General features: G+C 70.1%; 43 protein-coding genes and 2 CRISPR repeat arrays (2 of these 45 cut by a window edge). Of the genes, 13 read left to right on the forward strand and 30 right to left on the reverse strand.

The features are described from left to right. From istB to AC6JA9_RS41590, 8 genes are all read right to left on the reverse strand, one after another. Positions 1-326: the 5' end (the start) of an IS21-like element helper ATPase IstB gene (gene istB, locus AC6JA9_RS41555; RefSeq protein WP_497958810.1), read on the reverse strand. It extends 442 nt beyond the left edge of the window; the window shows 326 of its 768 coding nt (coding positions 1-326); its start codon is at positions 324-326; the stop codon falls past the left edge of the window. Further along, complete coding sequence (istA, locus tag AC6JA9_RS41560) at positions 313-1,923, reverse strand: IS21 family transposase (protein WP_497958811.1); 1,611 nt, start codon at positions 1,921-1,923, stop codon at positions 313-315. Before istA ends, istB begins: the two co-directional genes overlap by 14 nt. A gap of 313 nt (positions 1,924-2,236) precedes the next feature. Then, positions 2,237-4,002: direct repeats of the CRISPR family, unit length 36 nt; unit sequence GTGCTCAACGCCTTCCGGCATCACGGCGAGCGGCGG. A gap of 439 nt (positions 4,003-4,441) precedes the next feature. Continuing rightward, entirely contained in the window at positions 4,442-5,509 is a 1,068-nt protein-coding gene (gene cmr6 / locus AC6JA9_RS41565) for a type III-B CRISPR module RAMP protein Cmr6 (protein WP_497958812.1), read from the reverse strand. Further along, positions 5,502-5,900, reverse strand: a complete 399-nt coding sequence (locus AC6JA9_RS41570; RefSeq protein WP_223750848.1) for a type III-B CRISPR module-associated protein Cmr5 — start codon at positions 5,898-5,900, stop codon at positions 5,502-5,504. The genes cmr6 and AC6JA9_RS41570 overlap by 8 nt, the downstream gene beginning before the upstream one ends. Beyond that, positions 5,897-6,826, reverse strand: a complete 930-nt coding sequence (cmr4, locus tag AC6JA9_RS41575) for a type III-B CRISPR module RAMP protein Cmr4 (protein WP_497958813.1) — start codon at positions 6,824-6,826, stop codon at positions 5,897-5,899. Before cmr4 ends, AC6JA9_RS41570 begins: the two co-directional genes overlap by 4 nt. Before the next feature lie 2 nt (positions 6,827-6,828). Further along, on the reverse strand, positions 6,829-8,073 hold the full coding sequence (locus tag AC6JA9_RS41580; RefSeq protein WP_497958814.1) for a type III-B CRISPR module-associated Cmr3 family protein: 1,245 nt from the start codon (positions 8,071-8,073) through the stop codon (positions 6,829-6,831). Continuing rightward, the gene (gene cas10, locus AC6JA9_RS41585; RefSeq protein WP_497958815.1) at positions 8,070-9,950 is read right to left on the reverse strand and encodes a type III-B CRISPR-associated protein Cas10/Cmr2; all 1,881 of its coding nucleotides are present in this window, start codon (positions 9,948-9,950) and stop codon (positions 8,070-8,072) included. The genes AC6JA9_RS41580 and cas10 overlap by 4 nt, the downstream gene beginning before the upstream one ends. A 4-nt stretch (positions 9,951-9,954) precedes the next feature. Next, complete coding sequence (locus tag AC6JA9_RS41590; RefSeq protein WP_497958816.1) at positions 9,955-11,346, reverse strand: RAMP superfamily CRISPR-associated protein; 1,392 nt, start codon at positions 11,344-11,346, stop codon at positions 9,955-9,957. Between the two features lie 289 nt (positions 11,347-11,635). On the opposite strand from AC6JA9_RS41590, the gene AC6JA9_RS41595 reads away from it, so the two are divergent. Continuing rightward, positions 11,636-12,481: an RpnC/YadD family protein gene (locus tag AC6JA9_RS41595; RefSeq protein WP_141330481.1), complete on the forward strand. Its 846-nt coding sequence runs from the start codon at positions 11,636-11,638 to the stop codon at positions 12,479-12,481. Between the two features lie 27 nt (positions 12,482-12,508). On the opposite strand, the gene AC6JA9_RS41600 is transcribed toward AC6JA9_RS41595, so the two are convergent. From AC6JA9_RS41600 to AC6JA9_RS41615, 4 genes are all read right to left on the reverse strand, one after another. After that, entirely contained in the window at positions 12,509-12,943 is a 435-nt protein-coding gene (locus AC6JA9_RS41600) for a hypothetical protein (protein WP_141330483.1), read from the reverse strand. Between the two features lie 39 nt (positions 12,944-12,982). Beyond that, the gene (gene cas6 / locus AC6JA9_RS41605; RefSeq protein ID WP_141330485.1) at positions 12,983-13,615 is read right to left on the reverse strand and encodes a type I-MYXAN CRISPR-associated protein Cas6/Cmx6; all 633 of its coding nucleotides are present in this window, start codon (positions 13,613-13,615) and stop codon (positions 12,983-12,985) included. A 259-nt stretch (positions 13,616-13,874) separates the two neighbouring features. Beyond that, positions 13,875-14,849 (reverse strand): SWIM zinc finger family protein, encoded by a 975-nt coding sequence (locus AC6JA9_RS41610; protein WP_497958817.1) that lies wholly within the window; start codon positions 14,847-14,849, stop codon positions 13,875-13,877. Then, positions 14,846-17,830 (reverse strand): DEAD/DEAH box helicase, encoded by a 2,985-nt coding sequence (locus AC6JA9_RS41615; protein ID WP_223750842.1) that lies wholly within the window; start codon positions 17,828-17,830, stop codon positions 14,846-14,848. The genes AC6JA9_RS41610 and AC6JA9_RS41615 overlap by 4 nt, the downstream gene beginning before the upstream one ends. A 291-nt stretch (positions 17,831-18,121) precedes the next feature. On the opposite strand from AC6JA9_RS41615, the gene AC6JA9_RS41620 reads away from it, so the two are divergent. Then, positions 18,122-19,042: a hypothetical protein gene (locus AC6JA9_RS41620; RefSeq protein ID WP_223750841.1), complete on the forward strand. Its 921-nt coding sequence runs from the start codon at positions 18,122-18,124 to the stop codon at positions 19,040-19,042. 18 nt (positions 19,043-19,060) lie between these two features. Here AC6JA9_RS41620 and AC6JA9_RS41625 read toward each other — a convergent pair whose 3' ends face one another. The 10 genes from AC6JA9_RS41625 to AC6JA9_RS41670 form a co-directional block, all read right to left on the reverse strand. Next, positions 19,061-19,630, reverse strand: a complete 570-nt coding sequence (locus AC6JA9_RS41625; protein WP_223750840.1) for an imm11 family protein — start codon at positions 19,628-19,630, stop codon at positions 19,061-19,063. A gap of 148 nt (positions 19,631-19,778) precedes the next feature. Further along, a CRISPR array of direct repeats spans positions 19,779-20,601; the repeat unit is 36 nt; unit sequence GTGCTCAACGCCTTCCGGCATCACGGCGAGCGGCGG. Positions 20,602-21,035: 434 nt separating this feature from the next. Continuing rightward, entirely contained in the window at positions 21,036-22,511 is a 1,476-nt protein-coding gene (locus AC6JA9_RS41630) for an SAVED domain-containing protein (RefSeq protein ID WP_497958818.1), read from the reverse strand. Between the two features lie 16 nt (positions 22,512-22,527). Beyond that, the gene (locus tag AC6JA9_RS41635) at positions 22,528-24,342 is read right to left on the reverse strand and encodes an SAVED domain-containing protein (RefSeq protein ID WP_497958819.1); all 1,815 of its coding nucleotides are present in this window, start codon (positions 24,340-24,342) and stop codon (positions 22,528-22,530) included. A gap of 88 nt (positions 24,343-24,430) precedes the next feature. Further along, complete coding sequence (locus AC6JA9_RS41640; RefSeq protein WP_497958820.1) at positions 24,431-25,297, reverse strand: CBASS oligonucleotide cyclase; 867 nt, start codon at positions 25,295-25,297, stop codon at positions 24,431-24,433. Positions 25,298-25,353: 56 nt separating this feature from the next. Then, entirely contained in the window at positions 25,354-26,214 is an 861-nt protein-coding gene (locus tag AC6JA9_RS41645) for a serine/threonine-protein kinase (protein WP_497958821.1), read from the reverse strand. Beyond that, complete coding sequence (locus AC6JA9_RS41650) at positions 26,214-27,029, reverse strand: sigma-70 family RNA polymerase sigma factor (RefSeq protein ID WP_497958822.1); 816 nt, start codon at positions 27,027-27,029, stop codon at positions 26,214-26,216. The genes AC6JA9_RS41645 and AC6JA9_RS41650 overlap by 1 nt, the downstream gene beginning before the upstream one ends. 14 nt (positions 27,030-27,043) lie before the next feature. Further along, entirely contained in the window at positions 27,044-30,430 is a 3,387-nt protein-coding gene (locus AC6JA9_RS41655) for an nSTAND1 domain-containing NTPase (protein WP_497958823.1), read from the reverse strand. A gap of 82 nt (positions 30,431-30,512) precedes the next feature. After that, a complete protein-coding gene (locus tag AC6JA9_RS41660; RefSeq protein ID WP_267698770.1) occupies positions 30,513-31,325 on the reverse strand; it encodes a carbohydrate ABC transporter permease in 813 nt (270 codons plus the stop codon). Beyond that, positions 31,322-32,206, reverse strand: coding sequence for a carbohydrate ABC transporter permease (locus tag AC6JA9_RS41665; RefSeq protein ID WP_267698769.1), 885 nt, complete (start codon positions 32,204-32,206; stop codon positions 31,322-31,324). The genes AC6JA9_RS41660 and AC6JA9_RS41665 overlap by 4 nt, the downstream gene beginning before the upstream one ends. Before the next feature lie 85 nt (positions 32,207-32,291). Next, positions 32,292-33,560 carry an ABC transporter substrate-binding protein gene (locus tag AC6JA9_RS41670; protein WP_267698768.1) on the reverse strand — a complete coding sequence of 423 codons (1,269 nt, stop codon included), beginning with the start codon at positions 33,558-33,560 and terminating at the stop codon, positions 32,292-32,294. Between the two features lie 216 nt (positions 33,561-33,776). On the opposite strand from AC6JA9_RS41670, the gene AC6JA9_RS41675 reads away from it, so the two are divergent. The 4 genes from AC6JA9_RS41675 to AC6JA9_RS41690 all read left to right on the forward strand — a co-directional run bounded on the left by AC6JA9_RS41675 (position 33,777) and on the right by AC6JA9_RS41690 (position 37,856). Next, entirely contained in the window at positions 33,777-34,196 is a 420-nt protein-coding gene (locus tag AC6JA9_RS41675; protein WP_141332792.1) for an STAS/SEC14 domain-containing protein, read from the forward strand. A 154-nt stretch (positions 34,197-34,350) separates the two neighbouring features. Next, on the forward strand, positions 34,351-34,761 hold the full coding sequence (locus AC6JA9_RS41680) for an STAS/SEC14 domain-containing protein (RefSeq protein ID WP_223750830.1): 411 nt from the start codon (positions 34,351-34,353) through the stop codon (positions 34,759-34,761). A gap of 420 nt (positions 34,762-35,181) precedes the next feature. Next, positions 35,182-36,474 (forward strand): cytochrome P450, encoded by a 1,293-nt coding sequence (locus AC6JA9_RS41685; RefSeq protein ID WP_223785810.1) that lies wholly within the window; start codon positions 35,182-35,184, stop codon positions 36,472-36,474. Positions 36,475-36,791: 317 nt separating this feature from the next. Continuing rightward, on the forward strand, positions 36,792-37,856 hold the full coding sequence (locus AC6JA9_RS41690; protein WP_408888636.1) for a fatty acid desaturase family protein: 1,065 nt from the start codon (positions 36,792-36,794) through the stop codon (positions 37,854-37,856). Positions 37,857-37,884: 28 nt separating this feature from the next. Here the strand turns inward: AC6JA9_RS41690 and AC6JA9_RS41695 are convergent, their stop codons facing one another. Beyond that, positions 37,885-38,736: a DUF4846 domain-containing protein gene (locus AC6JA9_RS41695; RefSeq protein ID WP_223750914.1), complete on the reverse strand. Its 852-nt coding sequence runs from the start codon at positions 38,734-38,736 to the stop codon at positions 37,885-37,887. A gap of 294 nt (positions 38,737-39,030) precedes the next feature. Here AC6JA9_RS41695 and AC6JA9_RS41700 point away from each other — a divergent pair, with 294 nt between their 5' ends. Beyond that, entirely contained in the window at positions 39,031-39,630 is a 600-nt protein-coding gene (locus AC6JA9_RS41700; protein WP_223750913.1) for a CDP-alcohol phosphatidyltransferase family protein, read from the forward strand. Here AC6JA9_RS41700 and AC6JA9_RS41705 read toward each other — a convergent pair whose 3' ends face one another. Beyond that, positions 39,631-39,759: a hypothetical protein gene (locus AC6JA9_RS41705; RefSeq protein WP_255653685.1), complete on the reverse strand. Its 129-nt coding sequence runs from the start codon at positions 39,757-39,759 to the stop codon at positions 39,631-39,633. A gap of 162 nt (positions 39,760-39,921) precedes the next feature. After that, complete coding sequence (locus AC6JA9_RS41710) at positions 39,922-40,641, reverse strand: hypothetical protein (protein WP_497958824.1); 720 nt, start codon at positions 40,639-40,641, stop codon at positions 39,922-39,924. A 322-nt stretch (positions 40,642-40,963) separates the two neighbouring features. On the opposite strand from AC6JA9_RS41710, the gene AC6JA9_RS41715 reads away from it, so the two are divergent. Further along, entirely contained in the window at positions 40,964-42,154 is a 1,191-nt protein-coding gene (locus AC6JA9_RS41715) for a hypothetical protein (RefSeq protein ID WP_223785808.1), read from the forward strand. 155 nt (positions 42,155-42,309) lie between these two features. Then, on the forward strand, positions 42,310-43,632 hold the full coding sequence (locus AC6JA9_RS41720) for a DsbA family protein (protein WP_267698763.1): 1,323 nt from the start codon (positions 42,310-42,312) through the stop codon (positions 43,630-43,632). A 19-nt stretch (positions 43,633-43,651) separates the two neighbouring features. Here AC6JA9_RS41720 and mltA read toward each other — a convergent pair whose 3' ends face one another. Beyond that, positions 43,652-44,866: a murein transglycosylase A gene (mltA, locus tag AC6JA9_RS41725; RefSeq protein ID WP_223750824.1), complete on the reverse strand. Its 1,215-nt coding sequence runs from the start codon at positions 44,864-44,866 to the stop codon at positions 43,652-43,654. Positions 44,867-45,132: 266 nt separating this feature from the next. Here mltA and AC6JA9_RS41730 point away from each other — a divergent pair, with 266 nt between their 5' ends. The 3 genes from AC6JA9_RS41730 (at position 45,133) to AC6JA9_RS41740 (ending at position 49,757) form a co-directional block, all read left to right on the forward strand. Next, the gene (locus AC6JA9_RS41730) at positions 45,133-45,489 is read left to right on the forward strand and encodes a hypothetical protein (protein ID WP_223785806.1); all 357 of its coding nucleotides are present in this window, start codon (positions 45,133-45,135) and stop codon (positions 45,487-45,489) included. 520 nt (positions 45,490-46,009) lie between these two features. Continuing rightward, positions 46,010-48,568, forward strand: coding sequence for a TonB-dependent receptor domain-containing protein (locus AC6JA9_RS41735; protein ID WP_497958825.1), 2,559 nt, complete (start codon positions 46,010-46,012; stop codon positions 48,566-48,568). 1 nt (position 48,569) lies between these two features. Beyond that, positions 48,570-49,757: a hypothetical protein gene (locus AC6JA9_RS41740; protein WP_223750821.1), complete on the forward strand. Its 1,188-nt coding sequence runs from the start codon at positions 48,570-48,572 to the stop codon at positions 49,755-49,757. Positions 49,758-49,784: 27 nt separating this feature from the next. Here AC6JA9_RS41740 and AC6JA9_RS41745 read toward each other — a convergent pair whose 3' ends face one another. The 4 genes from AC6JA9_RS41745 to AC6JA9_RS41760 form a co-directional block, all read right to left on the reverse strand. Beyond that, positions 49,785-50,876 (reverse strand): isopenicillin N synthase family oxygenase, encoded by a 1,092-nt coding sequence (locus tag AC6JA9_RS41745; RefSeq protein ID WP_223785803.1) that lies wholly within the window; start codon positions 50,874-50,876, stop codon positions 49,785-49,787. A 97-nt stretch (positions 50,877-50,973) separates the two neighbouring features. After that, the gene (locus AC6JA9_RS41750; protein ID WP_483579176.1) at positions 50,974-54,312 is read right to left on the reverse strand and encodes an ATP-binding protein; all 3,339 of its coding nucleotides are present in this window, start codon (positions 54,310-54,312) and stop codon (positions 50,974-50,976) included. A gap of 613 nt (positions 54,313-54,925) precedes the next feature. Beyond that, the gene (locus AC6JA9_RS41755; protein ID WP_497958826.1) at positions 54,926-56,059 is read right to left on the reverse strand and encodes a virulence RhuM family protein; all 1,134 of its coding nucleotides are present in this window, start codon (positions 56,057-56,059) and stop codon (positions 54,926-54,928) included. A gap of 39 nt (positions 56,060-56,098) precedes the next feature. Further along, positions 56,099-56,920 carry an SDR family oxidoreductase gene (locus tag AC6JA9_RS41760; protein WP_141327381.1) on the reverse strand — a complete coding sequence of 274 codons (822 nt, stop codon included), beginning with the start codon at positions 56,918-56,920 and terminating at the stop codon, positions 56,099-56,101. A 121-nt stretch (positions 56,921-57,041) separates the two neighbouring features. Between AC6JA9_RS41760 and AC6JA9_RS41765 the strand changes: the two genes are divergently transcribed. Next, positions 57,042-57,671, forward strand: the 5' portion of a protein-coding gene (locus tag AC6JA9_RS41765; protein WP_223750817.1) for a dioxygenase family protein. The gene runs 357 nt beyond the window's last position; only the first 630 of its 987 coding nucleotides appear in the window; the start codon lies at positions 57,042-57,044; the stop codon falls past the right edge of the window.

Raw genomic sequence — 57,671 nt, forward strand, 5'->3', positions numbered from 1 at the left:
GTGGGGCCGACGATGAGCACGTTGTCGTGGCGCTCGAGGAAGCCGCAGGTGCCCAGCTCCAGCACCTTGGCCTTGGGCACGCTGGGGTTGAAGTGGAAGTCGAAGTCCTCCAGCGTCCTGGCGTGCTCGAAGGAGGCGCGACGCACGCGCTGGGAGATTTGCTTGGAGTCGCGGCGCTCCACCTCGTCTCCCAGCAGCCGGTAGAGGAATTCGGAGTGGGAGAGGTTGTCGTCCACCGCCTGCTGGGTGCGCAGCTGCAGGGACTGGAGGACACCGGACAGGCGCAGCTTCTTGAGCATGGGAATCAGCTCGTCAGTGGGACTCAATTTCGGACTCCGAGGGCACGACGGGGAGGTGAAGCAGCTCGGCCACGCTGCGTGCGAAGCGAGGCTGAGAGAGGGAGTCCTTCGGCGGGGAGGCGAGCACCAGGGGAGGGGCCTGCAAGTCCAAGCCCTGGCGCAGCAGACTCTTCAGCCCGCCGTAGCTGTAGGTGCCGTAGAAGTGGGCACGCCGGGCCGCAGCGCGAGCTCGCTCGGCAGGGAATGTCTCCAGGTGCGTCACCATGGCCTGCACGGCACGCAACTGGGAGAGCACCGCGTCGGAGTCGAAGACGGCGCGCACGTAGGTGAGCACCTCGTCTCCCAGCCGGGCGGCCCGGCCTTCCCAGTAGCCTCGGCTGCGGTGACGCAAGTCCGCGCGGTGCTGGGGCAGGTGCTCGTCGAGGGTACTGTAGAGGCCGGTGCCGCGTCGGGCGTGAGTGGCGACGCGCACGTCGTCCGCGTACACCTCGAGACTGGCGTCGGTGACACGCAACCAGACGTCGCTCCCCACCAGGCGCCAGGGCACCGAGTAGAAGCGCCTGTCGAAGAGGACGTGGCTGTCCTGGTGCACGCGCGTGGCCTTCCAGGCGACAGACGTGAAGCGCCGGGTGGGCAGGGGCCGCAGGGCGGGCACCTCTTCCTCACGGAAGACGTCCACCGGGCGCCGGCCCGTCTTCCCATGCCACCGGATGTTGGCGACTTCCGACAGCCACCTCTTCAAGTCCGCCCGGACGGTGTCGACGTCCTGGCCCTCTCGGCCCTTGAAGAAGTTGGACTGGACGTACTTGACGCCCGCCTCCACCTTGCCCTTCTTCTGCGGCGCGTACGGGGGCGTCGGGTCCACCTTGAAGCCGTAGTGTCGGGCCACCTCCCGGTAGCTGCGATTGAGGGCGGACGGCTCGTCCGGAGTGAAGGCCGCGCGCAGCACGGCGGCCTTCAGGTTGTCCGGCACCACCGTTTCCACCACGCCGCCCAACTGCTCGAAGGCGTCCACGTGCAGCCTCAGCCACGTCGGCAGCGACTGCTCGAAGACGACGTCGGCCACCAGGTAGCGGCTGTGCGCCAGCACCAGGACGAACACCCACGCCTTGCGGGCCACCTTCTGCCTGGGACACAGCAACTTGCCGACGTAGCCGAAGCCCACCTGCGCCACCTCTCCGGGCGCCGTCACGACGGGGATGGCCACGTCCTCGGCCCGTACGCCACGCGCCTTGCGCAACTGGCGCACCATCCGCTTCACCGCCGAGGCGCTCGCCGTGAAGCCCTCCACCTCCAGCCGGAGCCTGTCGTGAATGGCTCGTGGCCCCAGTCCTTGGCTCAGCAGCGCCTCTACCCGCTCCTGCCAGCGCACCAGCGAGGACGTCTGCTGCGGTGACACCTTGGACGGCAGGTGCTCCTGCACCAGGGCCTTGAGCACTTCCAGTTCGGGCACCTCGTCCACGGGGCCTTCCAGTGCGCCGGCCCTCACGAGCGCCGCTCGGTACGCCCTCTCCGTATTCGGACCCATTCCCAACAACCGGGCCACTTCGCGCGCACCCGTCCCCATGCGGTGCAACCGCACCAACTCTCTCAACCTGTCCATGTCGACTCTCCGGTAGCTCATCCGCGCGCGTCCCTGGCCGCACCGCGGGGGGCGGTGCTCTTGGACTCGCGAAGATGCACGGGATGACTGGCCCGGTAGGCGCTCTCGCCCCCGCCAGCTGCGTTTCTTCCAACTGTCTTCAGGGTGGAACGGACCGCCGCCCCGACTGCTCCTGATTGCGGTCCGCTTGGCCGACCCCGAGGCGATCCGCTTGGCCGACCCCGCTACGAACAGCTTGGGTGAACCGACTGCGATCCATTACCCCGGTCCGTTACATGCATCACGGCGAGCGGCGGGAGTCCGGCACCCCGTCTACCTCGGATGAAGCCAACCTGTGCTCAACGCCTTCCGGCATCACGGCGAGCGGCGGGGTGGAGTCCACGGAACTGCTCATCGACTACAAGGTGCTCAACGCCTTCCGGCATCACGGCGAGCGGCGGAGGCAGGCTTAACGATGCGGAACAGCGTGACGGGCCAGTGCTCAACGCCTACCAGCATCACGGCGAGCTGCGGGGTTGAAGAACACCGGCACCAACGCGGTCCACATGTGCTCAACGCCTTCCGGCATCACAGCGAGCGGCGGTCTATTCGTCACTTCTACAGTGACGTGGCGGGAGGTGCTCAACGCCTTCCGGCATCACGGCGAGCGGCGGCTGCTCGCGTGCCGTGAGGAGCGGAGCAACCTCTACCGGTGCTCAACGCCTTCCGGCATCACGGCGAGCGGCGGCCCTGAACCATCTACCGGGACGAGAACGCGCCCTTGTTCTCAACGCCTTCCGGCATCACGGCGAGCGGCGGACGTCCGTCCAAGGCCAACCCCGTCACCGAGTATCGGTGCTCAACGCCTTCCGGCATCACGGCGAGCGGCGGGGCTGCAGCCGCTGCGCACCGCCGCGGAGTGCATGTGCTCAACGCCTTCCGGCATCACGGCGAGCGGCGGAAGGAGTAGCCCGGCTACTGCACGCTCGAGGACCGGTGCTCAACGCCTTCCGGCATCACAGCGAGCGGCGGCATGGGACGCCTACGAGCGCGCGGTGACCAAGAGCATGTGCTCAACCTCTTCCGGCATCACGGCGAGCGGCGGACGACGTCTCCCGCACACTCGCATCACACGTCTCCTCGTGCTCAACGCCTTCCGGCGTCACGGCGAGCAACGGCGCTACTGGATTGACCTCCGGGGCGATGTCCTGTGCTCAACGCCTTCCGGCATCACGGCGAGCAACGGAGGTCTACTTCTGAGTGGCGCGTGGGGGAGATGTGGTGCTCAACGCATTCCGGCATCACGGCGAGCAACGGACGGCGACTGTCGTCGTTGAGCTTCGTCGGGCAGTGCTCAACGCATTCCGGCGTCACGGCGAGCAACGGAGGGACCTCACCCCGCGCCATCGCGAAATCCTCAAGTTGTGCTCAACGCCTTCTGGCATCACGGCGAGCAACGGCGGCGCCGGGGACAGGTTGTTCGCCACCACGTCCACCGGGTGCTCAACGCCTTCCGGCATCACGGCGAGCAACGGCTCATGGGCTGGAAGCTCAACACCGAGGACCAGCGCCCGTGCTCAACACCTTCCGGCATCACGGCGAGCAACGGGGCAAGGCCACAGCGGCCCTGAACGTCATCGAACAGGCCCTGTGCTCAACGCCTTCCGGCATCACGGCGAGCGGCGGGCCTGGGTCGAAGGCCCACACCGCCGCGCTGGCCCTGTGCTCAACGCCTTCCGGCATCACGGCGAGCGGCGAGTGATCGAGGGCATGCTCGGACACAACGACGCGGAGTGCTCAACGCCTTCCGGCATCACGGCGAGCGGCGGACTGCCTTGAGGCCATGGTGGGCGCCGGTGCTGCCCAGTGCTCAACGCCTTCCGGCATCACGGCGAGCGGCGGACTGCCTTGAGGCCATGGTGGGCGCCGGTGCTGCCCAGTGCTCAACGCCTTCCGGCATCACGGCGAGCGGCGGGTTGACCTTCATCGCCGACGCGCAGCGGATGCCGGAGTGCTCAACGCCTTCCGGCATCACGGCGAGCGGCGGGGATTGAGGCGAGGGAGCGCGCGCAACTCGCGGCCGAGTGATCAACGCCTTCCGGCATCACGGCGAGCGGCGGGAGCTGGAAGCGACGGCAGTGAAGGGGAAGATGAAGTGCTCAACGCCTTCCGGAATCCCAATGAATCACGGCCCGGGATGACTTGGTCGGCGGCATCATCGAGAACATGTGCTCAACGTCTTCCAGCATCACAGCGAGTGTCGGACCCGAACGAGGGGGTCGAGGACATCATGTTGGAGCGGTACTCAGCGCCTTCCGGCATCACGGCGAGCGGCCCACTACCAGCGCATCGACCCAGTCGACATGCGACCGTTCGTATGTTCAACGCCTCAGAATCACGGCGAGCAGCGAAGTGCCTCGAAACGTCAACCGTCTATTCACCTGACAAAGAGCGCTCCGGAGAACCTTGAAAGGCGCCGCCCCTCCGTCATGAGCATCCGCCACATCCAGTCCCTCAAGGTGCGTCACGTCGTTTTCGTGACGCGCCCTGAAGATGCCTCTCATGCATCTTCCACCAGAAACCGAAGCAACTCCTCGCGGCGCGCCTGGAGCTTGGGGCTCTTCACCCACCCGCGAAGCGCCTCTGCGCACTCCATCCGCGCCTCGCTCGACAGGGCCATCAACTTCCCTCGCCACTGCGCGTTGAAGTCCTCGAGCACCTTGCGCTGCTCCGTCTTCGCCGCCCGCTGCGCCTCCCCCCACGCCTTGAACGCATCCCGCTCTGGTGACGGCCGAGACACCGCGCGCGGTGGATTGACCACCACGCTCCCCTCGGGCACCAGCCGCCCGTATCCCGCGGCCGTCTTGCCCCCCACGCCCCAGTCACGCAGCGCCTCGCACAACCGGTCCGCGACCCAGCGCAACAAGCGGAGCGTCTCCTCGTCCGCCCCCGGGGCCACGCTCAGCGCCACGAGGAAACGCCCCCCAGGACGCACCGACAGGAACGCCACCGGGTTCGGCGACTCGTAGTCGTTGGGCCACGACCCCGCCGTCCCGTACCAGCCCCGCTGGTGCACCGTGAGCACATCGCGCGCCAGCATCCGCGGCCCTTGCTTCTTCTCCTTGTCCCAAGCCGACACCCACGGTGCGTCGTGGAAGAGGACCTGCCCCACGCTCGCCTTCTGGCCGAGCCGTTCATCCCCAGGCACACCGAACAGCCGACGACACGCCACCGCCACCTCGTCGGGCTCGAAGCTCGTGCGCAGGTAGGCCGCGAGCACGCCCTTGAGCGAGGAGCCCGGAATCACCGGCACGCCCCAGGTGTGATGCAGCGTCAGCCCCACCCCCGTCGGCGAGGCATTCCCGTGCCCCGCCAGGAGCCGCCCCGTCGCCCGCATCTCCACCGAGGCCGTGTGCCACTGCGTCAGCGAGCCGCGCCACCGGCGGTACGCCACCCCGTAGTGTTCCGGCTCCCGCGCCCCGTCCATCCAGCCCAACCACCTCCGCCATGGCGAGCCGCTCTCTTCCTTCTCGTCGTCCTTCTGGGGCGCGTAGCGCTCGTGGGCCAGCCCCGCGTGACTCGGGCCCGTCGCCTCGAAACGGGGGAGTGTGGCCAGGACCTCACGCACGAGGAGCCTCCTTGAACGTGGCCTGGACCGCGCGACGGAACCACACCACCAGCCGCAGCGTCTCGCGCGTGGCCAGCATGTACTCCTCCAACCCCAGCTTCCGCACGGCGCCCGGCAGCGTCTCCCCCGTCAGCGCCGAGGACAACCCCGGCAGCCGCGCCTTGCCGAGCACCTTCGCCAGGTCCTCGAGCAGCAACATCGCGGCGTTCGTCTCCTTCGGGTCCCGCTCCCGCTCCAGGAACGTGAGCGCCGCGGCCAGCCCATCCCGCAGCACCGACGCCCCCAGGCCATGCACGCGCGGCTTGTAGTCGTTCCGGAGGCCCGAGGGGACCGCCGTCACCCGGGCATACGCATCCGTCGCCCGCTGCTGCTCTCGCGTCACGCCGCTCATCGCCGGGCCTCCGCGTCGCCCGCCGTCCACGACAACAGCCGACACCACCCACGCCCCACCGTCGCCTTGCCGCCCAACTGGAGCATCGTCCCCTGCCCGCCGAGCGCCGCGTCGAGCACCGCGCTCGCCGCCATCGCCTGCTTCGGGCTCCAAGACGGGGACGCCGCCATCACCCCCATCAGCAGCGTCTCCGCCGGCAGGCTCTCCTCCGTCCAGAGATGGCCCTTCTCAGCCGTCCCCGTCCTCTCGTCGATGCTCACGCGGGTGTCCACCTGCATCGCCGTCTCCCACAGGAAGCTCATGGTCTCGTCATCCACGAGCACCAGGCGCCGCGCGAGCAGCTCCCGCTCATCACCGGGCAGCGCGCGCTGGAGCGCCTCCGCCCAGGCCCCGAGCACCGCGTCGTCCTCGGCGTCCACCTCCAGGTCCAGGTCCTCGAGGTAGACACGCGCCCCGCCCGCCTGCTGGTGAAGACAGACACAGGACTTCAACGAGGCCACCCGCGCGCGGTGCTTCTTCAGCGAGGGGACCGGCGGAGGCGCCTCGCCGCCCCCCTGCCGTCCACCCCAGTCCCGACGCGCCAGCGTCAGCAGCAACGGCGACGTCACCAGCGCGAACGTCCCCACGAAGCTGCGCACCGGCAGCGCGAGCAGCCGCGCGTCGCCCACCACCAGCGCCCCCGCGTACTCGCTGGGCTCGTCCCCCTCGGGCCCGTTCTTCGCGCGCCGGGGGCCGAAGACCGCGTCGGTCCGGACGGTGTCGCTCGCGCTCGCGTCACGCAGTACGCCCTTGAGCGACGAGCCGGGGATGATGGGGATGCCCGTGGAGCGCATCCGCATCAGCGGCAGGTCGATGACTCCCACGCTCTGCCCCGTGCCGACGTGCAGGGGGGACAGGGCTTGCAGCAGATAGGCTCGGCTTTCCATGCTCACGCTCCACACTCCGGGGGCAGTTCCCAGACGCCGGGCAACACCTGCCCGAGCGCCTCGTCGCGGCCGCCGCCCCACGAGGCCAGCCACAACGCGCGCAGCTCCTCGGTGGTGAACCAGCCCCCACCGACCTTCTCGAAGAAATAGACAGACCCCGCCGGCACCCACCGCCGCGTCGCCCGGGGCTGGCGCTTCACCATGTCCCACGCGGACACATCCTGCGCCCGAGGCACCAGCGCCGCGCGCAACACCACCCGCCCCTCCACCCCAGGCAACGTGCCCACGTACTCGGGCTCGCCACCTTCCGCGCACGCGAAGCCATCCGGCAGCCACCCGCGCTCGAAGCTCGCGGGCGTCGCCAGCACCAGCTTCAAGCCCATCGAGGGCTCGGGCTGGAAGTCCTCGGGGCAGGCGAACAGGTCCGCCGTCGAGCGCTCCACCTCCGTCAACCGCCTGCGGCCTCCCAGCCCCAGCACGCCCGAGGGGAAGCCCGTCACCGCCTCGCCCTCGGGCTGCCTGCAGCGCACGCCCAGCGCCCACTCCACCGCGACCGGCGCCGCCGCGCCCTCGCGCTTCTCCAGGCGCAGCAGCTCCACGACCTGGCGCGAGTGCAGCATCGTGTCCTCCGCGGTCTGCTTGTCGGGCGCGATGGCCACGTGCAGGTCCGTGCGATGACCGGGGCCCGGAGTCGCCGGAGCCGCGAGGTCCTTGCGCAGCAGCCACGCGACCATGTCCGCCTCGGACCAGAACGCCGGCGCATCGCCCGAGGGCTTGCCCATCCGCCCCTCGTGGTCCGGCCGGGGATGCCACAGCGCCTCGCGCGCCCGGTCCTCATCGGGGCCGAGCGAAGTGATGACGCCCTCCGAGTCGGGCCACCAGGGCCGCAGTCGCTCGACCCGCGCGGGCTCGCCGTCCTTGCCCGCCACCACCACCGCGTCCGCGGGCGCGGGCCACATCCGGTGGCGCGGGGTGAAGGACGTCTCCCCCAGGTCGCGCCGCAAGGCGACGAACCCCGTCAGCGCGAGGCTCGCGGAGCGCCGCTCCCACGCCTCGGGCGTCAGCCGGACACCTGGCTGATTCGACATGAGGTCCTGTCCCCACGCGGCGCGCAGCGCGCCTCGCACCGTCGTCGGCAGCGGCCACGGATGCGAGTACCCGCGCCCCACTTCACTCGTGTACCAGCCGCGGCCATCCTTCACGGACAGCCCGTCGCGCGGCAGCAACGCGAAGCACTCCTCACTCATGCGCCACCTCCCTCTCTGAGCTCCAGTCCGCGACGCGAACGCTCGAGCGTCCCCGCCACCAACATCCGGTCCACCCACGCGAGCAGCTCCGCGTGGACCGTCTCGACACACTCCGGCGGCTCCTCCGCGAGCGCAGCCAGCCCCACGTCCGTCAGGGACAGGGCCTTGTCCTCCCGCTCACGGTCCTCGGAGTCGCGAGCCCGCCCCTCGGCGCGCGCCAGGATTCGCGACACCTCGGCCACCAGCACTGCCGCCTGTTCCTCCGACGACGTCTCTGCGGGGAAGCGACGCACCATCGTCTCCACCTCGTGCACCTTGCCCAGGGGCAGCCGGTCTCCTCCCAGCAGCGCCATGTCCTGGGACAGCCGGGCCAGCGGCTCCACGGCGGCGCCCTTCGGTGTCCAGCTCGCGGTCCACAGTCGCTCGCGCCCCGCATGCTTCGCCACGAGGACCGCGAGCGCGTCGCGCCCCGCGTCCTTCGCGGCCTTCTCCGCTCGACGCCCCAGGGCCAACAGCTGCCCCAAGCTCTCCATCACGTGGCCGATGCCCAGCCCCACCGACAGCGTGGGCACGGACGCTCCGCTGACAGGGGCCAGGTGCTTCGAGAAGGCGGCCGCCAGCGCCCGGGCACACTGGAGCGCGTCCGCCGGACACACGAAGGCCAGGACGTCATCGCCCCCCGCGTAGACGAGCATCCCGCGGTAGCGCGACTGGACGATGTCTCGCGCCTCCGCCGTGAAGCTCGCGAGCGCGTGGGAGACACGGCGGTGCGCCTCGATGCCCCCGTGCTCCGCCAGTCGTCGGAGCAGCTCCCCCATCCGGTCCCCGTCGGCGACGAGGCAGGCCACGTAGGGGTACGGCGCCACGGACATCGCCGCGAGCAGCGGGCGGATGTGCTCATCCGCGAAATGCTCGGCCTCCTGCTTCGCCGCCTTGGGGTCCTCACTCCACTCCGTGAAGTACGGACGCCAGCGGTCGGGAAGCAGGAGCTGGCCATCGAACGGGAACGCGTTCACCCACGCCAGGTCCGTCCGGTACACCGACGTGAACCCGCGATGGTCCGCGCACGCGCCACGCAGCGCGGAGAGCTTCGGGCCGTGCTTCTTGCTCGCCGTCTCCAGCCACGCCGCCAGCCCGATGCTCGGCACCGGCACGAACTGGTCCGGCTCGCCACCCGCGCGCTTGAGCAGCCCCAGCGCATCCAACTCCTCGCGCTCACCGATGCGCAGCCGCTTCCACTCGCCACTCCGCGGGCGCTCGCGCTTCAGCACCGACGCGCGTCCACCGTCGAGGCTCGACTTGTGCGTGCCCGCCGGGGGCGCCTGGGTCCAGGCCCTGAACTCGCGCAGCCCCCGGCGAGCCTCCAGCGCGGCCTCGGCCTCCTCGAGGGCCGTCAGGTAATCACCGTCCTCCATCGGCGCCCAGGCCGCGTGGAACTCCAGGAAGGTGTCGAGCTGCTCGTCCGCCCACGCGTCCGCGCCCTCCGCGAGCAGCGGCCCGCCGCGCTCTCGCACGCGCACCCACTGTTCGCGCAGCGTGGCCCGAGCCGCCTTGCGCGCCGCGCGGGCCACCTCGGCCGCATCACCCTTCACCACCGCGAGGACCTTGTTGGGGAAGCCCTTCACGGCCTCGGCGTCGGCCAGGGCCTGGTCGGTCCTGGTGACACGCCCCGAGGGCTTCGGCGCCGCCGCGTCGAGCTGCTCCGGATGCGGGAAGATGAGCTCGGCGCCCGCGTCTCGGAGCGCGCACGCCATGGCGTGGCTCAAGGAGGAGAGCAGATAGCTGCCGAACCACAGGTCGCGCGTGCGTCGGGCCTGGGCGATGAAGCCCTGCACCGGGCCGACCTTGAGCACGAGCACATAGGACTGAGTCGTCATCGGCTTACGCCTCCCGAGCCTTCTTCGTGTCACGCAGCCAGTTGAAGAACGCCTCGCGCAGCGACGTCGCCTCGCGTAGGGGCGTGAAGAGCGGTTGGTCGTCCTTCGCGCGCAGCACGTCGAAGTCCGCGCGCGTGGCTTCGAGGGGACGGTTGGATTGCACCAGGAGGACCTTGCCGCCCTCGGGGTAGCCGCGCTCGAGCCACAGCGCGATGGGCTCGAAGCGGCCGTTGGCCAGCGGCATCGCCTTGACGATGAGCGGCGAGGCCAGGCGGTCCTTCGGCTCTCGCTCCCGGTCTCGAGCCCACTGGAGCTGCATGTGCTTGGGCTCGGCGGGGACGTGGTTGTCTTTGGAGTCCCGCTTCCCCTGCTGGAAGTGGACGACGATGGGCAGCCCGAAGCCCGCGCGTGGCCACGCCGGAGTCCTCGAGTACGCCGGGCGCGGCGCGTGCTCCTCGGGATAGGTGCGCGCGTGGTGACGAATCTTGTCCGCCTCCGGCCAGTTGGAGCGGCCCGCGCGGTTGTCTCCCGTGGGGCTCGGGTTGCGAGCACGCGCGCCCTGGATACCCGCGGTGCCCTGGCGGAACGCGCGCAGCCAGCCCAGCGCCTCCAGCCAGGCCTTGCTGCCATCGACCGTGGACTCGTCCCGAGGCCCCCGAAGGAGCCTCGCGCCGCGCAGCAGGGGCAGGTCGCGCGGAGCCCCCGCGAGCTCGGGCTGGAAGAGGGGCACATCGCCGAAGAGCCGGCGCAGCTCGGCGCGGGTGGCGTTCTTCGGCAGCCATTGCCGACACTGCTCCTCCGTGGCGAACGTCACCGTGCCGCAGCCACGACGGGGCCGTGAGCCATACCCACCGAAGAGCACCCACGCGCGCAAGGCGTGACGGACCTCGTCGGACAGCGCGCCCTCCGGAGCGCTGACCTCCAGCGTGAAGCGCAGCCCCGGCTTCCACCGAGGCGCGGCCTCACCATTCTTCGGAGCACGAGCGGGCCAGAGCGCATAGGACTGCTCCTCGCCCAACGAGATGTCATCCGGGTCCTGCGCGGAGACGGTGACGGCGCGCACGCACAGGTCCACCTGCGAGCGACAGGGCTTCTCTTCGCCCAGCGTCATCCCGCCCCACAGCGCGCGCTCACGCCGGGCCAGTTCGAGCCGCTGATGCTCGCCGTAGGCATGGCCATACAGCGCGCGCCACCAGAAGCGCAGGTGTCCGCGCAGCGTGGGCACGCGAATGGGGTCCACCTCGGAGAGCTGACGCGGGACAGGCGCGCCCCCGAGGATGGGCGTGACGGTCTTCAGGTCCACGGTGAAGGTCTCTCGCCGAGGGCCCGTGGGCAGTCCGCGCCTGGGGTGCGGGTCCTTGGATGGCACGGGCAGGTTCAAAGAATCAGGGCACACCTCGGCTCCTCCTCGACCCGCCAGGGCAGGACGGTGATGGGGGTGAAGACATGGGGCGACCTCGCCCACGGGAAAGGGCTCACGACTCGCAGAGGGGCTTCGGGCGGCCGCGGACGGCTGAGCGCTCCCGGTGGTGGTGGATGAAGCGTGGGCTGGGGCGTCGGTGCACATGTCCACCGAGGAGGACGCCATCGCCGCGCGCCCCCCTCGCGGCCCCGTGCGTTTTTCTCCTGTGCGTCCAACCCTACCTGACGGATGTCAGACCTGGATGCTACCTCTCAGGTACAACATGAAACCCATCTTCGACCTGGTGCTCCGGGGGCTCGTCCAGCGCCATCCAGCGCAGTTGCTGTTCCTGCTCTTCGGCGATGAGGCACCACGCTTCGTCCGCGCCGCGGACAGCAGCCTCCCCCAATCCGAGCGACGCGCGGACGCGGTGCTCGTCGTGGAGTCGGACTCGGAGCGCTTCGCAGTGGAGCTCGAGCTCCAGGCACAAGCAGACCCGGACTTCGCACGGCGGCTCCTGGACTACACCGTGCGCGTGCACCTGCGCGAGAACCTCCCGGTGTTGCCCGTGGTCATCCTCGTGGTCCCCGAGGCCGAAGGTATCCGCCCACCCTACGTCATCCGCTGCCAAGGACAGCCGCGACTCACCTTGGATTTCCTGGTGGTCCGGTTGTGGGAGGTGGACTTCTCGCAGCCGGCCCTCCAAGCCGCCACGCCGCTGTTGCCACTCTCCGTCCTCGATGCCCGAGCAGGGCCCGAGCGAGCGACCTGGGCGGAGACACGCATCCGACAGGCCACCGACCTTTCTCCACGGGAGCAGATGGACTTGCTCGTCGTCCTGGGTACCCTGACGTCACGCCGCTTCGGAAGTGAGCAGCTCACTTCATCGTTGAGGAACATCATGATGGACTCGCCTTTCTGGGATGAACAGCGCGCGCTGGAGCGCGCCCGGGACCGAGCTCGGACGCTCATCAACTTTGCGCGCGTCCGGGAGCTGACGTTGCCCCCGGATTCACAGGAGCGACTGGCGGCACTGGGCGAAGCCGCGCTGGACCAGCTCATCATCCTCGCCTTCTCCCACCCGGACGCGGCGCTGCGCACCCTGCGCGACGCGACCCGGCCCCTATGACTTCCGAGCGCAGCCGTGGCGAAGACATCAAGCCTTCAACAGCGCGCTGAGTCGCTCGACCATTCGCCCCTGCTCGTCCACGGTCGAAACCGCCTCATACAGTGCCTCGAGCCAGTCTTCTCCCTCGCCCAGCGCATAGGCCAGGGAGGCAAAGGCACGGGCCTTCGAGAACATCTCCAGGGCCTCGGCCTCCGCGCTCCCGTCCTCGTCGCACCGGGAGAGATACGCCTCATCAAGCTGCGCGGCACGTTCAGCCAGCTCCCGTCGCAGGGTGGGCGTCGCTGAACCGCCACTCCGGATGGATTCCAGCGCACGGCTGGCGAGAGGGTCCATCACCCTGGAGTGACTCAACCCCATCTCACAAGCCGCCACCAAGGCCGCACGTCGGTTCGAGGATGGGGCTTGCAAGAAGACTTCCGCGAATCCGCGAGCGACAGCATCCAACCGATAGCCCTTCTTCACCGACCCACTCCTTTCAGCGCAGGGCCAGTCTGCCGTCGCCTACGCCGGGCTCGCCAGCTCCCTCGGGCCGCGCTGCCAGCTCCCCACGCCGACACGCAGGCGCGTGGGCAGGAACAGCCCGCACCCCATGTGCCGCCGTCCGCCCATCCCCTGCTCCTGCAAGGTCACGGACGCGCACGCGGACAGGTTGCTCAGCGTCAGCCCATACCCAATCACCTTCTTCCCCGCGATGCGCACCACGCGCCGCCGCCCCACGTGCACCGTGGCCTCGCACTCCAGCGTCGTCAGGGTCCGCTGCACCGCGCTCCGGAAGCTCGCGTCATCCACCGCGTTCTTGAACGTCACCAGCCGCGAGGACAGGGACACCGGCGCCTCCAGCGGAAATACCCGGGGCGCCCCCAGCGTCACCTCGCCCCCGCCCACTTCAATCGCCGAGCCCCCCAAGGGCATCCACACCGGCAACGCCTCCGTCGGGCACCGCACCCTCAGCGTCCCATGCCCCACCAGCAGGCTCTTCCCGCTCGCCCGCGTCCCCCGCAGGTTGAAGATGCCGACGTCCTTGCGCTCGTGCAGCCCCGGCAGCCGGTGGGACAGCGCCGAGAACAACGCATACCCATGATCCAACGGAACCCCACCGCCTCGCGCGGGGTAGACGAGGTCAATCACTGACATGTTCATCCTCGATGGCCCCGCCACGGCGGGACCCGTCTGCGGGGAAGTCCTCGTCCGACACCCTGGACGAAGGGGTACTCAGGTGATGACACCCGCCCACGCATGGAACGCCGGCGCGACGCCACGGGCCATACCTCTCGAAAGGCAGCCCAGGCACGTCCGATGCTCGGAAAGCAGGGGTCATCACGCAGCTCCACCCAGGAAGACGCCAACGCCACGTCGTCCCCTCGCGCCCCCTCGCTTTTTTCGCCGGCCCCGCTCAGCGCCCTCGCCGCTTCGAGGCCCGCGCCGCCCCCTTCGCGCGCGGCTTCGGCGCCGCGTCCTCGCCTCCTTCCTGGAGCGCGATGCGCCGCGCGACCGCCGCCGCCGCCCGGACCTGCGGCGCCAGCACCTCCCCAGGTCCCTCCTGCCCGCCCCAGGATGACGGCGTCCCCAACTGCCGCAGGACCGCCCCCTCCAGCTCCGGCGCGTCGAACGAGAAGCTCAGCGCGGGCAGCGGCGCCCGCGGCTGGTCGTAGTCCGCCGAGGTCAGCTTCCCCAACCTCACCCCCGGCACCTCGGGGACGACGCCCGGCGCCTCCGACTTCACCCGCTGCTTCGTCGAAGGCGAAGCTGGACGCCGCGCGCCCGCCTTCCCGCTCCCGCGCGTGGCCCGCAGGGCCCCCAGCACCTGCTCCTTCGTCCTGCCGCGCAGCTCGAACAGGAGGAACGGGTCGCGGTCCAGCGCCTCGCCGAGCACGTAGTGCGTGGCGGCCACGTGCTTGCACGGGTCTCCCCAGTCCGGGCAGGAGCAGCTCGTCACCAGGTCCTCGCGCCGCTGCGGGAACAGGCTCACGCCCGCCGCGCGGAACACCACGTCGATGTCCTGGGGCATCGACCCCGCCAGCAGCTCCGCGCTGTACTGCGCCTTGCCGCCCATCCCGGCGATGGCCTTCGTCCACACGTCCTCGTCGAGCTGTCCCAGCTTCAGCGAGATGACATAGGGCCGGGGCCGTGAGCCCGTCACCTTCGCGGTGACCTCGCCCCCGCGGATGACCAGGTCATGCGTCCGCCCGGCCCGCGCGTACGTGCGCCCTCGGGCCAGTCGCTTCGAGTCCCCCGCCAGCACACGCTCGAGCGCCTCCAACCAGCGCTGGCCCCACCACGTGACGCCGGCCTTCCTCATCTTGATGCCGTGCTCGGGAGGCGGCCGCTTCGGCGCGGACGTCCAACCCCAGTCATTCCAGCGGCTCATGACGCCACCCCCTTCCGGCGCGGCGCGCGTCGTCGGAGTGCGCTCGGCCCGGGCGCCTCGTGCTCCTCCGCCTCGTCCGCGACGGCGCCCGAGGACAGCGAGAACAGCTCGCGCAGCGCCGCCGTGTCCAGCTCGGTCACCCAGTGCTCGCCCGTGCCCACGACGCGCTCGGCGAGCCTGCGCTTCTGCTCGAGCAGCGTGTCTATCTTCTCCTCGACGGTGCCCGCGCACACCAGCTTGTGGACCTGCACCGCGCGCGTCTGGCCGATGCGGTACGCGCGGTCCGTGGCCTGGTCCTCGACGGCGGGGTTCCACCAGCGGTCGTAATGGAAGACATGGCTCGCCGCCGTCAGGTTGAGGCCCGTGCCGCCGGCCTTGACGGACAGCACGAAGACGCGCGGGCCGTGGGGCTCTTCCTGGAAGCGGCGCACCAGCGCATCGCGCGCCTTGCGCGACGTGCCGCCGTGCAGGAACAGCACCTCCTGCCCCAGCTGCTCCGACAGGTGCGCCACCAGCCGGTCCCCCATCTCCCGGAACTGGGTGAAGACGAGCGCCTTGTCCCCTGCGGACAGGGCCTCATCGAGCATCTCCGTCACGCGCGCCAGCTTCCCCGAGCGCCCCGGCAAGGGCCCCGACTCGCCGAGGTACTGCGCGGGGTGGTTGGCGATCTGCTTGGTGAACAGCAGCAGCGCGAGCACGCGGCCCCGGCGCTCGATGCCGTCAGCGTCCTCGATGCGGCGCAGCTCCTCGTCCACCACGGCCTTGTAGAGCGAGGCCTGCTCACGCGTGAGCGTGCAGACGACCTTCATCTCGTTCTTCGCCGGCAGGTCCGCGATGATGTTCGGGTCGCTCTTGAGGCGGCGCAGGACGAACGGGCCGGTGATGCGGCGCAGGCGCTGCGCGGCGTCCTGGCTGCCATAGCGCTCGATGGGCAGCGCCAGCTCGCGCCGGAAGGTCTCCAGCGGCCCGAGCAGGCCAGGGTTGGCGAACTCGAGGATGGACCACAGCTCCGCGAGGCGGTTCTCCACCGGGGTCCCCGTGAGGGCGAAGCGCTCGCTGGCGCAGAGCGCCCGGGCCGCGCGCGCCGTGGCCGAGGCGGCGTTCTTGATGTTCTGCGCCTCGTCGAGCACCACCGTGGCCCAGTCCACGCGCGCGAGCAGCTCGGCGTCGCGGCGCAGCAGGCCGTAGGAGGTGAGCACGAGCGAGCCCGGGCCGCGCGGGAGGTCCTTCACCGCGCGAGCGCGCTCGGCGCCGTAGTGGGGCGTCAGGCGCAGCAAGGGGGCGAAGCGGGCGACCTCGCGCTCCCAGTTGCCCACCACGGAGGTGGGCGCCACCAGCAGCGTGGGGCGCACCTCGCGCGGAGCACGCTCGAGCCTCCGGAGCAGGAAGGCCAGCACCTGCACCGTCTTGCCCAGGCCCATGTCGTCGGCCAGGCACGCGCCGAGCCCGAGCGACGCCAGGGTGTCCAGCCAGTGCAGTCCACGCGCTTGATACGGCCGCAGCGTGGCGCGCAGGGCATCGGGGGCGGGCTGCGCGGTGGTGCCGCCCGAGCGCAGCCGGCCCAGGCGCTCCTCGAGCGCGCCGGTGGCGAGGACGGTGACGGGGAGCTGTCCGTGTCGCGTCTCTCCGAGCAGGGCCACGCGCACGGCCTCGCTCGCGGACAGGTGGCCGGGGCCCTCGGCGAGGTGGCGCTGGATGGCGTCGAGTTCGTGGGGATCCACCGCGACCCACGCGCCACGGAAGCGCACGAGCGGGGCCTTGCGCTGGGCGAGCAGCGCGAGCTCGCGCGCGGAGAGCGGCGTGTCGCCCAGCACGGCGTCCCAGTCCACGCGCAGGAGCGAGTCGAGCCCCAGGCCCGAGGTGCCCTCGACGACGCCGGCGGTCTGGACGCTCGCGCCTACGCGCATGCGCAGACGCAGACGGCGTCGGCCCGAGGAGGTGAGCTCACCGGGGACGATGACACCGAAGCCCGCGTCGGCGAGCAACCGAGCGCCCTCGGAGAGGAACGTCCACGCGGTGTCGGGTTCGAGCAGGAGGGCCTGGGGGCGGGGGCTTTCGAGCACGAGGCCGATGGGGGAGAAGAGCCGGGCGGCGCGGCCGAGCGCCTCGAGCAGCGACTCCTGCGGGTCACGGAAGGCGCGGCCGAGCTTCTCCAGGTGGCGTCCGCGGGTCTCCCAGACGTCGGCGGCGGACACGAGCAGGCTCGGGTCATCCGGGGCCTGGAGGTGGAAGCTCAGCACGAAGGGCTCGCGGTCCGCCGTCGGAGGCTCGAGCCGGAAGCAGGCGCGCAGCCGGTCCCTCGCGCCGAGCGCGGGCTCGCTCCAGCGCGTCAGCTCGTCGACGACGGAGCGCTCGGCGAAGCCCTCGGGGGCGAAGTCGCGGCGAGGCCCGGAGAGCGCCGCGCGCCAGCGCTCGTCCCATGAGGCCGGGCGACGCGAGGTGGCGCGAGGAGGCAGCGAGGGCCCACCGCCGCGCGCGGCGCGAACGAAGGCATCCACGGTGGCGTCGAGGAAGGCGCGCAGCAGGGCCTCGGGGGCCCAGACGGAGGGAGTGGGACCGGCGTCCACGGGGACGGCGTGGGCGGCGGCGGGCATGCTCCGGGCAAGGGCGACGACGCGGCCGGAGTCCTCTGCGGCGGAGAGGGCCGCGGCCCAGCGCGCCTCGATGCGCTCATTCCTGCGCAGGAGAGTGGGCGCTACGCGCTCCCGCGCGATGAACTCCAGCGCGAGCTTGCTGGCGAGCGTCCAGAGCGCGAGGGAGCCGGGGAATGTGTCGACCTCGGAGGCGGGCACCACGGCGAGTCGCTCGACGGTGGCGGCGAGCGGCAACGCGCGCCCCTCGCACTCGTGAGGCCCGTCGGGCGTGACGAGGAGGGTGGAGGAGGCGTCGCCCGAGCCGCGCAGGTCGGAGAGCACGCGAGGGAGCGGCTCGATTCCCCAAAGGAACAGCGACTCGACGTCGGGCAGGAAGACGAGGGGCATCCGGCTGGAATGTAAGCCCGAGTCCTTGTGGCACCAGGACAATGAAGCGGAAGCAGGCACCCTGGTCATCGGTCCGCCCCCTGCGTCCAGGCCTCAAGGTGGTGACTGGAGACATCAGGGGATGGACAGGAGACATCAGCCGGCGTGTGCCGGGGCGGGGTCCCTTTCTCCACAAGTGCCAGTGCTTCCTGAGAGCTCAGGAAGGAGACCCGGCTGGCGTGGAAGTTGCCTTGGAGCCTTGCAAGTCACCCTCGACGCGCCATCCATCCCCTCGACAACAGGAGTCTCTCCGTGAAAGGCATCAAGCTCGGCGGTTTCAAGAACCCCTTCAGCACCAAGGGCCCTTCGGGCACTGGGAGCGGCGCGAACAAGCCGAGCGCCCCGCCGCCCGTCGAGACGAAGCCCGCGCCCACCAAGCTGAACTCCGTGCAGGATGGGTTCGACACGCAGGGCAGCAAGCCCTCGTCGAGCAAGGTGAACACCCCGCCCACGAAGCAGCCGGGCAAGGACGTCACCTCGTCGTTCGGCGCCAACCCGCTGGGCCACGCGGGGCAGAACGTCCTGAACTCCTACAACATGTTCCCGGGCGGCGCGCCGCAGGGCGTGGCGCTGCCGACCGCGCAGAAGCCCTTCGTCAACGCCAGCGACTCATTGGTGTCGCTCAACGCCCACAAGTACCAGAACAACACGAACCTGTCGGTCTCGCCCGCGGGCAGCCCGGGCGTCCCGGCGCACTACATGCACTACCTCTCGACGGGCGAGGGCAAGTTCGCGGGCATCCAGGGGGTGCCGCTGCATCCGCGTCCCGGCGAGCCGAACATGGTGGTGACGGGCGCGCTCAACGGCTGCGCCGTGCATGCGCTGCACGACACGAAGAACAACAACCTGTCCTTCCTGCACCACGCGGACTACTCGAAGAACGGCAAGGCGGAGCTGGACGGCTTCCTGTCGCAGCACCCGAACCTCAAGCCCGCGGGGAGCTACACGCCCAGCGACTACTCGCACCCCACCGGCAAGCACAACCTCCCGACGGGCTCCACGCCCTTCATCCACTACGCCCAGGGCCCCGGGGGCCAGCCGGGCCAGTGGATGATTTCGGGGCAGCTCAACACGTACAAGAACGGAGGCACGCCCGGGGGCCGCCCAGAGCTGATGCTCCCCACGGACATCCCGGGTGGAGCGCTCCAGTCCGTCCCGGTGACGCTGCCCTGAGGCTGTGACCTCCCGGCCTCAAACCTCGTCGAAGCGTCCCCCCAGGATGCCGTTCGCCTCCAAGGCATCCTTCACCTCTTCGTCGACGATGAGCGGTACACGCCAACCCCACAATCGAAACACCTTCTCGGCGCCGACCTTCGACTTGTCGATTCGCAACCCGATGACGGAGCCATACTCTCCAATCCGGTCATCATAGTCCTCCGCGGTGCGGAGCTGGACCTCTTCGGAGGCTTCGTCATCGATACAGCGGAGCTGTCTGGCCACGTTGAGCAGGAACCAGGTCTCGCTCGTCCCTTCGACCTCCACGGGGAAGAGCTGAACGTCGTGGGGCGCCAACTCTCGGAAGACTGACGCGACTCGTGCGGAGACAATCGACACGAGGCCCACTCCCGCGAACTCGATATCGAGCGCGGTTCCGGGCGTGCGCACCGGCACGCGCAGTCTCTCGGAGAGTTCGACGGGAACACCGTCCGAGAACCGCCAGACGTCTTCAACTTCCCCGCCGTCCAGATGGGTCGGGTCCCCGAGATACCAGCGCCCCTTGACGTACTCGTCCGAGTTCAAATCGAAGAACCGTCGCTCCACGACTCACTCCTCGGCGCCCTTCACGACGAGCTTCCGCAGCTTGGACCCTTCCCTTACGAGATCCCGCACAATCCGAGCAAGCTACCTCTCGAGCGCGACCCGACAGGCCGCGACGGAGCCGCATCGGCATGAATCACGACGTCGCCACGTGCTCAACGCCTTCCGGCAGCACGGCGAGAGGCGGTCAGCTACCCGGCTCACGTCATCGCGACGATGCGCAGGTGCTCAACGCCTTCCGGCAGCACGGCGAGCGGCGGCATCGGCGACGTTGTCGTCCAGCAGGCCCCCCAGTGCTCAACGCCTTCCGGCATCACGGCGAGCGGCGGACCGGAGCCACGCGTCCTGCAACACCTGCCTGGATGAGTGCTCAACGCCTTCCGGCATCACGGCGAGCGGCGGTACTCAGTGCAGTACTTCCGCGCCGCGTGGGACATGTACTCAACGCTTTCCGGCATCACGGCGAGCGGCGGACGTCCGGGCGCTGGCCACGCCCGCCACCTACCCAGGTGCTCAACGCCTTCCGGCATCACGGCGAGCGGTGGTGCTGGGGGAGCAAGCCGCGCGCCAGCCGGACGATCTGTGCTCAACGCCTTCCGGCATCACGGCGAGCGGCGGTCCTTCCGTCCGTCGCATTCGCTGCCTCAGCAGGGTGCTCAACGCCTTCCGGCATCACGGCGAGCGGCGGCGACAAGGTCCACTTCATCAGCCTCCCGCTGGGGTGCTCAACGCCTTCCGGCATCACGGCGAGCGGCGGCACCGCGCGCCTGGTTCCGGACTGGGGGTGGGAGGTGCTCAACGCCTTCCGGCATCACGGCGAGCGGCGGACGCGGTGGCGCGTGGGTGTGCCAGTGCTGCCCGACCATGTGCTCAACGCCTTCCGGCATCACGGCGAGCAGCGGGAAGGTCTCGCTGGGCATCCTCAAGGTCCTGGAAAAGTGCTCAACGCCTTCCTGCATCACGGCGAGCGGCGGAGCCGCCCTGGAATCCCAAACGATTCCGCCCTCTTACCACCCCCGTTTTCAAGCACCCCCACCCTGTCCACGAACTCCAACGCCAACGCGACATCCCACATCACCCAACCCATTGAAACCCCTCACCCATTCCCCATTCAAGCACCTATTCACCTGTCAAAGAGCCCCAACCCGCGTCACCCCACGACTTTTCACCCGCCTCAAGCCCCGCGGCCCTCGCCACGCCGAGGTGCTTGAATGTCCAATCCCACACATCGGTCGCCCGCACGCTCCTTCGCCCCACCTCGCACCATCACCACCTCCACTCAGCGAAGTTCCTCACGCCCACCCCGAAAACCCATGACAGCACCGCGTCCTACAGACAGGACCACGCCAACCCCTTCAAGACAGACACCTCCAACAACAATCACACCCCTCCCCAAGCCGCAGGCCCCTCACCCCGTCTGCACCGTGAGCGCGGGCACATACCGTCCATCCAGCGCGAGTTCATGCACCAGCACGGGCCCGACGGCGTTGAGCCGCTGTCCCAGGAACAGCGCGCACGTCGAGGGCGCGTAGAGCAAGAGGTGCGTCGTCCGCACCCGGTACTGGCTCCGCGCGCGACGGATGAGCTCCCGAGCCTGCACGGCGAACGCCACCGCGTCCCCCGCCGAGCGCACCGCGCCGTCCCCTGTCCCCTCCTCCGGCTCCAGCACCAACACCGCGCGGTGAACCCCCGGGTGCTCGGCCTCGAAGCGCTCCCGCTCCGCCCCCGCGTCCCCCGTGAGCTGGAACACCACGAGCAACGCCTGCCCCTCCGGCGCCCCCTCGCGCTCCACCGCGCGCAGCCTCCGCTCCGAGGCCCCCACGTCCGAACGCCACAGGAACGTCTCGCCCCGCGTGAACTGCTCGGCCCGGAGTCGGAAGCCCGCGGCCTCCGAGAACTGCGAGCCCACCGCCAGCGACACGCTCAGCGGCACCTTCCCCCGGACATCCACCAGCGCCCCCTCCGCCCGCTCCATCAGCCGCCTCCGAGCCGCCCGAAGCTCCGGCCACAGCCGCTCACTCCACACCGCCTCCTCCGGATGACGCCGCGTGTCCCGCTCGAAGCACCCCGTCCAATCCAGCTCCTCGGTCGGCGGCGGCCCCTCCCACCTGCGCCGCGCCCACCCATGCACCCACAGGCTCACCGTGGGCCCCTCCTCCCGCGGCGCGAACAGCTCCCGGGCCCGCAGGAACGCCACAAGCGACTCGCGCGTCACCCGCTTCACCTCCCCCGAGCGCTCCACCCATTCGCGCATCCCATCGAGCACGATGGCCCTCGGGTTCACGCCCTGCCGCAACCCGAGCCCGTCCATGCGCCAGTCGACCTGCTCCTCCAGGTCCCGGATGCTCGCGAACCCCAACCGCAAGCGCAGGTCCCCGAGGAACGACGCCATCTCCTCGGGCGTCGTCTCGCACCGCTCGGCCCACCGCGAGCCCCCCTCTCCAAACGCACCAGGCCGAGACTCCGAGAAGAACTCCGGCGCCAGCGAGTGGTCCCGGCCCACCAGGTAGCGCCCGAGCCGCTCCTCCGCCCCCCAGTTGCTCACGAGCCACACCTCCACGGGCCCTCGGGCACGCAGCGCACGCCAGCTCGTGAAGAGCTTGTGCAACAGCGGGCGTCCCTTCCCGCGCTGCGCCTCCGTGAGTGAGTCCAGCGAGTACACCTCGCGGTGGTCCACGTGCCACTTCACCTGCACGAAGCGGCTCGCCACGCCCGAGCCCTCGCGCGCGTGCAGCGTCACGTCGTCCGCGGAGCCCGCCTCGGGATGCTCCAGATAGCCGTGCTCGAAGGGACACTTTGCGTCGAGCAGCCGGAGCAGTTCGTGCCAGGCGTACAGGTACTGATACCGGTCTCCCTCGAGCCGGGATGCGCTCTGTTCTCCCATGGCGGGCCGCGCTCCCTCAGCGGGACTGAGCCAGCTCGCGATGACGGTTGAAGAACTCCTCGAAGAGCCGCCGCATCCCGTCCTGCGCGTCCTCGCGCGGTTGCTCGCCCCATCGGCTGAGCGCCTCGAGTACGCGCTTCACCCAGCGACGATCCGGGTCTCGCACCAGCTTGCGCTGGAAGTAAACCCCCGTGATGAGCTCGTCATTCAGGTCCACGTCGAGCAGGTCCACCCGCTGCTGCGAGTACGTCTCGAACGGGTCCGGCGACGTCTTCAGGCCGGCGATCTCCACCGTCGCGCGCTCCAGCTTCGGCGCGGGGCCTCGCGCAGCGGTCAACTTCAGCGCGCTGAGCCGGCACACCTGGAACATCCAGATGAGGTAGCGGCGCAGCCGTCGTTCGGAGAGCGTCCGGATGGGCGTCTCCGGCTCGAACATGCGCAGGCTCTCCATCGCGTTCCAGATGATGCGCTCCATCGTCTGGGTCTCGCCGTCGTCCGCCACCGTCCCCTCCTGCTTCGACTTACGCCACGCCAAGGCCACCTCGATTGCGATGGCGTCCGCGTCGAAGTCCGCCGCCTCCAGCACGAAGCCCGTGCGCCCGCTCCCGCTGAACGTGTACGAGGTCAGCCCGCCCTGCTGGACGTGGAAGACCTCGTGGACCATGTACAGCCGGACGCACTCCTTCCAGTCCTCGCTGCCCACGCGGTCCTTCAGCTCCTTGAGGGCCAGCAACATCCCCACGTCGAAGCCCCACTTGCCCTCGAAGTGACGGTAGATCTCGATGGGTCCGGTCGACGGCGCATCCTCGACGGAGCCGCTCACGAAGTGCGTCCGGTCCTGCTCGCTCAGCTCCGACAGGAGGTCCTGCTGCGCGGGCTCGGACAACCAGGACACCAGCTCCTGGTGGACCTTCCGCACCTCGCCGAGGACCTTCGCCGCCACCGCGAACTGCGCGGTCGTGTACTCCACCGCCAGGGGCGCGGCGCGTCCGGCCTTCATCTCCTGGACGAGCAGGTACTGCCTCCGGTCCGCGTCGTAGTGGTGGAGCCACAGCGGGAGCTGCGTGTTCACGTTCACCGCCGTGCCCAGCGCGGCGGCGAAGCTCCCCGGGCAGTCCATCGCCAGCAGCACCGACGTCGCGCCGCCCAGCCGCTCGTGCAAATCCCCGAGCACGCCGCGGAGCTGCTCCGCCGCGCGCGAAACTTCCGCGGGGCTCTGGATGGCCGCCGGCCCGGGCCCACGCACCGGGCGCACGCGGACCTCGGCCAGGAGGTTCGCGCCATGCTTCCTGCGGAACGCCTCCAGCGCCTGGTCGCCGATGGCGCGAGTCACCTCCACGACGAGCGCCACCACGCCCGAGCCGCCCTGCTTCGCCTTCGGCAGCCCCTCCACCTCGAGGAAGTCCTCGGACGCTGCGGCCATCGTCCGGTCGAAGCCAAGCGACCACTCGCCGCTCCCGGACTGCTGGTACACCCGGAGGCGACGTCGGGGCAGGCACGAAGCCAGGTGGAGCATCAGCTCCAGCGGCGCGCAGCCGAAGAGGTGCACCGGCAGGTGGTCCAGCCCCAGCTCCTTCTCCTTGCTGATGAGCGCGCTGGCGAGCCGCTCGTTCTCGAGGAAGGCCCCCGCCCACTCCTCCCCCCGCGGCGAGCGCACACTGAGCCTCTCGTCGTACGGATGGAGCACCGCGCTGGCCACGTCGCGATAACCCTCCAGCCCCTCACGCGTCAGCGTCTGGCGTGCCGCGTCCTCGATGACGGGCCGGTCGTGCTCGTAACGAAGGATGAGCGCCTCGGTCCTGCGATTGATGGACAGCTCCACGTTCGACATGTGCGCACCTCGGTTGACGTCGTCCACCGAGGAAGACGCCAACGCGAAGTGGCCCCCTCGCGAGCCCGCTCATTTTCCCACGAGGTGCTCAAGGGCCGCGCTTGCGGTAGACGGGCCCGAACAGCGTCGAGAGGTGCTGGTGCGCCTGCTCCGGGTTCGACGTGCGCTCCTGCGAAGCGAGGCGAACCTCCCGGATGGCGTTCTGGAACAGGTTGCGAGCGGCCTCCTTCTGTCCCTGCGTCATCCGAGCATCCACCGCGACGCCCAGCTTCGCCGGGTCACGGCAGGTCTGCATGACGCGCTCCGACAGGTGCCGGAACAAGGCTTCGAGTCGCTCCAGCAGCGTCCCCTCGGGCGGCGACGCAAACGCCGAGTAGCACATCGCCTCCAGGTGGAAGGAGCGCAGCGGACTGTTGTCCCGAGCTCGGTTCCACTGCTTCACCAGCTTGATGAGGGGATTGAGTCGACCTCTCGCGGCCTGGTCCGCCTGGGCACAGGCGGCCTGGTGTTCCTTCGGGTTCGTCTGAATCCAGGCGCCCGTGTCCCGCTGGGGAATGAGATAGCCCCCGGGTCCTCGCGTGTAGGCCGGCACGATGTCGACGCTGATTCCCGAGGAGAAGTCGATGCGCAGGGAGTGTCTCTGCAGGGCCGGCGAGTCGCGTCCCGGCCACTCCGCCTCGAAGACCTGCCGCACCTCACCCAGCAACGCGTCAGGCTCCCGTTGCCCCCTCGGTTGGCGGTCGGCGTCGAACACGGCGAACACATCCACGTCGTGCAAGGGACGCAGCGCCGTCCCCCGGCTGTACGAGCCCGACAGGAACACCTCCGACAGTGGCAGCCGCCGAATCAGCACTTCGCGCACGACCTCGTGCTGCCGCGTCACGTTGTCACGCTCGGCGCGAGACAACTCCTGCTCCTCGACGAGCCTTTGCATCGCCTGTTCCACGGTCCACATGTCGCACCTCTCCCACGCGGGAAATCCGTTCCGGAAGAGAGGACGCCAGACCGGGCTCAGCCCCTCGCGAGCGAGTCCAAGGTCCTCGCCACGTCGACCATCTCGGGCCGCTGCCCCGGCTTCTTCGAGAGCATGGCTCCGAGCAGGACACGAAGGGGCTCGGGAGCCAATCCCTCCAGGAGAGCCAGCGGCGGGGGCTTGAGCGCATGAAGGAAGAACAACCCCGAACGCTCACTCGCACTGAAAGGAGGCGCGCCCACCAGCAGACGGAAGCCCAGCACCCCCAGCGCATAGACATCCACCTTCGCGTCCACGCCCTTGGGACTGGTCCACTGCTCGGGGGCCATGTACTCCCCCGTCCCCAGCAGCGCATCCCTCGCCGTGGACACATACAGCGAAGGGGCCCGTGCACCCTCTCCCGGGACGAGGCGCGCCAGGCCCAGGTCGGTGAGACGGACCTCCAGTGCGGCAGGTCCGGAACAAGCCATGAGGACGTTCTCGGGCTTCAGGTCTCGATGGATGACGCCCTTCTCGTGCAGGAAGTGGAGCACCTGCGCGAGCTGGCGCAGCACCTGGACACCTTCCTCCAACGACAGTCGGCCACCTCGCCGCGCGAGGAGCTCATGCAAGCTCACCGGGACCCACTCCAGGACGAGAAAGGGGGGCCCGTCTTCCGTGGGCGTGCCCATCTCGAGCGCCTCGACCAGATACGGATGGCGCAGTGACAGGAGCGCCTCTGCTTCGTTCTGGAACCTCGCGACCAGCTCCGCCTGAAGACTCGCGCTCTGGCTCAGGGTCTTCACCGCCACCCAGCCATCTCCATCGAGCGCACGAGCCCGATAGACATCACTCGACCCGCCCACCGCGACGAGGCTGTCGATGACGTAGCGCCCCCACTGCATCCCGTGGAGCGACATCAGCGCTTCCTGGATGGGTCCAAGGCACGCAGTTGGTCCATCCAGTGGAGCATGCCCCGGAGCTCTTCTTCGCAGTCCGGGTAGCCCTTCACGAAGGCTTCGACATCCACCGTCCCGCCTGCCTCCAGGAGCCGCAGGTACTTGGAGAAGGCCGCATCCACCTCGTTGCGCTCCGCGGCTGCCTCGGTGGAGAGCGGGTCCTCCAGGACTGGTTCATCCGCCATCCAGGCACGCAAGGCGCGCACCCCACGCCCCATGAGGCTCTCGACCGCCTTGGGCGTCCTGCCCATGTGCTCCGCGATGGCCTTCACCGGGTGCTCATCGAGATGGAACATCTTCAGGGCCTGGTGCTGGTCCGGCTGATGACCTTCCAACCACTGGAAGCCGGAGATGAGGCGTCGCCACTCTTCCTGGAGTGCCGTCACCTGGCTCGGGCTGCGCTCCTGCGCCTTCACGCCGAGGAGTTCTTCTCCATCCAGCGACACCGTCGCCGTCGCGTCGCGCCGCTTCCGGGTGCCATGTCGATAGGTCCCGATGGCCTCGTTCCTCACGATCTGACGGAGCCACGCCCACCACTCCCGCTCCGTGGTCCCCTGGAAATGGTCGAGCTGTTGAAACGCCTTCAGCAGGGAGTCCTGGGTGACGTCCGAAGGCCGCGCGCCGACCTTCTCGACCTGGGCACGCTGTTTCTCGGCCCACTGGGACACCTGCCGCAGACAACGGCTCCACAATTCGTCCCGCGCGGCCTTCTCCCCTTCTCGAACCCGCTGCAACAGCGCCTCGAAAGACCACTCCGACAAAGAAGGCTCGGCCATGCGCATCCCCCACGTCACGGTTTGAAACTCTCGCACGCCAGGGCCTTGAAGCGCACGTCCTCCGGGTCGCGCGCGACGAACTCATGGACCAGCGCACACCCCTCCCTGCGCAGTGCCTCCGCCTGGTCAGAATCCCCTCGCCGAAGCGCCAACGCCTCGGCCCCACGCAGGGCTTCCAGGAGCGCCAGGGCGAATCGCTTGCTCGTGGGCTCCCCCCTGACCAGCTCGCGCCCGGAAGTCACCGCGGCCGTGTAGCCCACCGCTGCGTCCGTCCAGCGGCCCTCGTCAGAGGCCAATCTCGCGCTCCAGAGTCGGACCCACTCCAGCATCCACTTGCGGTGATGGTCCCCGGCATGCGTGCTCGCCTCCTGTGCCATGAGCCTCATGGCCTCATCCAATCGAGGGTGCGCGTCCGCCAGGCGCCCCGCCCGTCGCATCACCTCCGCCTGATACGCCAGGCCCTGCGCGTAGAGGGATGCGCCGTAGTCCGGGTCCTGCGTGGAGAACAGCGGAACGGCGCGTTCGAGCCAACGCAGGGCCTCGCCCGCGCGCCCCTCGGCGAGCTCCAGGTCCGCCAGCTCGCTGAGGCCCACCGCGGAGTCCCGGTCTCCGGAGACCGAGCGCGGCACAGCGGCACGCTGCGCTTCGAAATACTCGACGGATTGCAGGAAGAGGGCACGCGCTTTGGACAATCGCCCCGCCGCCAGGTCGACCTTGCCCTGCTTCGAGTGATTGAACGCCCACTGCATGCGGTAATCCTCGCCTCCGAAGCCGAGCGCCTCACCTTGCGTCAGGAGGTTCCTCGCGTGGAGGAGGTGCGCACCCGCGACCTGCAGCGTGTCATTCAGGAAGCTCAGGTCGGCCATCCGGTGGGCAAGCTTGATGCGTTGCCAGAGGACCTCTCGCCGCTGCTGCTCCTCCTCGGAGAACCCCTCCAGCGAGTCCGACAAGCCACGTAGCAACGCCCTTCGGACCTCGAGCGTGTTCGCAATCCAGCTCAGCTCCCAGTCCGCGTCGGAGACGATGCCTTCCGCGGAGTTCATGATGCGATGGAGGTTCTGGTCGGCGCGCTCGCGCTGCTCCCACGCCTGCACCGTCACTCCAAGCATCACGACCACGGCCAATGAAGCCGCGGCCACCAATGCGCGGCCGGTCCACACCCGACGCCGCTCCAACCGGCTCGCGGCCTGGAGAAATGCGTTCGCGCGAAGACTCAGCCGATGGACACCCCGTCCAGGGGTGCCGACACCGCCCCGGTAATGCGTCAGCATCGTTCCCCGAGGGAGCCACTCATTCGGCCGCGCGGCCTCTTCCCAGTTCCGTGCGGCGACCTCGACGTCCGCGCGCACCTCCAGCTCTCGCCGCTCCTCCTCCAGCCACGCGACGAGCGAGCGGACCCGCTGCAACAGCGTCTCATGCACCAGGTCCACACGTTGGGACTCGACCTCGGCCCCTCCGGACAGGAGCACCAGTCGAGGTCCGGGCTCACCGCCCGCCACCCCGGACAGCCCGCTCAGGCGAAGCAACGCTTCTTCGGCGAGTGCATCACGTCCCGCCTCCGCCAACACCTCGCTCCTGGGACGAGGCCGCCGCGTGTCCTGCACGCCACGTCCCACCTGGACCAGGGACAGCAGGATCCACTTCGCACGCTCCCGGCCCTGCTCGCCCAGGCTCGCCAGCAGTTGCTCCGCCTGCTGGGACAGCGCGCCGCCCACGCCTCCCATCCGGTCATAGTGCTCGTGCGTCAGGGGCGCGCCACCGCTCAAGGTCCACAGTGAGCGCAGCGCATGCCCGAGCAACGGCAGCCCGCCGCCCTCTCCCTTCGCGTCGCGCACCATCCGCTCCGCCAGACCTTCACTGAGCTGCATCCCCGCCTGGCGCGCCATCCCCTCGACGACCTCCTTCAGCGCCGCTTCACCCATCGGCAAGAGCGGGAAGCGCATCGCTTCTTGAAGCCGGTGGGGAAGCCTCGGCAACTGCTCCAGCCGATGCAGGAAGTCGCTGCGCAAGCACGTCAGCAGCCGCAGCCGGCCCTCCTCGGCCAATGCCGTGACCAGCAGTCCATCCAGCACCGACTGCTCGGCGCTCCCCGAGGTGAAGAGCTCCTCCAGCGGCTCCACGACCAGCAGCATCAAGCTGTCTTCAGGAACGTTCGTCTGGACGAAGGTCCGCAGGCCCGCGGGCCCGCTTCGCAGCCCTCGCTCCACCGCATCCACATCCCGCGTGGGGAAGGCCGTCACGAGCGCCTTCGCGAGGCTCCGCACCGGCTCATACGACGGCCTCGCCACGACGACCACCCAGCGCGGCAGCCCTGGCGGCGGTGGCTCACGGAGCCTCGGCAGCACGCCCGCGTGCAGCAGCGAGGACTTGCCCACACCACTCGGCCCTTCCAGCGAGACCCAGCGCCGCCCTCCCGAGCGTGCTTCGTCCAGAGAATCGAGCACCCTGCGCGTCTCCGCCCCGCGCCCGAAGAACAGCTCCGCCTGCGACTCATTGAAGGACGCCAGCCCCGGCACGGGACAGACGTCCTGCTCCTGCGCCCAGGGCCGGAGCAGCATGTCGCGACACCGCGCCATCGTCGGGCGCTCCTCGGGCGACTTCGCGAGCATCGACGCCACGAAGGTCGCGAGCGCCCCCGGAATCGTCGGCGCCAACTGCCCCAGGAAGGGCGGCGGCGTGTTCACGTGCGCGGAGATGACCTCGACCATCTCCTCCGACTCGAAGGGCCGCTGCCCCGCGAGCAGCTCGAACAGCATCACCCCCAGGGAGTAGACGTCCGCGGAGACCTTCGCCGAAGAGGCACTCCGGAGCTGCTCCGGTGCCGTGTAGTGATAGGTCCCGATGAGCACGTTCTCATGCGTATGGACCTGGGTCGCGGCGACTGCGTCATCACGGTACGGCGGCAGCTTGGCGATGCCGAAGTCCAGCAGCTTGACCCGATATCCCAGGGCCGAGCTCGCGTCAGTGCAGAGGAACACGTTCTCCGGCTTCAGGTCCCGGTGGACGATGCCCTTCGCGTGGATCTCCGCCATCACTCGCGCGACCTGCGCGCACAGGGCCAAGGCCGTCTCGCGCGGCACGCGTCCCGAGTGCCTGCCCATCCACTTCCGCAGGTCCTGGCCGTCGAGCAACTCCATGACCAGGAACACCTGGTCCGCCTGCTTCTCACAATGAAAGGCTCGCACCACATCCGGGAGGTCGAGCTTCACCAGCGCGCGCCCCTCCTGGAGGAAGCGCGCGACGACCTGCGGCTCCCTCGACGCGTCCCGGGACAGCAGCTTCAGCGCCACCAGTTGTCCGGTGTTCTCGTTGACGGCCTCGAACACCTCGCCCATGCCTCCGGAGCCACACTGCCGCAGCAACCGGAACGGACCAACCTGGGACGACGGAGCACGGAGCATGGGATGCGAAAGGATTTACTCCGCCAGGCCTCACCCGAGGAATCCCCCGCGCGGGGGCGGGTCTCTCCCACCCCGTGCGCCCCTACTCCTTCACCGCCCCCGCCGTGAGCCCGGACACAATCCGCCGCTGGAACAACACCGTCAGCACCACCAGCGGCAGCGTGGCCACCACGGAGGCCGCGGCAATCTCTCCCCACGGCTCACGGTACTCGCTGGCGAACAGGCTGATGGCCACGGGCACCGTGCGCTTCTCCGGCGTCGTCAGGAACGTCAGCGCGAACAGGAACTCGTTCCACGCGAAGATGAACACCAATATCGCCGTCGTCGCGAGCCCCGGCGCCGCCAGGGGTAACAACACCCGCCGGAACGCCTGGAACGGCGTGCACCCGTCCACCCTCGCCGCCCGATACAGCTCATCCGGCAGCTGCTTGAAGAACGACGTCAGCACCCACAAGGTCAACGGCATCGCGAACGTCGCATAGGGCAACGCCAGTCCCACCAGGCTGTCCCGCAACCCCACCGCGCGCAGGATGAGATACAGCGGGCTCACCGTCGCAATCGGCGGGAACATGCTCACCGCCAGGGCCGCGCTCAACAACAGCCCCTTCCCCCGGAACTCCAGCTTCGCCAGCGCGAACGCCGCCGCCGAGCCCACCACCAGGCAGAACCCCGTCGTCAGCGCCGCCACCACCAGCGAGTTCACCACCACCCGCAGGAACGGTCGCCCCCACAGCACGCTCGCGTAGCTCTCCCACGTCAGATGCGACGGCCACGGCCGGGTCAGCTCTCCATCCGGCCACAGGCTCGTCAGCACCTGCCAGAAGAACGGCCCCAGGAAGAACGTCAGGAACGCCACCACCGCCAGCGCCGTCCCCAAGCCCACGCGCTGTCTCATCGCGCCCGCTCCTCACGCCCCAACAGCCGCAGCCACACCGCCGCCAGCACCACCACGCACAGGAACGTCGCCACCGACAACGTGCTCCCGTACCCGAAGTCCCCCGAGCGCATCAGCGTCTTGTACGCGTAGATGCTCAACGTCTCCGTCGTGTTCGCCGGCCCGCCCTCCGTCAACACGTAGATGGCGTCGAACACCCGGAACGCATCCAACGAGCGGAACAGCACCGCCAGCAACAGCGCCGGCTTGAGCAACGGCAGCGTTATCGACCGGAAGATTCTCCACGGTGACGCCCCGTCCACCCGCGCCGCCTTGTACAGGTCCTCCGGAATCCCTTGCAGCCCGGCCAACACCAACAGCGCCACGAAGGGCGTCGTCTTCCACACGTCCACCAGTATCGCCGCGTGCAGCGCGTACCCCGGCGCCCCCAGCCAGTTGATGTCCTGTCCGAGCAGCAAGCGATTGATGAGCCCGTAGTCCGGATTGAACATCCACGCCCACAGCCTCGCGCTCACCACGGTGGGAATCGCCCAGGGCACCAGCACCGAGGCTCGTAACAAACCTCGCCCCGGGAAGGACCTCTGGAGCAGCAGCGCCAGCGGCACCGCGAGCAGCAGCTCCACCGCCACCGCCACCGCCGTGAAGTACGCCGTGTTCCCCAGCGCGGCCCAGAACCGCGCGTCCCCCAACAGGTACGCGTAGTTCCCCAGCCCCACGAACCTCCGCTCGCCGAAGACCAGGATGAAGCGGTGCAGGCTCAGCCACACCGCCGCGAGAATCGGGTACAGCGCCACGCCCGCCAGCACCACCACCGCCGGCGCCACCAACCAGTACGCCTGCCGGCGCTCCCGCTCCAGCGAGCCACGCACCGGCTCGCTCATCGCGCCTCCCGCTCGTGCTCACGCAGCAGCCGCATCCATCCACCCGAGGCACGGCCGCACCGAGCCCACCCCACCGCGAGCCCGCTCATCTCCCCTCCCCCATCAGGTGGTCCACCTGTTTCTGCGCCCGCCCCAAGGCCTCCTCGGGCGTGCGAATCCCCGCCACCGCCGCGGAGAACTCGCTCTGCAACACATCCGAAATCAGGTTGTAGTACGGCGTCACCGGCCGGGGCCGCGCGCGCTCCACCATCTCCCGCAGGCTCGCGATGAACGGTGAGCCCTGTTTCAACCTCGCATCGTCATACACCGCCGCCCTCGGCGGGTTGCGCGCGTAGTGCACCGCCAGCACCAGGTTCGCCTCCGGCGACGTCAGGTGCGCGATGAGCTTCTCCGCGAGCTTCTTCCGCTCCGGTGACACCTTCGCGTTCACCGCGAGCTGATACCCGCCCAGCGTTCCAAACCCAGGCTCCCCGCTCACCGTGGGCAGGGGCGCCATGCCCACCTTCCCCCGAATCGGCGAGCCCTCCTTCTGCGCCTCGCTCCACGCATACGGCCAGTTGCGCATGAACACCGCGCGCCCCTCCTGGAACACGCGCCGCGCCTCCTCCTCGCCGAACCCCATCACCGTCTCCGGAGACACCCCGCGCGTCAGCAGCCCGCGCAGATACCCGAGCGCCTCGCGCCCCGCCTCCGTGTCCAACAACACGCGCCCGTCCTCCCCCAACGCCTGCCCACCGTGCCCCCACAGCGCCTCGTACACGTTGCAGCTCAGGCCCTCGTACTGCCGCCCCTGCCACACGAAGCCCTGCACCCCCGGCGCCTTCGCCTTCGCATCCAACGCGAACCGCTCCAACTCCGCGTACGTGCGCGGCGCCCGAGGCACCAAATCCGTCCGGTAGTACAGCACCCCCACGTCCAGGTACCACGGCACCGCGTACGTCCGGCCCTCCACCACCACCGCCTCCACCGGCCCCGGCAGGAACTCCTCGCGCAGCCGCTCGGGCGGGAACGCCTCGGACAGGTCCGCTATCCACCCCGCCCGCGCGAACTCCGGCACCCACACCACGTCCGCCACCAGCACGTCGAAGTCCGCCGCCCCTCCCTCCAACGACGTGAGGAAGAACTGGTGCGCCAGGTCCGACGAGTTCGGCAACGCCTCCGTCACCAACGTCACCCCGGGGTGCGCCTCCTCGAAGCCCGCCAAGAGCTCCCGGAACGGCTCCGGAGGCCCCCACAGCGGCTGGTACTTCAGCACCAGCCGCGCCCCCCGCTCGCGCTCACCCTCCCCGCGCCGACACCCCAGCGTCACGAGGACGAGCCCCAGCACGAGCGAGAAGAAGAACGGGCGAGCCATGGGAACCCGGCATGAGCCCCTCCCGCCCCCTCACCGTCAACACACCCGCACCGCCCCCGTTCTCACCCGAACACCCCGGCACCACGTAATTCGTGTGCATGTGGAGAAAAACGTCTCCCTGGAACTTCGGGCACACAACTCGGGACGTCTGTTTGCCTTCTGCCCGGGAGCGGGCGTTATTCTTCGGACAGACAGGACCTCTGGGTGGGGGAGCACATGGCGGAGAAGCCTCGGGAGTGGAAGTTCGGCGCGCACCGCGTTCGCATCGAATCAGCCGACATGGCGGTGGCGACCTTCGAAGGCCCCATCACCCTGGACGACGTGAAGCGCACCTCCGAGGTCTACGCGGAGCTGTTCACGATTCTGGGCCCCTACTACATCGTCGCGGAAATCGGCCGCTCCCAAATCGAGGCCGCCGGCCGGCGCTACCTCTCCGAGAACAACAAGAGCGAGTGGTTCAAGGGCTGCGTCTACGTGGGCGCCGACATCGTCCAGAAGACCTTCGGCAAGGCCATCTCGCTCGCCATGCTCTACACGGGCAAGACGAGCTTCGACACCACCTTCGTCGACACCCTCGCGGACGCGCGCACCTGGGTCGACCAGCACCGCGCCCGACAGCAGCGCAAGGCGGGCTGAGACGCGAGGCCCGGCTGTGTGCCGGGCGACACCCCCGCTGTCCCATTCCAGACCCAGGGTCGTCCTCAAGTCGCGGTTTGAAGGCGAAGACTGGATTCTCGCTCCCGTGGGCCACGGGTTGTATGCTTGTGTGGCCAGCTCAGAGGGAGTGCCCATGCAGCAACAGGAATGGAAGTTCGGTGCGCACCAGATTCGCCACGAGCAGCAGGACGTGCTGGTGGCGGTGTTCAGCGGCATGCTGAACCTGGAGGACATGAAGCGGGCCGTTGAAATCTACAGCCAGGTCGCCAAGGCCGGCCCCTACTTCATGATTGCGGACATCGGCAACTCGCAGCTCCAGGCGGAGGCGCGCCGCTACCTGTCCGACAACAGCAAGCCGGAGTGGTTCAAGGGCTGCGTCTACGTGGGCGCGGACATGGTCCAGCAGACCTTCGGCAAGGTCATCTCCCTGGGCATGTTCCTGACCGGCAAGACCGAGTTCAAGACGGAGTTCGTCAAGACGATGGCCGAGGCCCACGCCTGGGTGGAGCAGCAGCGCCGCGCCAACGTCCGCAAGAGCGGCTGAAGCTCGCCGCACCCGCCGTCCGTCTGGCTTTCGTGGCGGCCCCCTCCCCGGGGCCCCCGAGGCCACCCCTGGTGACACTGCGGTCGAGCCCGCTCGCGCTCCCCGGCCGTCCCTCCCCCGCCTCCCTCTTCCTCAGAATCCGAGCCGGCTTGCGGCCGACGGGGTCCGCCAACCGTCTGAAATCCGGCACATTTCAGGAATAGCGCATCTTCCCGCCGTGGACAGAGGCCAGCCAGACTATAAAAATCCTCCCCCACTGGCTTAATAGTCGGGAATCGTTGTATAGGCGGTCACTCCAGAGCCTCCAACTCGCCCGGTAATTCCCTCGCCCTGGCTCCGGACCGGCTGTGCCCCACGCCTCAATCAACCCATGTCCGAGCGGTGAGCTGGGGGGCCCGCGCTCGAACTGCGAGTGACACCATGCCCGTGACGGTTCAGAAGCAGGAAGAGACCGGAGTCCCGGCCCACGCCCCGACAGGGCGCTGCCCCCACCTGGGCGCCCAGTACAACCCCTTCGCGGGGCCGCACGTGGACAACCCCCACCCGTTCTTCGAGCGGCTGCGCAAGGAGGAGCCCGTCAGCTTCAACCCCATGCTCGGCATGTGGTTGGTCAGCCGCCACGACGACATCCTCCAGGTCCTCAAGGAGACGACGCGCTTCTCCAACCGGGACATGCTGGTGAGCGGCACCCAGCTCACGGAGGAGGCCAAGAACATCCTGTCGCAGGGCTTCCCCATCGCCCACGTGCTCTTGGGCATGGACCCGCCGGACCACACGCGCCTCAGGCGCCTGATGAACCGGGGCTTCACCGCGCAGCGCATCGCCGGGATGGAGCCCTTCATCGAGAAGATGGCGCGCGAGCTGATTGGCCGCTTCGCCAAGGACGGGCACGCGGACCTGGTGGAGCAGCTGGCCTATCCGCTGCCGGCCCACGTCATCCTCGGCGTCATGGGCGTGCCCCAGCAGGACGTGTGGAAGATAAAGAAGTGGAGCGCGGACTGGCAGTCGCTCACCTTCGAGCACGTGCCCGCGGAGAAGCAGGCGGAGATGGCGCGGGGGGTGCTGGAGTTCCAGCGCTACTGCGTCAACCTCATCGAGGAGCGGCGCAAGGCGCCCCGTGAGGACCTGACCAGCTACCTGGTGGAGGTGGAGGCGGACGGCGAGGCGCTGAGCGTGCACGAGCTGGTGATGGCCATCGGCGCGTCCTTCCTGTCCGCCGGCCACGAGTCCACCACGGCGCTGATGGCCAACACCTGGAAGCTGGCGCTCGAGCACGGCCTGTGGGGACGTCTCCGGGAGGACCCGGAGCTCATCCCCAAGTTCATCGAGGAGGGCAGCCGCTTCGACTCCGTCCAGCACGCCATGATTCGCACCGCCCTGGAGGACGTGGAGGTGGGCGGCATCCAACTGCCCAAGGGCTCCCGGCTGCTGCTGCTGTACGCGGCCGGCAGCCGCGACGAGTCGCTCTGCCCGCACGCGAACAAGCTGGACGTGGACCGCGAGAAGCCGCCCCAGCACCTCACCTACGGCCGCGGCATCCACTTCTGCCTGGGCGCGCCGCTGGCCCGCCTCCAGACCCAAATCACCACCCGCATCCTCGTGGAGGCCGTCGCCCACCCGCGCCTGGTGCCCAACCAGGACTACGGCACGTGGCAGAGCATCGTCCTGCGCCAGATGCGGCACCTCAAGGTGGAGTGGGACGCCACGCCTTGAGCCCGCTCACGCCTCGCGCGTGACAGCTCCCATGTCGTTGCCCGGGGCCCTGTGGACCTTCATCGGTCTCCAGGGCCCCGCGCATGTCTGGCGTCTGACTTCAGTGACCGAATCCCTCCCACCGGAGTCCAATCACACCCGCCCGGGGCTTCGAAAGGCAGTCATTGTTGACCCCCAAGGGGTTTTCGCGGACTGCTTGTGGCTGTTTGAAAAGGGCGTGCGTACGTTACAGAGAGAAATTTCTTGCCATACTGGCCGTTCTTGCGAGAAAGAGTCCTGGAATACCCCGCTTGCTCGTGAAACGAAGGAGCCCCCTCATGTACGCCGAAGTCGTTGACGAGGCGGATGTCCAAATCGCGCGGCGCGTCGATCGCCAGGCGCTGTCCAAGCTGACCCGGGAGATGTCGCGGGTGAGCAATGCTCGGGCGGTGTGGGCGCTCGCCTCCCAGTGGCTCGTCATCGCGGCGGCGTTCGCCGGGGTGGTGTGGGTGGACCGGTGGTGGGCGTGGCCCATCGCGGCGCTCATCATCGCCACGCGGCAGCACGCGATGCTGGCGCTGATGCACGAGGCGGCGCACTACCACTTCCTGTCCAACCGGAAGGTGGGCGACGTGGTGGCGGACTTCCTGTGCGCCTTCCCGCTGAACATGACGACGGCGGGCTACCGGCACCAGCACATGGAGCACCACCGGTACGTCAACACGCAGCAGGACCCGTACTGGGCCTCCATGCAGGGCGACGCGTCCTGGCACTTCCCGCGCACGCCGCTGCGCGCCGCGGCGGTGTTCGTGGGCGACGCGCTGGGCCTGTACGCACCCAACCACCTGAAGGTCGTGCTGCCCTGGACGTACTGGGGGCGGCTGTTGGGTGGCGCCAAGCCCCGCATCAGCGCCGCCGAGCACGCTCGCTACTGGACGTACGTGGCGCTGCTGGTGACCACGCTGGTGACGACGGGCGCGTGGCTGCACTGGCTGCTCCTGTGGGTGCTGCCCACGACGACGGTGATGATGGCGTTCTTCCGGATGCGCGCCCTGGGCGAGCACCCGCTGGACATCGAGCCCAAGGGCGACGAGACGCGCGAGACGCGCGACGTGAAGGGCACGCTGCTGGAGAACTTCTTCGTGGCGCCGCTCAACTGCAACTACCACCTGACGCACCACGCGTTCCCGTCCGTGCCCTTCTACAACCTGCCGGTGATGCACGACGCGCTGGACCAGGCGGGGCTGCTCGAGGACGGGGTGAACCGCTTCGACACGTACCTGGGCAAGCACAACAGCCTGGTGCAGTACCTGACGCGCACGCCGGGCTCCGGGTTGGAGGAGTCGCTGCCCGCCGCGCCGCCGCCGCAGACCTCGGGCGTCCGGCTGCCGCTGCACTCGTAGCGCCCGGGCGCGCGCTCGCGGCCTCCCTTCAGGGGAAGCGGCGCAGCGACGTCCAGGGGAAGGGCTTCCAGAAGGGCGTGGCCACCGCGTCGGTCTCCAGCGGGAACCAGGGCCCGGTGTCCCCTCCCCCTGACAGGATGTGGAAGTCCTGGGCGGGCATGAACCCCTGGCCCAGCAGCGCCACGCGGCGGCCCCCCGCGTCGGCCGCCACGTCCAGCACCAGCACCGCGTGTCCCGGGCTGCCGCCCAGCACGAAGAAGTCCCCGGGACGCACGTCGTCCTTCGTGGGCCGGCCCTTGGCGCCCTCCAGCGACAGCGTGCCCGCGTACATGAAGACCAGGTCCAGGTAGGCGCGGAACGCGCCGCGCGAGCTGTCCGCCGCCGCGCTCTTCACCCACGTCACCTTGGAGCCGGAGATCCTCGCCCGCTCACCGGAGGCGTACTTCGTCCACGAGGCCAGGTGGCCGCTGGTGAAGCGGTAGGCGATGCGCTCCTTCTGGTTCGCGGACCACAGCCACTCGGCGTGCAGCCGGATGACGGAGTCCGCGCACTGCTGGAGGTTGGCCGTGCCGATGTCCAGCTCCGCCACCGCGGCCAGCCGCGCGTCGTCCGCGGGCAACACCTGTCCCCCCTTGAAGTGCAGCACGGGTGTCCCCGGCGCGCGCAGGGGCAGGCCGCGCAGCCACGCGGCGAACGTGCCCGCCTCCACGCCCACTCGCGTGTAGCCCTCCGGTGGGGGCACGGCGAGGTCCAGCGGACGGATGCGCGCGTCCTCCGACAGCCACGTGTAGCGGGCGAGCTCCTCGCGCGTGGGGGCCCGGGGCTCGGCGTCGGACACAGGGGCCTGGGCGACGGTCCTCGTGAGCACTTCGCCTCGCACGTCCAGGGACGGGGCGGCGCCGGCGAGGCCCGGGCCCAGGAGCGCGGCGACCAGGAGCCAGGAGCGGCGAGGGAGGACGGACGGGTGTTCGGGGGCAATCACGAGCGTGGGACTCCAGGAGGCTTCGGGGCTCTTGCTGGGAGGATTGTCGCCGGCCGGAAGTTCCCTCGCAGCCCTCGAATGCGGGGCGGTGAGGTCGCCTGCCCTCTGTCCGGGTGACGAGCAGTGGAACGACGACAGCCCGTCCTCCACGGCAGGTGCGTGACCACGGGCGAGCACTACCTTTGCGAGAAGATGCGCCGCCAGGCGAGCCTCGTGCTGCTCAACATCCTGTCGCTGTCCCGGCTGCCCATGGCGGTGGCCTTCATCCTCGTGCCCGACGCGATGGTGCGGGCGACGCTCGTCGTGCTGGCGGCCCTGTCGGACTTCCTGGACGGATGGATTGCGCGCAACAAGGGGCTGGCCACGCGGCTGGGCGCGCTCATCGACCCGGTGGCCGACCGCGCCTTCATGGTGACGGCCATCCTCGTGTGCTACCTGGACGGGCTGGTGTCCCTGCCGGAGGTGCTGCTCCTGCTCGTGCGCGACATCGGCACCGCGGTGGGCTTCGTCGTCGCGCGAGGGGTGCCCGCCCTGCGGCGCGTGGAGCTCAAGGCGCGGATGCTCGGCAAGGTGGTCACCTCGCTGCAGCTGCTCGCGCTGTTGTGCGTGCTGCTGTTCCCCCCGGCGGTGCGCCCGCTGGTGGCGCTCATCGCCCTGCTGTCGCTGGCGTCGGTGGTGGACTACACGCGCGCGGTGCTGCGAGCCCGGATGAAGCCTCGTGAGGCCGCGCGGCCTCCCGTGGGAGACGGGCATGGGACGCGGGGGACGCCCATGCCCACGGCTCGCAAGTAATCAGCCCGGGGGCGGCGGGGCGGAGTCCTCCGACTCCGCGAGCCCCAGGATTTGGGCGCGCTCGGAAGCCACCGCGGCGCGCTCACCCTCGCTCATCTCCGACCAGACATCGTCCAGGTCGTCCAGCAAGGCATCTTCCTCGGGCGAGCCACCTTCCGGATGTCGCGCTCGCACATTCGAGACTTTGCGCAGGAGTGCGCGGTATCGGTCAAAGGCCGTCATGACGGGAACCTCCCTTCGTGCGACGACGAGGCTGGGAGCGGACGACTGACGCGAGCGGACCTCGCGCCCTCAGTCCTCGGGGTCCTCCTTCCGCACCACCGAGATTTCTATCGTCTCGTGTCGGCCCACCATGTCCACCACCGCGTAGACGCGGTCTCCCGGGTCCAGGTCCCGCACGCCGATGCTCCGGCCCTCCCGCAGCACGCGCGTCCTGGGGCCTACCTCCAGCGTCAGCGCCTCACCGGAGTCCTGTCCGATGACGACCTCCGGCGGCGCCACCGAGCGCACCACGCCCGAGTACGTGGCCTTCACCACCGCGGTCCCCACCGGCGCCGGCAAGGTCGTCCCCGCGGGCGGGACATCGCGCGCCGTCCCCGTGCCGTCCTCCGGGCGTGGCTGGGTGCCCGAGCCGCCCGTGCCTTGTGCTTGAGCGTCCGTGCCCTGTGCCTGGGTGCCCGTGTCTTGCGCCTGAGCGTCCGTGCCCTGTGCCTGGGTATCCGTGCCTTGTGCCTGGGTATCCGTGCCTTGTGCCTGGGCGTCCGTGCCGCGCGGCGCTCCCGCGTCCACCTGGGCCCGCAGCCTGGAGACCTCCTGGCGCAGCTGGCGTACCTCCGCGCGCAGCCCCGAGATGCTGTTCCACAGCTCGGACACCTCGCCCGCCGAGGGCGCTGCCTGACGCGAGGGCGCCGCCACCGCCGAGGTCGTCTTCGGGGCCTCGTTCGACTGCGCGTTCGCCGTGCAACCCCCGCCGCACAACAGGACGCAGAAGCCCGCGACCGCCACCGCCATCCCAGCCGCTCTATGACGCATGGTCACGGCCTCCCTTCGTCCTTGGAAGATGGGGCCTGCCCACCCATGGACAACCAGCGACAGGGCAGGCCGGCGCACGGGGAGCAAGCCGCCGGGAGTGCGCCCCTTCGGCACCAGGCACGGCAACACACCTGCCTGCCGCCGCGAATCGGGCGATAGTGCGGCCCCACCCCGGCTCCGGAGCACGGCCATCACGACGAAATCCCCCGAGGAGACGCCCACCCAACCCGGGTTTCGTGTTCCGAACTGGCCCCCGCCCGCCAACGCCCTGAGCGCACCCGCGCCGGAGCTGCTCGCGCCGGTGACGGGGGTCCCCGCCGGCACACCGCTCCAGCAGAACCGGTTCATCACCGAGGGCTACACGCGCCTGGCGCGCACGCTCCAGGAGCTGGTGGACCCGGAGTTCCATCCGACGCACGGCAGCCAGGCCACACCCGGTTGGTTCGCCTTCGCCATCCATGCCTCGCACGAGGCCGGCAAGGGCATGCTCGGCGCGGCCATCGCCCGGCGCATCATCGACCTCGCGCAGGGCGAGCCCCTCCCCAGCCCCGCCCGGACCTATGACCGCATGGGCCTCACGGGCACCGCGCGGAAGGGCGCGGAGCAGCTCTCCGAGGCGCTCGGTGGACATGGCCTGCCCCAGGACGCGGCCACCGCGCTCGGCGCGCTCGCGGGGGCCATGAACCTGGAGCCGCTCGGGGACCCGCGCACGCTCTGGGCCACCGCGCATCGCTTCGCGCGGCTGTTCTTCCAGGCCCCCGGCATCCTCCCGCTCGACAAGGCGGAGTCGCTCGCCATCACCCTGGAGCGCATGCTCAACGAGGGCAACGTCGCCATCTTCACCGACATCGGCGGCGCGGCCCTGCGCTACCTCGACTGGAGACCCGACACGGGCGGCGTCACCCCCGAGCGCGTGCTGAGCGACTTCACCCTCGCGGGCGCGAAGCCCGACGAGTCCCAGCACGCCTTCACCGTCCTGCAGGGCCTCACCCACGAGAAGCCCGCCCCCTCCGACTTCGCGCGCCGCTTCCCGGGCATGTCCGCCATGAGCCTCGTGGTGGCCGGCTTCGCGCTGCTGGAGCGCGCCCGACAGTGCCCCGGCCCCGCCGCGCGGGATGCGCTCATCCAGGTCGCCAACAACTGCTTCGCCTGGCGCGAGCAGGCCGACGCCGTGCAACCCGCCTTCACGCCTCCCGAGCGGCTCCCCGGTGAAATCTCCCGCGCGGACCTCACCCTGGCGATGACACCGCTGCTGCGCCTGGAGCTGGGCACGGTGGCGTGGAACTTCGCCGACTACGCGGCCACGCAGCGAGACCGCGACTCCAACCCGCTCACCTCGAAGCCCACCGAGTACAACTGGGCCCTGCTCGCGGACCGCTGGCCCGCCATCCTCACCGCCTTCGAGCTGGGCTACCGCCACCCCTCGGCGCTCTGGACGCTTCCCGCGCCCTTCACCTCCGGGGACGACGAGGTCCGCCGTCGGCTCGGCTGACGCGGCGGCGGCCCGCTCCGGCGCGCGTCGGAAATGCGCGCTGAAACTTCCCGCGCCCTCGCCGCACTGAAGGGACGCCGGGCCACACGCGCCCGGCCCCTCGGTGGCTCGGGCCGACCGCGCCCGGGGTGTGTCTTCATTCCGGGAGTCGCGTCGTGCACAAAGCATCCGTGTGGGTGAGCCTCGTCGTGGGGCTCGTGTTGGGGTTCGTGGGAGGACGCACTTTCGCGCCCGTGCCCGCCAAGGTCGCGGAAGCTCCGCGCGCGCCGTCCGCGGCCGCGGCCCCGCCCTCCGCCCGGCAGCGGCCTCCCATCTCGCCCGTCGTCTACAAGGTCCCCGTGGAGGGCTCGCTCGTCCAGGGCTCCGAGTCCGCGCTCGTCACGCTGGTGGAGTTCTCCGACTACGAGTGCCCCTTCTGCTCGCGCGGCCACGGCACCGTGAAGCAGCTCCAGCAGCGCTACGGCGACAAGCTGCGCCTGGTGATGAAGCACCTCCCGCTGGACCGCCACCCGCGCGCCCGGCCCGCCGCCCTCGCCGCGCTGGCCGCCGGGGAGCAGGGCAGGTTCTGGGAGTTCCACGACGTCCTCTTCTCCAATCCGCGCGCGCAGCAGGAGGAGGACCTGGAGCGCTATGCGAAGGAGCTGAAGTTGGATGTGGAGCGCTGGAAGAAGGACCGCGCGGACCCGAAGCTCGCCGAGCGCGTGCGCCGCGACGAGAACCTGGCCCGCCTGGTCGGCGCCACCGGCACCCCGGCCTTCTTCGTCAACGGGCGCTTCATCAACGGCGCGCAGCCGGTGGAGGTCTTCACCGGCGTCATCGACGAGGAGCTGGCGAAGGCGGAGGCGCTGGTGAAGGGCGGCGTGCCGCGCGCGGAGGTCTATGCGCGCACCATCGAGCGCGGCGTGGACCGCCCGCCCGCGCCGCCCGCGCCCGCGGAGGGGGCTCGCCAGCAGGTGGAGGTGGGCAAGGCGCCGTCGCGCGGTCCCGCCAACGCGCCCGTCACGCTGGTGGCGTGGTCGGACTTCGAGTGCCCGTTCTGCTCGCGCGCCGTGCCCACGCTCAAGACGCTGGAGAAGGAGTACGAGGGCAAGCTGCGCGTGGCCTTCAAGCACCAGCCGCTGCCCAACCACCCGAACGCGAAGCTCGCGGCCGCGGCGTCCCTGGCGGCACATGAGCAGGGGAAGTTCTGGGAGTTCCACGACCTGCTCTTCGCCAACCAGCGCCAGCTCGGGCGACCCGCGCTGGAGGGCTACGCGAAGCAGCTGGGGTTGGATGTGGCGCGCTTCAACCAGGCGCTCGACTCCGGGAAGTTCGACGCGGTCATCGCCGAGGACTCGCGCGAGGGCACGCGCGTGGGCGCCGGGGGGACGCCCACGTTCTTCATCAACGGCCGGCCCATCCTCGGCGCGGTGCCGGTGGACCAGTTCCGCCGCGTCATCGACGAGGAGCTGAAGAAGGCCGGCGTGGCCACCCGCTAGCGCGCCTGCGTGCCCCGCGTCACCGCGCCGTCACGGCGGGGGCGCGGGGCTTGGGCACCAGGAAGAGCAGCCGGCCCTTCTGCTTCATCATGCCGGCGGCGAGCTCCGCCTGGGAGCCTCGGCCCCAGAAGACATCCACGCGGCCCGCGCCCCGGATGGCGCCGCCCGTGTCCTGGTTGAAGACGAAGCGCGACAACGGCCGCCACTGCACCGAGCCGTCCGCCATCCGCACCGGATGGTCCGTGTGGATGAAGGCGAGGCCCCCCTTCGGGAACAGGCGCGCGTCGGTGGCGATGGAGCGCCCCGGCGTCACCTCGCGCCCCAGTGAGCCCACCGCCGCGCCCGGCAGGAAGCGGAAGAAGACATAGGACTCGTTGTAGTCGAGCACGCGCTCGCGCTGGCTCGGGTTCGCCGCGAGCCACGCGCGCAGGGCCTGCATGGACATCTGCTCGCGAGGGATGGCGCCTTCCTGGATGAGCAGCGCGCCGATGCTGCGGTACGGGCGGCCGTTCGACGCGGCGTAGCCCACGCGTCGCTCGGTGCCGTCGATGAGGCGCAGCGTGCCGCTGCCCTGCACCTCCATGAAGAACAGCGACACCGGGTCCTTCACCCACGCGAGCTCCAGCTTGCGCTCGCCCAGCTTCCCTCCGCGAATCTCGGCGCGGTTCCAGTAGGGGACGACGCGCCTGCCCTCGAGCCGGCCGAAGACACGCTCGGAGGCGAAGCGCTCCGCGAAGGGCTCCAGCGGGACTTCGATGAGGTCGTCCGGCGCGGAGAGCACGGGGATGCGGTACTCGGCCGTGGGCGCGAGGCTCGCCTCGATGACCGGCTCGTAATAGCCGGTGAAGAGCACCGTGCCGTCCTCGCCGCCCGCGGACTCCAGCAGCTCGAAGTCCTCCATCACCGCCTTGGACACGTCGAGCGAGGACATGCCGTCGGTCAGCCGCGCGCGCAGCCGCTCCAGCGCGGAGACCAGCTCGCCGGCCGTCACCTCGCGAGGCCCGTAGACGAAGCGGTGGTCCACGGGTCGGGTCCGCAGCCAGCTGAGGCTCTGGTCCAACGCCACGCGCAGCGACGCCGGGTCCGCGTCGTCCATGAGCGCCACGTTGGAGGCGAGCTCGGCGACCAGCGCATCTTGCGGACGCGTGACAGGGGGACGGGGCGCACGCGCGCACGCGGCGCAGACGAGCAGCAGGCACAGCAACCCAAGGCGACGAGAGGACCGGGTGGGCATCACCCCTCGTACCTACTCCAGCCCGTGCACGGGCGACACTTCCGGACAGCGCCGTGCCGGGAAGCCACGGGCCGCCGACGACACGTCCCAGCCCTCAGCGACGGGGGAGCCCTCGCGCCCGGACCCGCGCCATGCACCGGGCCCGCAAGCCGTCCACCCCGGCACGCAGGCGAGCAGCCCCTGGCGTCACCGCGCGAGCATCGCCCCCATCCTTTCCGCACACGTCGGGCGCGGCCATGCCGGCCATGCCCTCGGGAGGATTCATCGTGAACGCAAGGAAAGTGGCGAGGGTGCTCGGATGGGTGAGCATCGGACTGGGTTTGAGTGAGCTGGTGGCGCCCGGCGCGCTGGCCCGCTTCCTCGGCGTACGACGAGGCACCGGACTGCTGCGCGCCTATGGCCTGCGCGAAATCGCGGCGGGCGTCGGCATCCTGACCCGCGCCAATCCCACGCCGTGGGTCTGGGCACGCGTGGGAGGAGACCTGCTGGACCTCGCGAGCCTCGGCCCGGCGGTGAAGCACAGCCCTCGCAAGGAGAACGTCGCGGGCGCCGTCGCCTTCGTCCTCGGCGCCACCGCCGTGGATGCCTGGTGCGCCCGACGACTCAGCGCCTCGAACGCCTGACTCGAACGCCTCACCGCCCCGTGAGCCACGCTCCGGGGCGGTGTCGTCTCCGCGTCCCGCGCCATCGCGACGCAGCTCCGCGTCGAGGTCCAGGGCCCCCTCCACACGGAGGTCCGCCGTCGTGCAGCGCCTCGCGCCCTGCGAACCTCACGCGCGGGCTCGACCTCTCTTCTTGCGGACCGGAGCCGTGAGTCGCCGTCCCAGGTGGGCGATGAGACTCCGACGACCGTCGTCTTTCCGGCAGGGGCTCCCTCCCCGGAGACAACGACTCCTTGCCCGGGGGAGCGACGGCACTGCTGTCCCCCGGGCCCAGCATCGCGCTCGGGCGGCGCACCGACACGGCGCCGTGGTGGGTGAATCGGAACCTCCTCACACCCGGCAACGACCTGAATCCCGAAGTGCCCGCGTATGGAAGGATTGTCTCCCCTCCCCCGCGATGACACGCCTCGGCCTCCTCTTCCTGCTGCTCCTGGGTGTCCTCCCGGCACGGGCCTCGTCTGCCGACGAGCCCTCGGCCCTCGTGGCTCCCACCCTCGCCCAGGACGCCCCCGCGCGCTTGCCCGAGGGCCAGGTCCTGGACGCGCCTGTCTCCGTGGAGCTGGAGCTGACCCTCGACGAGGCCGGCGAGGTCGTCGAGACCCGCGTCGTCGGTGAGCCGCCGGTTGCGCTCGCCCGCGCCGCGCTGCACGCCGCGCCCCGCCTGCGCTTCCACCCCGCCACCTCGCAGGGCCAGCCCGTCGCCGTTCGCGTCCCCTTCACCTACCGCTTCGAGCCCCCTCCCGTGGAGGACACCCGCGCGGTGCTCACCGGCCGCGTGCGCGCGAAGGGCAGCCGCAAGCCGCTCGCCGGCGCCATCATCCGCACCCACACGGCGACGGTCGAAGCCGACGCCCAGGGCCAGTTCCGACTGGAGCTCCCTCCCGGCGAGCACGCGCTGAAAGTCACCTCGCCGGGCCACCGCCTGCTGTACCTCACCGAGACGGTCGAGGCCCGACAGCGGCTGGAGGTGCTCTACACACTGGAGCCCCTCGCGGTGAACCCCTACGAGACGGTGGTGCGCGCGGACCGGCCGCGCACCGAGGTCTCCCGCGTCACGCTGCACGAGCAGGAGCTGCGCGAGGTCCCCGGCACCATGGGCGACCCGTTCCGCGTGGTGATGCTGATGCCCGGCGTGACGACGCTCGCCTCCGGGCTCTCCTACCCCGTCGTCCGCGGCGTACAGCCCGCCGCCAGCGCCTTCTTCGTCGACGGCGTACGCGTGCCCTTCCTCTACCACCTCATGCTCGGCAACGCGGTGGTGTACCCGGACCTCGTCGAGTCCCTCGACTTCCAGGTCGGTGTCCCCTCCGCGCGCTACGGCAGCCTGCTGGGCGGCGCGGTGGACGCGCACGTGAGCCGGCCTCGCGAAGAGGGCCTCCACGGCAGCGCGTACGCGGACCTCATCCAGGCCGGCGCCTTCCTGGAGGTGCCCATCCCCGAGACGGGCACCACCGTCGCCGCCGCCGCGCGCGTCAGCTACACGGGCCTGGTCATCACCCGCGTCATCAACACCGTCAACGCGCCCTCCTCGTACACCTCGGGCGACGGCACCGTGTACCGCGACTCCGGCGAGCCCAAGGTCTACGCGGACTACTGGGACTATCAGGCCCGCGTGGAGCAGCGCGTGGGCCAAGGACAGCTCCGCCTCCTCGCGCTGGGCACGTCGGACGCGGTGGGCCTCACCGCGCGCGAGCCGGAGACGGGCGACTCGGGCGGCGTGGGTCTGCTGTTCCATCGCCTGGACCTGCGAGGCCGTCACCCCCTCGCGGGAGGCGAGGCCGAGGTGGGCCTGACGCTCGGGTATGACCGGCTCGGCCTCGCCTACAGCAAGGGCCTCCGTCAGCCGGGCTCCTACGAACTGTCGCAGGGCAGCGTGGCCCTGCGCGCGGGCTACACGCGGGAGCTCTCGGCGGACCTGAAGCTGGAGCTCTTCAGCCACGCGGAGCGCCGCGAGGCGAGCATGCTGGCCATCGGCCGGTTCCGGCCCGTGGGGCCCTTCGACGGGAAGGACGCGTACTCGCGCCCCGGCATCCTGGGCACCTTCGCGGGCGTGGGCACGCAGCTGACGTACACGCCCTCCGCGCGCTGGGTGCTGGTGCCGGGCCTGCGGCTCGACAGCTACCACGGCTTCGGAGACCGGACGCGGCTGGCGCTGGAGCCCCGGCTCGCCGTGCGGCACGCGCTCACGGAGGGCCTCACGCTGAAGGCCGGCGCGGGCCTGTATCACCAGCCCGCCACCGTGCTGCTGCCGGTGCCCGCGGGCGAGATGCTCGCGCTCGAACGCGGCCTCCAGCGCGCGGCGCAGTTCTCGCTCGGCGCGGAGTGGCGCCCCCTCAACGGCTGGGAGGTGACGGCCGAGGGCTACTTCAACCCGCTCCTGCGCACGCTGGAGTTCAACTTCGAGGACGTGCTGAGCAACCTGCGGCGCCGGGGCCTCGAGGCCGAGGACGTGGAGCGCCACGGCCACAGCTACGGCCTGGAGCTGATGGTGCGTCGTCCCCTGGGCCGCCGCTGGTTCGGCTGGCTCACGTATGGCTTCAACCAGAGCAAGCGCTTCGAGCGCTACGCGAAGGTGGGCCCCAATGGCGAGGAGCTCGGCATGGTCGAGGGCTATCTGCCCTACACCTTCGAGCAGGCGCACTCCGTCAACGCCGCGCTCAGCTACCGCTTCGACTTCGTCACCCTGGGCGCGGTGGCGCACTTCAACACCGGCCGTCCGGAGACGGGCCAGTTCGGCTACCGCACCATGCGCGAGGGCGTGGGCGCGGACGGCGAGCCCGAGTGGAAGCCCGTGGGCCGGGGCGCGGTGGACCGGCTGCCCTCGTTCTTCCGGCTCGACTTCCGCGCCTCGCGCACCCTCGTCTTCGATTCGTTCCTGCTCGACGTGTACCTGGATGTCTTCAACGTCACCGCGCGCAGCGAGGTGCTCACGCGGGACTACGGCTACGAGGGTGAGGACGGCCAGCCCGTGCGTCTGAAGCGCAAGGACTTCGGCATCCCGGTGATTCTGCCCACGCTCGGCGCCAAGGGGACCTTCTGACATGCACCTGCGTCACGCCCTGCCCCTCGTCCTCCTCACCTCCGGCTGCGCGCTGGAGCCGGAGACCCCCGTCTTCCTCTCCGGTACCGTGCTGGAGACCGACGGCACGCCCTGGCGCGGCGGCCCGCTGACGCTGATGCGCCCGCGCAAGCTCCCGGGCCCCAGGCCGCTCCCGGGCGAGCCTCCCACCGGCCAACCCACGCTGGCCTACGAGCCGTGGGCCCAGGTGACGCCGGACGCGGATGGCCTGTTCCTGCACGAGCTGTCCGCGCGAGACACCGGCGCGGACCTGCTGGAGCGCCCCACCCCCTGGGCCAGCCTCAAGAACTTCCAGCTCCACCTGCCCCCCGTGGACGGCGCGCGGGACTTCCTGGCCCTCCACTTCGTGCTGGACGTGGACGTGCCGCCCCTGCGCCGCTGGGACAGCCGCGTCCAATCCCATCCAGACGCCGCCGGCGTGAAGCTGTCCTGGGTGGACGTGCCCGCGCTGGCGGACATCCCCTCGCACACCTACGCGGTGCAGGCCCGCGGTGAGTGGGGCGTGGTGTGGACCCAGGACACGCGCTCCGGCGAGGCCTTCCTGGGACCGGAGATGCTGGAGGACTTCGCGCCGCCCTTCGCGTACGTGCAGGCCCGCGCGCGGGGACAGCGCTCGTGGATCCAGAGCGCGCTCGAATACACGGACGTGCACGAGGCGCCCCCGGTGCCGCTGCCCTTCACCGGCGCCGTCCCCGTCAGCCGGGGACAGCCCTGTGAGACGGACGCCGTGGTGGACCCGTGCCCCTTCACCGACGGGAAGCTCGAATCGAAGCGGGTGCCCATCTCGCGCTTCGGCTCACTGGAGGATGAGCTCGTCTTCCGGCTGCGCGAGCCCACCCGCCCGCGACGGGTGCTGATTCGGGGCCACACCGGCACGCGTCCCCAGGAGGTCTTCCACGTGGAGGGCTCGCTGGAGGGCGGAGCCTGGGTGGCGCTGGGCCAGAGCGCCCCGGCGCCGGAGCTGGGAGACGCGCCCTACACGGATGACGTCAACACGCAGTTCTCGTTCGAGCGGGACGTGGACATCCCCCTGGCCGGGGGCGCGCCGCTCGTGGACAAGGTGCGGGTGTACTCGCTCGGCACCGTCCCGGGGCTGCCCACGCCGTCCCGCGGCTACTTCACCCAGCTGCGCGAGGTGTCCGTCTTCTGAAGAAGCGACACCCCGCGCGAGCGGGGCTCACGCGTAGGGGTTGTAGAACCGCGCGAAGGTGGCGCGCGCGAAGTCGCCGAAGGTCATCCCCGGCTGGAAGGCGCCCACGCGGACCTCGGCGGGGTCCGTGCCCTCGGGCGGCCGCAGGTGCTCCTCGTTGTCGGGCTGCATGAAGACGGCGAACGTGGAGCGGGAGATGTTGCGGCTCGCCGGGTGGGCCAGCGCCTGCACCGCGTGCGGCGTGGAGCGCAGCAGTCCCCCCGTCACGATTTGCGCGCTCTCGCCAATCTGGAACGCCAGACAGTCCTTGGGGATGACGACCTTTCGCTCCTCGCCGGAGCGCGTGCGCACGTAGAGGCCCGCGTCCGGGTCCGGCACCGGGATGTCCTGGCGCGTGGGCTCCGGGGCGCCGGGCTCCGCGTCGAAGTACATGGCGGGGCACAGCGCCGTCAGCGAGCCGTGGTCGCTGTGCCAGCCGCACCACGAGTCGCGCGTGCGCGGCGTCGCGTCCTCGTTGATGGCGAAGTAGTAGAGCAGCCGCGCCTTGCACGCGCGCGACTCGCGGATGGTGCGCGTAAGGCTCGCGTCCGGGGACAGCCGCTCGCCCAGCTTCGCCTTCACGTAGCGGTCGCACTGCGCGGCCACCAGCAGCCCCACGTCCACCATCTTCCGTCCCAGCGCCTGGAAGGCGGGGCGCAGCGCGGGGAAGTCCGCGTCCGGCCACACGTTGGGCAGGTAGTTCTCCGGGTACTTCTCCACCAGCGCCGGCGCCACCGCGGGCGCGTCGTACTGGGGATTGTTGTAGTAGGAGCCCTTGAACTCGTCGAACTGGCCGGGCTTGAGGACCTCCTTGCCGTGGCTCCAGCCGAACGAGTAGCTGCTGCGCTCGTGGACGTAGCGGTCCTTCACCTCGTTGGGGAGCGCGGCGAAGCGGAAGCCCAGCGGCAACAGGCCCTGGCGCAGCTCCACCAGCCCCGGAATCCCCCGGACGATGAGCAGGCCGATGCCATCCGGGCCATACGCGCGGGCGATGTCCGCGGACAGGTCCGCGCCCTCCACCAGCTTCGCGTAATCGAGTACCACCACCGCGTCCTTCGCTGCCGCCACGTCGCTGCTCATCCCGAACGCCTCGTCTGTTCTCCCCGGGCCCCACCCCCCAAAGCCATCCGGAGGCCCACAGCATAGCTCAGCCGCCATGCCGTGGATTCCCCGTCCGTCAGGAGACGGGCCCCAGGCGCTTGAGCAGCGAGCCCAGGGTGTTGAAGTCGATGGGCTTCACCAGGTGCGCGTCGAAGCCGGCTTCCTTTGAGCGCAACCGGTCCGACTCCTGGCCGTAGCCCGTCACCGCCACCAGTTGGAGCCCGCCGTCGGGCCGCTGGGTGCGCAGGTGCTTCGCCAGCTCGTAGCCGTCCATCACGGGCAGGCCGATGTCGAGCAGCGCCAGCTCCGGGCGGAACGTGGGCGCCACCTGGAGCGCGCTGGGGCCGTCGTAGGTGACGCGCGTCTCGCAGCCCAGCATGTCCAGGGCCTCGGCCAGCACGTCCGCCGCGTCGCGGTTGTCGTCGACAATCAGCACCCGGTGCGGCATCGGGACCGCCTCCCGCGGCGAGGCCGCCTCATCCGTGGCCACCGTCGCCGAAGCCTCCACTCCCGCCTCGAGCGCGGGCAGCCGCACCGTGAAGGTGCTGCCCTGGCCCCGCCCCTCGCTGTCCGCGTGGAGGGTGCCGCCGTGCTGGGCCGCCAGGCTCCGGGCGATGGCGAGCCCCAGGCCCAGGCCGCCCTGCGAGCGGTCCAGCTCCTGACGCTCCTGGAAGAAGAGGTCGAAGATGCGCGGCAGCATCTCCGCGCTGATGCCCGTGCCGTTGTCGCGCACCCGCACCACCAGCGCGTCCCCCTCGCGCGCGCCCTGGACGGTGATGCGTCCCCCGGGCTCGGTGTACTTCGCCGCGTTCGTGAGCAGGTTGGAGAACACCTGCGCCAGCCGCGTCGCGTCCGCGTCCAATGGCAGGCCCTGGCGCGCCACCTCCACCGTCAGGTGATGGCCGCGCTGCTCCAACAAGGGACTGGCCAGCTCGATGGACTTCGCCACCACCTCCGCCAGCTCCACGCGCTCGCGCCGCAGCACGACCTTGCCCCGCGTGACGCGGGACACGTCGAGCAGGTCATCCACCAGCCGCACCAGGTGGTGCACCTGCCGCTCGATGACGGTGCGCTCGCGCTCCACGGCCTCGCCGCCGCGCAGCCGGAGCAGTTGGAGCGCGGTGAGGATGGGGGCCAGCGGGTTTCTCAACTCGTGGCCGAGCATCGCCAGGAACTCGTCCTTCGCGCGGCTGGCGGACTCCGCCTCGCGCCGGGCGTTGGACAGGTCCGTCACGTCGAAGGCCACCACCACGATGGAGTCCACCTGACCGGCGTCATCCAGCATGGGCTGGTAGACCAGGTCGAAGAACCGCTCCTGCGGAGGCCCGCCCTCGCCGGAGATGATGGTCGCCCGCAGGGAGCGCCCGATGTACGGCTCGCCGGTGCGGTAGGCGTTGTCGAGCAGCTCGAAGATGCCCTGGCCGGCCAGCTCGGGGAGCGCCTGGGCGATGGGCACGCCCACCACGGACCGGTTGGCGATGAGCCGCAGGTAGCCCGCGTTGACGAACTCGTAGACGTGCTGGGGGCCGCGAAGGATGGCGATGCCCACGGGGGCGAACTGGAAGACGCGCGTGAGCATCCTCCCGTGCGCCTCCTGGATGGCCTGCAGGCGCGCCTTGGTCAGCTGCGTCTCCACGCGCGCCATCAGCTCGCGCGCGGAGAAGGGCTTCACCAGGTAGTCGTCGGCGCCGGCGCGCAGTCCCTCGATGCGGGCCTCCTCGCCCGCGCGCGCGGAGAGGATGGTGACGGGCACGTGGCGCGTGCGCTCATCGGCGTGCAGCTCGCGCAGGAGCCCGAAGCCATCCAGCCCCGGCATCATCACGTCCGTGAGCACCAGGTCGGGAGGACGCGCGCGCGCGGACTCGAGCGCCGCGAGACCATCCGCCACCGTCTCCACCTCCCAGTAACGGGACAGGAGGGACCTCAGGTACTCGCGCATGTCCGCGTTGTCGTCGGCCAGCAGGATGCGCGCGGAGCCGGGGCGCTTGTCCTCCGGAGGCACCTCGGTGCCCACCTCGAGCGACTCCACCTCCAGGCCCCCCGGCAGCCAGCGCAGCGCCTCGTTCACGAAGGGCGCGGCGCCCAGGGCGGTGGAGGCCCGCGTGTCGCGAGCGCCCAGGTGCTCCTGGGGCAGATGGGCGGTGCCCGCGGGGATGCGCAGGGTGAAGGTGGTGCCCTGGCCCTCGGTGCTCGCCACCGACAGCGAGCCGCCGTGCAGCCGGACCAGCTCGTGCACCAGCGCCAGGCCGATGCCGGAGCCCTCGTGCGTGCGCGCGCGGGCGCCCTGCACGCGGTGGAAGCGGTCGAAGATGCGCGGCAGCTCCTGCTCCGGGATGCCGATGCCCGTGTCGGAGACCTGGAGCTGGACCTGGCCGTCCACCCAGCGCTGGGAGATGGCGATGCGGCCCTCGAAGGTGAACTTCAGCGCGTTGGAGAGCAGGTTGAGGACAATCTTCTCCCACATGTCCTGGTCGACGTGGATGGCCTCGGGCAGCGGGGCGCAGTCGATGTCGAAGCCCAGCCCCGCGCGCTCCAGCGCGGAGTGGAACGCGCTGGCCAGGCCCGCGGTGAGGGCGGCCAGGTCCACCGGCTCGTAGCGGGCCTGGATGCGGCCGGCCTCCAGGCGGGAGAAGTCGAGCAGCGAGTTGACCAGCTTCAAGAGGCGCTGCGCGTTGCGGTGGACGGTCTCCAGTCCCTCGCCGGACAGCGCGCGCGCCGACGACGCCAGCGCGTCCTCGGTGGGGCCGAGCATCAGCGTCAGCGGGGTGCGGAACTCGTGGCTGACGTTGTTGAAGAAGGCCGTCTTGGCGCGGTCGATGGCGGCCAGGGCCTCGGCGCGCTGGCGCTCCTCTTCGTACGCGCGCGCGTTGGCGATGGCCGTCACCACCGGGTCCGCGACCAGCCGGAAGAGGGCCAGGTAGCGCTCGTCCAGCAAGCGGGTGGGACTGACGCCGGCGACGAGGAACCCATACGGGTGCGACTGCCCCGAGCGCGCCAGCGGCAGCACCACGGCCCGCGAGAGCACCACCCCGCGAGGGCCACGGGGCAGCACACCGAAGCGCGCGCCCAGCTCCTCCACGAGCACCTCGCGGCCGGTGTGCGCGGCCTGCGCGAAGGGCCAGGTCTGGGGCGCGTCGGGCATCGGGGGGAAGGGACAGGACTCCGGCTTCGCGGGGCCCGAGTAGCCATCCAGTCCGCTGGAGCCCACGCAGCGCACCTGGGTGGCGGCGTCGTCGAGCAGGTACAGGAGGGTGAAGGGCAGGTCCTCGCCGTAGGCGGAGAAGATGCGCGCGGCCGTCTGGCAGGCCTCCTCGGCCGTCTTCGCGGAGGCGGAGCTGGTGGCCAGCTCGCCGAGCAGCTTGAGCTGGCGGTTGTCCTGGACCTGCTCGGTGGTCTCCTGGACGGTGACGAGCACGCCGCCGACGCCGCCGCCCTCGTCGTAGACGGGGCTATACGAGAAGGTGTGGAACGTCTCCTCGACGAAGCCGCGGCTGTTGATGAAGAGCTGGAGGTGCTCGCTCCAGGTGGCGGGGCCGCCCTGGCGCACGCCCTCCGCCATGGGACCGATGACGTCCCAGATCTCCTGCCACATGACGGACGCTGGGGCGCCGAGCGAGGCGGGGTGTTTCATGCCCAGCACGGGGCGGTAGCCGTCGTTGTAGATTTGAAGGAGCTGAGGGCCCCACCACAGGAGCATGGGGAAGCGGTTGCCCAGCACGACGCCGACCATGGTGCGCAGGCTGGTGGGCCAGCCCTCGAGAGGGCCCAGGGGGGTCTGGGACCAGTCCTTGGAGCGAACCAGGTCCGCCATCTCGCCACCTCCGCCAAGGTGGCCTTCCAGGAATGCCGCGGCGCGCTTCGGGGGGGAGTCCTGCTCGGACATCAGTGCTCGGAGGAAGAATGGAAGTGGCCTGCGCTTCTAGTGTCACGTCCACAAGCGTGCAATCAGTGACGCTGGAATGCTCTGCTCCCCAACACTTCACAGGTAAGTCGTCTTCCCCCCAGGCGAACGGGCTCGCCGGCGTGGCTCAAGGCTTCTTCCCGCGCCCCCGGCTCCGCCCCTCGAGTTGCCGGGTGGTCTCGACGGCGCGGTCGAAGTCCGAGTTCGGGAGGCTCGCCTCCAGCTTGCGTCCCGCTTCGCGGTAGCGGTCGAACTCGGCCTCCGCATGGGCCGTCGCCAGCTCGTGGCTGATACCTCCCGCATGAGACAGGACGTCTCGCTCGTTGAACTGCAGGAAGCCATCCAGCTTCGTCACCCACTCCCGCATCGTCATCGGCCGTCGTCTCCTGGCCTGGTCCTCCGCGTAGTCCAGGTACATGGTGACGACACGACTCAGCTCCCGGAGCTCCTCCTCCGAGAGGTAGTTCTTCGCCACCGTGACGTCTGACTTCCGGATGGGCCCGCTCGGAGCGTTCTTCCAGGTCGCGAGCCCCATGTTGGGCTGACTCGCATCGGCGCGCTCGTGAATCAGCTCGGCCGCCGTGTGTCCGTGGATGGCCCAGTGCAGCTTGTTCTGCACCGTCGCATAGAAGGTCTGCGTGACCTCGGCCTGGACGTCGTAGTCGACGCTGCACTGCGCATAGATGTCGGTGAGCTTCTGGTAGAAGCGCCGCTCCGATGCGCGAATCTCGCGGATCCGCTCCAGCAGCTCGTCGAAGTAGTCCTCGCCTGGCTGCGATGTCGACTGGAGCCGAGCGTCATCGAGGACGAAGCCCTTGACCAGGTACTCGTCCAACAGGGCCGTGGCCCACTGACGGAAGCGTGTCCCCTGCGTGGAGCGGACGCGGTAGCCCACCGCGATGATGGCTGGCAGGCAGTAGTGGTCCACCCATCGCGTGACTTCTCGGGAACCCTCGATTTGAACTATCCGGAATTTCCGGAGGGTTGCCGTCGGGTCGAGTTCTCCCTCCTCGTGGATGTTCTGGAGGTGCTCGTTGATGGTCCGCACATCCTTGCCGAACAGCTCGGCAAGCTGCTTCTGGGTCAGCCAGACCGTGCCCTCGAAGAGCCGGACGTGGACCTTCGAAGCACCGTCGTCACCGACATAGACCAGGAACTCACCGGCTCCATCCCCGGACTGCCCGGAGTCACCCTTACCCATCCTCCACACCCTCCTCGCCGATGGCGCCATGTCGAAGCCCGAGGTGGATACACGGTCCATGCCACGACAGGCACATGGACCGTCGCCCTACGCCCGGCCTCAGATGAAGTAATCGGGGAACAGGTCCTCGCCGGGCACGGATTGATACTTGTCGAAGTTCGTCACGCCGTCGGCGCGCAGGACGTCCTCGTCGATGCAGAAGTTGCCCGTGAAGCTGCGGCTGGGCTTGGTGAGGATGGCGTACGCGGCGTCCGCCATGATGTCCGGCGTGCGGCTGCCCTTGATGGTGTCCTCGCCGCCCAACAGGTTCTGCACCGCCGCCGTCGCGATGACCGTGCGCGGCCAGAGGGCGTTGACCGCGATGCCGTCATCACGCAGCTCCTCCGCCATGCCCAGCACGCACATGCTCATGCCGAACTTCGCCATCGTGTACGCCACGTGCGGCGCGAACCACCGCGCCTCCATGTTCAACGGCGGCGAGTTGTTCAGGATGTGCGGATTGCTCGAGCGCTTCAGATGCGGGATGCACGCCTTCGAGCACACGAACGTCCCACGCGTGTTGATGCTGTGCATCAGGTCATAGCGCTTCATCGGCGTGTCCACCGTGCCCGTCAGGTGGATGGCGCTCGCGTTGTTCACCAGCACGTCGATGCCGCCGAACGTCTCCACCGCCTTCGCCACCGCGGCCACGACCTGGTCCTCCTCACGGATGTCCACCGCGATGGGGAGCGCCCGACCGCCCGCCTTCTCGATCTCCTCCGCCGCCGTGAAGATGGTGCCCGGCAGCTTGGGGTGCGGCTCCGTCGTCTTCGCGGCGATGATGATGTTCGCCCCGTCCCGAGCCGCACGCAGCGCAATCGCCTTGCCGATGCCCCGGCTGGCCCCGGTGATGAACAGCGTCTTCCCCTTGAGTGTCGTCATGCGCGCGTCTCCGTGGGTGGCACGTAAGGTCTGCTTAAGAACTCCCTGGGTATAGCGATTCTCGAGCCCGAGGACACGGGCTGTTCGGGCCGGACCCATCGACCCCCAAAGAGGACTCGCGATGAGCAACCAGGACACCAAGACCCTCACCTCGGCCATCATGAGCCGCCGCAAGGTGCTGCGCGGCATGGGCCTGACGCTGGCGGCGATACCGCTGGTGCAGGTGCTCGCCTGCGGCCCCGAGGACTCACCCTCCTCCGGAGGCGACGCCGACTCGGGCTCCCCCCCGGACGGAGGCACCGGCGCCACCGCCTGGGCCACCGGCGGCACCGCCGCCATGTCGGGCACCTACGCCGACCCCTTCACCGACGAGTCAGGCACCCCCTGCGCCCTCACCTGCGCGGCCACCCTGGGCCCCTGCTACGCCCAGACCCTGGTCCGCAAGGACATCAGCGAGGGCCACGACGGCCTGCCCGTGCGGCTCGCCTTCCGCATCCTCGACGACCAGTGCCGCCCCATCCAGGGCGCCTCCGTCGACATCTGGCACGCCGCCCCGGAAGGGCTCTACTCCGGCGAGGACGCCAGCACCTTCTGCACCTCCGATGACCCGTCCGCCACCAGCGCCCGCTGGTTCCGCGGCGTGCAGGTCACGGACGCGGACGGCCGCTGCGACTTCGACACCTGCTTCCCCGGTTGGTACAGCAGCCGCACCGTCCACATCCACTTCACCGTGCGCCTCGGCGAGGCGGAG

Source organism: Myxococcus sp. MH1, from assembly GCF_059738865.1.

Excerpts from the sequence above, each read along its gene's own strand:
- AC6JA9_RS41740 (WP_223750821.1), top strand. The coding sequence starts at position 48,570 with ATGCACCTGCGTCACGCCCTGCCCCTCGTCCTCCTCACCTCCGGCTGC.
- cmr4 (WP_497958813.1), bottom strand. The coding sequence starts at position 6,826 with ATGGAAAGCCGAGCCTATCTGCTGCAAGCCCTGTCCCCCCTGCACGTC.
- AC6JA9_RS41640 (WP_497958820.1), bottom strand. The coding sequence starts at position 25,297 with ATGTGGACCGTGGAACAGGCGATGCAAAGGCTCGTCGAGGAGCAGGAG.
- mltA (WP_223750824.1), bottom strand. The coding sequence starts at position 44,866 with ATGCCCACCCGGTCCTCTCGTCGCCTTGGGTTGCTGTGCCTGCTGCTC.
- AC6JA9_RS41655 (WP_497958823.1), bottom strand. The coding sequence starts at position 30,430 with ATGCTCCGTGCTCCGTCGTCCCAGGTTGGTCCGTTCCGGTTGCTGCGG.
- AC6JA9_RS41690 (WP_408888636.1), top strand. The coding sequence starts at position 36,792 with ATGTACGCCGAAGTCGTTGACGAGGCGGATGTCCAAATCGCGCGGCGC.
- AC6JA9_RS41680 (WP_223750830.1), top strand. The coding sequence starts at position 34,351 with ATGCAGCAACAGGAATGGAAGTTCGGTGCGCACCAGATTCGCCACGAG.
- AC6JA9_RS41675 (WP_141332792.1), top strand. The coding sequence starts at position 33,777 with ATGGCGGAGAAGCCTCGGGAGTGGAAGTTCGGCGCGCACCGCGTTCGC.
- AC6JA9_RS41630 (WP_497958818.1), bottom strand. The coding sequence starts at position 22,511 with ATGGGAGAACAGAGCGCATCCCGGCTCGAGGGAGACCGGTATCAGTAC.
- AC6JA9_RS41595 (WP_141330481.1), top strand. The coding sequence starts at position 11,636 with ATGAAACCCATCTTCGACCTGGTGCTCCGGGGGCTCGTCCAGCGCCAT.
- AC6JA9_RS41610 (WP_497958817.1), bottom strand. The coding sequence starts at position 14,849 with ATGAGCCGCTGGAATGACTGGGGTTGGACGTCCGCGCCGAAGCGGCCG.
- cas6 (WP_141330485.1), bottom strand. The coding sequence starts at position 13,615 with ATGTCAGTGATTGACCTCGTCTACCCCGCGCGAGGCGGTGGGGTTCCG.
- AC6JA9_RS41710 (WP_497958824.1), bottom strand. The coding sequence starts at position 40,641 with ATGGCGGTGGCGGTCGCGGGCTTCTGCGTCCTGTTGTGCGGCGGGGGT.
- AC6JA9_RS41580 (WP_497958814.1), bottom strand. The coding sequence starts at position 8,073 with ATGAGTGAGGAGTGCTTCGCGTTGCTGCCGCGCGACGGGCTGTCCGTG.
- AC6JA9_RS41665 (WP_267698769.1), bottom strand. The coding sequence starts at position 32,206 with ATGAGCGAGCCGGTGCGTGGCTCGCTGGAGCGGGAGCGCCGGCAGGCG.
- AC6JA9_RS41660 (WP_267698770.1), bottom strand. The coding sequence starts at position 31,325 with ATGAGACAGCGCGTGGGCTTGGGGACGGCGCTGGCGGTGGTGGCGTTC.
- AC6JA9_RS41570 (WP_223750848.1), bottom strand. The coding sequence starts at position 5,900 with ATGAGCGGCGTGACGCGAGAGCAGCAGCGGGCGACGGATGCGTATGCC.
- AC6JA9_RS41760 (WP_141327381.1), bottom strand. The coding sequence starts at position 56,920 with ATGACGACACTCAAGGGGAAGACGCTGTTCATCACCGGGGCCAGCCGG.
- istA (WP_497958811.1), bottom strand. The coding sequence starts at position 1,923 with ATGAGCTACCGGAGAGTCGACATGGACAGGTTGAGAGAGTTGGTGCGG.
- AC6JA9_RS41650 (WP_497958822.1), bottom strand. The coding sequence starts at position 27,029 with ATGGCCGAGCCTTCTTTGTCGGAGTGGTCTTTCGAGGCGCTGTTGCAG.
- cas10 (WP_497958815.1), bottom strand. The coding sequence starts at position 9,950 with ATGACGACTCAGTCCTATGTGCTCGTGCTCAAGGTCGGCCCGGTGCAG.
- AC6JA9_RS41700 (WP_223750913.1), top strand. The coding sequence starts at position 39,031 with ATGCGCCGCCAGGCGAGCCTCGTGCTGCTCAACATCCTGTCGCTGTCC.
- AC6JA9_RS41685 (WP_223785810.1), top strand. The coding sequence starts at position 35,182 with ATGCCCGTGACGGTTCAGAAGCAGGAAGAGACCGGAGTCCCGGCCCAC.
- AC6JA9_RS41745 (WP_223785803.1), bottom strand. The coding sequence starts at position 50,876 with ATGAGCAGCGACGTGGCGGCAGCGAAGGACGCGGTGGTGGTACTCGAT.
- AC6JA9_RS41645 (WP_497958821.1), bottom strand. The coding sequence starts at position 26,214 with ATGTCGCTCCACGGGATGCAGTGGGGGCGCTACGTCATCGACAGCCTC.
- AC6JA9_RS41670 (WP_267698768.1), bottom strand. The coding sequence starts at position 33,560 with ATGGCTCGCCCGTTCTTCTTCTCGCTCGTGCTGGGGCTCGTCCTCGTG.
- AC6JA9_RS41635 (WP_497958819.1), bottom strand. The coding sequence starts at position 24,342 with ATGTCGAACGTGGAGCTGTCCATCAATCGCAGGACCGAGGCGCTCATC.
- AC6JA9_RS41755 (WP_497958826.1), bottom strand. The coding sequence starts at position 56,059 with ATGGACCGTGTATCCACCTCGGGCTTCGACATGGCGCCATCGGCGAGG.
- AC6JA9_RS41615 (WP_223750842.1), bottom strand. The coding sequence starts at position 17,830 with ATGCCCCTCGTCTTCCTGCCCGACGTCGAGTCGCTGTTCCTTTGGGGA.